General features: G+C 60.5%; 59 protein-coding genes, 1 tRNA gene and 2 pseudogenes (1 of these 62 cut by a window edge). 42 read left to right on the plus strand and 20 right to left on the minus strand.

Annotated elements, in window-relative coordinates:
• Nucleotides 1-382: 382 nt before the first annotated feature.
• From IAE33_RS01905 to IAE33_RS01915, 3 genes are all read left to right on the plus strand, one after another.
• A complete protein-coding gene (locus IAE33_RS01905; protein ID WP_028631614.1) occupies nt 383-946 on the plus strand; it encodes a GNAT family N-acetyltransferase in 564 nt (187 codons plus the stop codon).
• Between the two features lie 78 nt (nt 947-1024).
• Entirely contained in the window at nt 1025-1564 is a 540-nt protein-coding gene (locus IAE33_RS01910; protein ID WP_201161883.1) for a hypothetical protein, read from the plus strand.
• Between the two features lie 20 nt (nt 1565-1584).
• Nucleotides 1585-1971 (plus strand): lysozyme inhibitor LprI family protein, encoded by a 387-nt coding sequence (locus tag IAE33_RS01915; protein WP_201161884.1) that lies wholly within the window; start codon nt 1585-1587, stop codon nt 1969-1971.
• Between the two features lie 9 nt (nt 1972-1980).
• Here IAE33_RS01915 and mnmH read toward each other — a convergent pair whose 3' ends face one another.
• Both mnmH and selD read right to left on the minus strand, forming a co-directional pair.
• Nucleotides 1981-3099, minus strand: coding sequence for a tRNA 2-selenouridine(34) synthase MnmH (mnmH, locus tag IAE33_RS01920; RefSeq protein ID WP_201161885.1), 1119 nt, complete (start codon nt 3097-3099; stop codon nt 1981-1983).
• Nucleotides 3099-4133 carry a selenide, water dikinase SelD gene (selD, locus tag IAE33_RS01925; RefSeq protein WP_201161886.1) on the minus strand — a complete coding sequence of 345 codons (1035 nt, stop codon included), beginning with the start codon at nt 4131-4133 and terminating at the stop codon, nt 3099-3101. Before selD ends, mnmH begins: the two co-directional genes overlap by 1 nt.
• Nucleotides 4134-4243: 110 nt before the next feature.
• Here selD and IAE33_RS01930 point away from each other — a divergent pair, with 110 nt between their 5' ends.
• From IAE33_RS01930 to phnE, 4 genes are read left to right on the plus strand one after another with little or no spacing between them, the layout of a single operon-like run.
• Nucleotides 4244-5098: a putative selenate ABC transporter substrate-binding protein gene (locus IAE33_RS01930; RefSeq protein ID WP_201161887.1), complete on the plus strand. Its 855-nt coding sequence runs from the start codon at nt 4244-4246 to the stop codon at nt 5096-5098.
• Between the two features lie 20 nt (nt 5099-5118).
• Nucleotides 5119-5913 carry a phosphonate ABC transporter ATP-binding protein gene (locus tag IAE33_RS01935; protein ID WP_201162032.1) on the plus strand — a complete coding sequence of 265 codons (795 nt, stop codon included), beginning with the start codon at nt 5119-5121 and terminating at the stop codon, nt 5911-5913.
• Complete coding sequence (locus IAE33_RS01940) at nt 5907-6734, plus strand: PhnE/PtxC family ABC transporter permease (RefSeq protein WP_201161888.1); 828 nt, start codon at nt 5907-5909, stop codon at nt 6732-6734. The genes IAE33_RS01935 and IAE33_RS01940 overlap by 7 nt, the downstream gene beginning before the upstream one ends.
• Nucleotides 6731-7504 carry a phosphonate ABC transporter, permease protein PhnE gene (gene phnE / locus IAE33_RS01945; RefSeq protein ID WP_201161889.1) on the plus strand — a complete coding sequence of 258 codons (774 nt, stop codon included), beginning with the start codon at nt 6731-6733 and terminating at the stop codon, nt 7502-7504. Before IAE33_RS01940 ends, phnE begins: the two co-directional genes overlap by 4 nt.
• Nucleotides 7505-7553: 49 nt before the next feature.
• Here phnE and IAE33_RS01950 read toward each other — a convergent pair whose 3' ends face one another.
• Nucleotides 7554-8447, minus strand: coding sequence for a bestrophin family protein (locus tag IAE33_RS01950; protein WP_060482259.1), 894 nt, complete (start codon nt 8445-8447; stop codon nt 7554-7556).
• Nucleotides 8448-8689: 242 nt separating this feature from the next.
• On the opposite strand from IAE33_RS01950, the gene IAE33_RS01955 reads away from it, so the two are divergent.
• Nucleotides 8690-9745 (plus strand): diguanylate cyclase, encoded by a 1056-nt coding sequence (locus IAE33_RS01955; protein WP_201161890.1) that lies wholly within the window; start codon nt 8690-8692, stop codon nt 9743-9745.
• On the opposite strand, the gene IAE33_RS01960 is transcribed toward IAE33_RS01955, so the two are convergent.
• Entirely contained in the window at nt 9746-10393 is a 648-nt protein-coding gene (locus IAE33_RS01960; protein WP_201162034.1) for a trypsin-like peptidase domain-containing protein, read from the minus strand.
• A gap of 431 nt (nt 10394-10824) precedes the next feature.
• Entirely contained in the window at nt 10825-11340 is a 516-nt protein-coding gene (locus tag IAE33_RS01965; RefSeq protein WP_201161891.1) for a hypothetical protein, read from the minus strand.
• Between the two features lie 38 nt (nt 11341-11378).
• Here IAE33_RS01965 and IAE33_RS01970 point away from each other — a divergent pair.
• A pseudogene (locus IAE33_RS01970) lies at nt 11379-12552 on the plus strand (IS3 family transposase).
• Nucleotides 12553-12606: 54 nt separating this feature from the next.
• Nucleotides 12607-13829, plus strand: a protein-coding gene (locus IAE33_RS01975; RefSeq protein WP_442967333.1) for an IS3 family transposase whose coding sequence is annotated in 2 segments (ribosomal slippage) — nt 12607-12955 and nt 12955-13829 — 1224 coding nt in all. Because the reading frame shifts where the segments join, the coding sequence is not laid out codon by codon here.
• Between the two features lie 157 nt (nt 13830-13986).
• On the opposite strand, the gene IAE33_RS01980 is transcribed toward IAE33_RS01975, so the two are convergent.
• A complete protein-coding gene (locus IAE33_RS01980) occupies nt 13987-14172 on the minus strand; it encodes a hypothetical protein (RefSeq protein ID WP_201161893.1) in 186 nt (61 codons plus the stop codon).
• 264 nt (nt 14173-14436) lie between these two features.
• Between IAE33_RS01980 and IAE33_RS01985 the strand changes: the two genes are divergently transcribed.
• The gene (locus tag IAE33_RS01985; RefSeq protein ID WP_201161894.1) at nt 14437-15093 is read left to right on the plus strand and encodes a hypothetical protein; all 657 of its coding nucleotides are present in this window, start codon (nt 14437-14439) and stop codon (nt 15091-15093) included.
• Nucleotides 15090-16190: an XRE family transcriptional regulator gene (locus IAE33_RS01990; RefSeq protein WP_201161895.1), complete on the plus strand. Its 1101-nt coding sequence runs from the start codon at nt 15090-15092 to the stop codon at nt 16188-16190. The genes IAE33_RS01985 and IAE33_RS01990 overlap by 4 nt, the downstream gene beginning before the upstream one ends.
• A 14-nt stretch (nt 16191-16204) precedes the next feature.
• Here the strand turns inward: IAE33_RS01990 and IAE33_RS01995 are convergent, their stop codons facing one another.
• From IAE33_RS01995 to tnpB (IAE33_RS02020), 6 genes and pseudogenes are all read right to left on the minus strand, one after another.
• Nucleotides 16205-16447 carry a hypothetical protein gene (locus IAE33_RS01995; RefSeq protein ID WP_201161896.1) on the minus strand — a complete coding sequence of 81 codons (243 nt, stop codon included), beginning with the start codon at nt 16445-16447 and terminating at the stop codon, nt 16205-16207.
• Between the two features lie 114 nt (nt 16448-16561).
• Nucleotides 16562-16822 (minus strand): DUF6429 family protein, encoded by a 261-nt coding sequence (locus IAE33_RS02000; protein ID WP_201161897.1) that lies wholly within the window; start codon nt 16820-16822, stop codon nt 16562-16564.
• Nucleotides 16823-16874: 52 nt separating this feature from the next.
• Nucleotides 16875-18407 (minus strand): annotated as a pseudogene (gene tnpC / locus IAE33_RS02005) (IS66 family transposase).
• Between the two features lie 18 nt (nt 18408-18425).
• The gene (gene tnpB, locus IAE33_RS02010; protein WP_236405980.1) at nt 18426-18785 is read right to left on the minus strand and encodes an IS66 family insertion sequence element accessory protein TnpB; all 360 of its coding nucleotides are present in this window, start codon (nt 18783-18785) and stop codon (nt 18426-18428) included.
• Nucleotides 18786-18832: 47 nt separating this feature from the next.
• Complete coding sequence (gene tnpC / locus IAE33_RS02015; RefSeq protein ID WP_201161898.1) at nt 18833-20377, minus strand: IS66 family transposase; 1545 nt, start codon at nt 20375-20377, stop codon at nt 18833-18835.
• Between the two features lie 18 nt (nt 20378-20395).
• Nucleotides 20396-20755: an IS66 family insertion sequence element accessory protein TnpB gene (gene tnpB, locus IAE33_RS02020; protein WP_029614001.1), complete on the minus strand. Its 360-nt coding sequence runs from the start codon at nt 20753-20755 to the stop codon at nt 20396-20398.
• A 742-nt stretch (nt 20756-21497) separates the two neighbouring features.
• Between tnpB (IAE33_RS02020) and IAE33_RS24860 the strand changes: the two genes are divergently transcribed.
• The 3 genes from IAE33_RS24860 (at nt 21498) to IAE33_RS02030 (ending at nt 23089) form a co-directional block, all read left to right on the plus strand.
• Nucleotides 21498-22175: a reverse transcriptase domain-containing protein gene (locus tag IAE33_RS24860; protein WP_442967334.1), complete on the plus strand. Its 678-nt coding sequence runs from the start codon at nt 21498-21500 to the stop codon at nt 22173-22175.
• 29 nt (nt 22176-22204) lie between these two features.
• Nucleotides 22205-22783: an RNA-directed DNA polymerase gene (locus IAE33_RS24865; protein ID WP_442967343.1), complete on the plus strand. Its 579-nt coding sequence runs from the start codon at nt 22205-22207 to the stop codon at nt 22781-22783.
• A gap of 147 nt (nt 22784-22930) precedes the next feature.
• Nucleotides 22931-23089, plus strand: coding sequence for a hypothetical protein (locus IAE33_RS02030; protein ID WP_201161899.1), 159 nt, complete (start codon nt 22931-22933; stop codon nt 23087-23089).
• A gap of 54 nt (nt 23090-23143) precedes the next feature.
• On the opposite strand, the gene IAE33_RS02035 is transcribed toward IAE33_RS02030, so the two are convergent.
• The 5 genes from IAE33_RS02035 to IAE33_RS02055 form a co-directional block, all read right to left on the minus strand.
• Nucleotides 23144-24136, minus strand: coding sequence for a hypothetical protein (locus IAE33_RS02035; protein WP_201161900.1), 993 nt, complete (start codon nt 24134-24136; stop codon nt 23144-23146).
• Between the two features lie 87 nt (nt 24137-24223).
• Nucleotides 24224-24976, minus strand: a complete 753-nt coding sequence (locus tag IAE33_RS02040) for a hypothetical protein (RefSeq protein WP_201161901.1) — start codon at nt 24974-24976, stop codon at nt 24224-24226.
• A gap of 788 nt (nt 24977-25764) precedes the next feature.
• Nucleotides 25765-26124 (minus strand): hypothetical protein, encoded by a 360-nt coding sequence (locus tag IAE33_RS02045; RefSeq protein WP_201161902.1) that lies wholly within the window; start codon nt 26122-26124, stop codon nt 25765-25767.
• 536 nt (nt 26125-26660) lie between these two features.
• A complete protein-coding gene (locus tag IAE33_RS02050) occupies nt 26661-27242 on the minus strand; it encodes a hypothetical protein (protein WP_201161903.1) in 582 nt (193 codons plus the stop codon).
• A gap of 84 nt (nt 27243-27326) precedes the next feature.
• Nucleotides 27327-27411, minus strand: a tRNA-Leu gene (locus IAE33_RS02055).
• 105 nt (nt 27412-27516) lie between these two features.
• On the opposite strand from IAE33_RS02055, the gene queA reads away from it, so the two are divergent.
• The 6 genes from queA to IAE33_RS02085 all read left to right on the plus strand — a co-directional run bounded on the left by queA (nt 27517) and on the right by IAE33_RS02085 (nt 33582).
• Entirely contained in the window at nt 27517-28566 is a 1050-nt protein-coding gene (gene queA, locus IAE33_RS02060; RefSeq protein WP_201161904.1) for a tRNA preQ1(34) S-adenosylmethionine ribosyltransferase-isomerase QueA, read from the plus strand.
• 14 nt (nt 28567-28580) lie between these two features.
• Nucleotides 28581-29696 carry a tRNA guanosine(34) transglycosylase Tgt gene (tgt, locus tag IAE33_RS02065; RefSeq protein WP_161629574.1) on the plus strand — a complete coding sequence of 372 codons (1116 nt, stop codon included), beginning with the start codon at nt 28581-28583 and terminating at the stop codon, nt 29694-29696.
• 42 nt (nt 29697-29738) lie between these two features.
• A complete protein-coding gene (gene yajC, locus IAE33_RS02070) occupies nt 29739-30074 on the plus strand; it encodes a preprotein translocase subunit YajC (RefSeq protein ID WP_016484964.1) in 336 nt (111 codons plus the stop codon).
• Between the two features lie 64 nt (nt 30075-30138).
• Nucleotides 30139-32001 (plus strand): protein translocase subunit SecD, encoded by a 1863-nt coding sequence (gene secD, locus IAE33_RS02075; protein WP_201161905.1) that lies wholly within the window; start codon nt 30139-30141, stop codon nt 31999-32001.
• Between the two features lie 10 nt (nt 32002-32011).
• A complete protein-coding gene (gene secF, locus IAE33_RS02080) occupies nt 32012-32920 on the plus strand; it encodes a protein translocase subunit SecF (protein WP_201161906.1) in 909 nt (302 codons plus the stop codon).
• Nucleotides 32921-33039: 119 nt separating this feature from the next.
• Nucleotides 33040-33582: a glycine zipper 2TM domain-containing protein gene (locus tag IAE33_RS02085; RefSeq protein ID WP_028631598.1), complete on the plus strand. Its 543-nt coding sequence runs from the start codon at nt 33040-33042 to the stop codon at nt 33580-33582.
• Between the two features lie 148 nt (nt 33583-33730).
• Here the strand turns inward: IAE33_RS02085 and suhB are convergent, their stop codons facing one another.
• Complete coding sequence (suhB, locus tag IAE33_RS02090; RefSeq protein WP_201161907.1) at nt 33731-34549, minus strand: type III secretion system regulator SuhB; 819 nt, start codon at nt 34547-34549, stop codon at nt 33731-33733.
• 151 nt (nt 34550-34700) lie between these two features.
• Here suhB and trmJ point away from each other — a divergent pair, with 151 nt between their 5' ends.
• From trmJ to IAE33_RS02195, 21 genes are all read left to right on the plus strand, one after another.
• Nucleotides 34701-35456, plus strand: a complete 756-nt coding sequence (gene trmJ, locus IAE33_RS02095) for a tRNA (cytosine(32)/uridine(32)-2'-O)-methyltransferase TrmJ (protein WP_201161908.1) — start codon at nt 34701-34703, stop codon at nt 35454-35456.
• Between the two features lie 3 nt (nt 35457-35459).
• Nucleotides 35460-36245 (plus strand): serine O-acetyltransferase, encoded by a 786-nt coding sequence (cysE, locus tag IAE33_RS02100; RefSeq protein ID WP_201161909.1) that lies wholly within the window; start codon nt 35460-35462, stop codon nt 36243-36245.
• 181 nt (nt 36246-36426) lie between these two features.
• A complete protein-coding gene (gene iscR, locus IAE33_RS02105; protein ID WP_028631594.1) occupies nt 36427-36918 on the plus strand; it encodes a Fe-S cluster assembly transcriptional regulator IscR in 492 nt (163 codons plus the stop codon).
• A 46-nt stretch (nt 36919-36964) separates the two neighbouring features.
• A complete protein-coding gene (locus IAE33_RS02110; protein WP_060482253.1) occupies nt 36965-38179 on the plus strand; it encodes an IscS subfamily cysteine desulfurase in 1215 nt (404 codons plus the stop codon).
• A gap of 46 nt (nt 38180-38225) precedes the next feature.
• Nucleotides 38226-38612: a Fe-S cluster assembly scaffold IscU gene (gene iscU / locus IAE33_RS02115; RefSeq protein ID WP_003248539.1), complete on the plus strand. Its 387-nt coding sequence runs from the start codon at nt 38226-38228 to the stop codon at nt 38610-38612.
• 28 nt (nt 38613-38640) lie between these two features.
• Nucleotides 38641-38964, plus strand: a complete 324-nt coding sequence (gene iscA / locus IAE33_RS02120) for an iron-sulfur cluster assembly protein IscA (protein ID WP_028631592.1) — start codon at nt 38641-38643, stop codon at nt 38962-38964.
• Between the two features lie 8 nt (nt 38965-38972).
• Nucleotides 38973-39494, plus strand: coding sequence for a co-chaperone HscB (gene hscB / locus IAE33_RS02125; protein WP_201161910.1), 522 nt, complete (start codon nt 38973-38975; stop codon nt 39492-39494).
• Between the two features lie 42 nt (nt 39495-39536).
• A complete protein-coding gene (gene hscA / locus IAE33_RS02130; RefSeq protein WP_060482252.1) occupies nt 39537-41399 on the plus strand; it encodes a Fe-S protein assembly chaperone HscA in 1863 nt (620 codons plus the stop codon).
• 3 nt (nt 41400-41402) lie between these two features.
• Nucleotides 41403-41744: an ISC system 2Fe-2S type ferredoxin gene (gene fdx, locus IAE33_RS02135; protein WP_028631589.1), complete on the plus strand. Its 342-nt coding sequence runs from the start codon at nt 41403-41405 to the stop codon at nt 41742-41744.
• A 10-nt stretch (nt 41745-41754) separates the two neighbouring features.
• Nucleotides 41755-41955 carry a Fe-S cluster assembly protein IscX gene (gene iscX / locus IAE33_RS02140; RefSeq protein ID WP_028631588.1) on the plus strand — a complete coding sequence of 67 codons (201 nt, stop codon included), beginning with the start codon at nt 41755-41757 and terminating at the stop codon, nt 41953-41955.
• A gap of 88 nt (nt 41956-42043) precedes the next feature.
• Nucleotides 42044-42469: a nucleoside-diphosphate kinase gene (gene ndk / locus IAE33_RS02145; protein WP_028631587.1), complete on the plus strand. Its 426-nt coding sequence runs from the start codon at nt 42044-42046 to the stop codon at nt 42467-42469.
• A gap of 28 nt (nt 42470-42497) precedes the next feature.
• The gene (rlmN, locus tag IAE33_RS02150) at nt 42498-43643 is read left to right on the plus strand and encodes a 23S rRNA (adenine(2503)-C(2))-methyltransferase RlmN (protein WP_060482251.1); all 1146 of its coding nucleotides are present in this window, start codon (nt 42498-42500) and stop codon (nt 43641-43643) included.
• Between the two features lie 14 nt (nt 43644-43657).
• The gene (pilW, locus tag IAE33_RS02155; protein WP_201161911.1) at nt 43658-44419 is read left to right on the plus strand and encodes a type IV pilus biogenesis/stability protein PilW; all 762 of its coding nucleotides are present in this window, start codon (nt 43658-43660) and stop codon (nt 44417-44419) included.
• Nucleotides 44416-45417 (plus strand): RodZ domain-containing protein, encoded by a 1002-nt coding sequence (locus IAE33_RS02160; protein WP_201161912.1) that lies wholly within the window; start codon nt 44416-44418, stop codon nt 45415-45417. Before pilW ends, IAE33_RS02160 begins: the two co-directional genes overlap by 4 nt.
• A gap of 3 nt (nt 45418-45420) precedes the next feature.
• Nucleotides 45421-46530 carry a flavodoxin-dependent (E)-4-hydroxy-3-methylbut-2-enyl-diphosphate synthase gene (gene ispG / locus IAE33_RS02165; protein ID WP_028631583.1) on the plus strand — a complete coding sequence of 370 codons (1110 nt, stop codon included), beginning with the start codon at nt 45421-45423 and terminating at the stop codon, nt 46528-46530.
• Nucleotides 46531-46555: 25 nt separating this feature from the next.
• Nucleotides 46556-47845, plus strand: coding sequence for a histidine--tRNA ligase (gene hisS, locus IAE33_RS02170; protein ID WP_201161913.1), 1290 nt, complete (start codon nt 46556-46558; stop codon nt 47843-47845).
• 39 nt (nt 47846-47884) lie between these two features.
• Nucleotides 47885-48523, plus strand: a complete 639-nt coding sequence (locus IAE33_RS02175; RefSeq protein ID WP_060482248.1) for a tetratricopeptide repeat protein — start codon at nt 47885-47887, stop codon at nt 48521-48523.
• On the plus strand, nt 48524-49666 hold the full coding sequence (bamB, locus tag IAE33_RS02180) for an outer membrane protein assembly factor BamB (protein WP_028631580.1): 1143 nt from the start codon (nt 48524-48526) through the stop codon (nt 49664-49666).
• Nucleotides 49667-49783: 117 nt separating this feature from the next.
• On the plus strand, nt 49784-51247 hold the full coding sequence (gene der / locus IAE33_RS02185) for a ribosome biogenesis GTPase Der (RefSeq protein WP_028631579.1): 1464 nt from the start codon (nt 49784-49786) through the stop codon (nt 51245-51247).
• 158 nt (nt 51248-51405) lie between these two features.
• On the plus strand, nt 51406-52554 hold the full coding sequence (locus tag IAE33_RS02190) for a pyridoxal phosphate-dependent aminotransferase (RefSeq protein ID WP_201161914.1): 1149 nt from the start codon (nt 51406-51408) through the stop codon (nt 52552-52554).
• Complete coding sequence (locus tag IAE33_RS02195) at nt 52542-53333, plus strand: amidohydrolase (RefSeq protein ID WP_201161915.1); 792 nt, start codon at nt 52542-52544, stop codon at nt 53331-53333. Before IAE33_RS02190 ends, IAE33_RS02195 begins: the two co-directional genes overlap by 13 nt.
• A gap of 33 nt (nt 53334-53366) precedes the next feature.
• Here the strand turns inward: IAE33_RS02195 and IAE33_RS02200 are convergent, their stop codons facing one another.
• Nucleotides 53367-55922, minus strand: coding sequence for a PepSY domain-containing protein (locus tag IAE33_RS02200; RefSeq protein WP_201162038.1), 2556 nt, complete (start codon nt 55920-55922; stop codon nt 53367-53369).
• A 198-nt stretch (nt 55923-56120) separates the two neighbouring features.
• A protein-coding gene (locus IAE33_RS02205) for a type III PLP-dependent enzyme (protein ID WP_028631575.1) crosses the window boundary here: on the minus strand, nt 56121-56197 show its end. The gene runs 1087 nt beyond the window's last position; the window shows 77 of its 1164 coding nt (coding positions 1088-1164); the start codon falls outside the window, past its right edge; its stop codon occupies nt 56121-56123.

Genomic DNA, 56197 nt, shown 5'->3' on the forward strand with positions numbered 1-56197 from the left:
AGGAGCGAGCAAAGCTCGCGATGCGCCGCGCGGGCGGCGCTCGATCTGCGCACCACCGCAACAATCACGTCATGCCCTTGGTTGCCATCACGCGATCTGCCTCGGCCACCACGCCGACCGGTTTGCGGGTGGAGGGGTGGGGGGCTTACAGGTGCCCGGCTTGAGGTTTTTTCCGCCTGTGAGGCCGAGCGCCGCCCGCGCGGCGCATCGCGAGCTCTGCTCGCTCCTACGATTGTTTCGGGCCAGTTACGCCTGTGGCAGGCGCGCGTGACCGCCTGGTTAGGCGTCCCGACTGTAGCCCCTGGCAATAACGCAAGCCAGGCGCCTTCCACCCAACATGTAGGTAAACTGTCATCTCCCCGCAATGGACAGGAGATCCGGCGTGACCCCACCCCGCAGTTTCCCCAGTGACCTCTGCCTCGACAGCCCGCGGCTGCAACTGCGCCCCATGCGCCATGCCGACGCTGCGCAGTGGTTGAAGATCATGGCCGACCCCGAGGTCATGCGCTATTGGCATCATGCACCCTGGCACAACCTGGCTGAGGCAGAAAGTGCCCTGGCCGCCGACCGCGAAGCCTACACCCGTGGCGAGCAACTGAAGCTCGGCATGTACCGCCGCGACAATGGCGAGTTGATCGGCATGGTGCAGCTGTTCAACATCGACGATGTTTCCCGCCGTGGCGAGATCGGTTACTGCCTGGCCAGCGCCGTGCAGGGGCGCGGCTACATGGATGAGGCGTTGACCTGCTTCATCGACTATATCGCCAACACCCTGCACTTGCGCCGCCTGGAAGGGGAGATCGACCCACGCAACCAGGGCTCTGCGCGTACGTTGGAGCGCCAGGGCTTCGTGCTTGAAGGTACGTTGCGCGCCCGTTGGTGCGTAGCGGGTGAGTTGTCGGACTCCGGCATTTATGGCCTGCTGCTGGAGCCGCCAGTTGCCTGATGCCTTGTACCCGGTGTTTGGAGGGCGGGCCGGGCATGGGTTAAGGTCACCCCTTGTCCCGAACTCTCCAGGTGCCCCTTGCCCGCTTTCTACCTGAGCATCAGCCTGCTGCTGTACCTGGCCGCGCTGTTTTTTGACGGCGCGCTGATGGCAGGCGGTCGCCACATGCCGGCCTTGCAGATGCTGTTGTACGGGCCATGGGGCTTGCCGTTCGGTCTGCACCAGTGGTTCGCCAACCCACTGCTGGCCCTGGCCATTCTGGCCCACCGTCGCCTGCGCCGGTTTGCGTTGCTGGCAGGGCTGGGCGCCTTGTACCTGGCGGGTACCAGCTTCGGTATCGACCGCCTGCCCGACAACCAGAGCTATGAGTTCCACGACCTGGCCGGCTTTGCCGCTGGTTTTTACCTGTGGCTGGCGGCGATCGGCGTGTTCTGCCTGGGCCAGGCCTGGCACTGCATGAAAGCGCGCTGCGCCGCCGATATGCCAGGCTGGAACTGGGCGGATGTAGCCCTCATTGCGGCACTGGCGGTGACGTTGTATGCCGCCACCCAGATGCCGTCTTTGCGCTTCGAACCCGGCAAGGTGCTGATGCCGCCGGAGCAGCCTCAGACTCTGTAAAGACCACAAGGAGCGTTTGCATGATCAAGCATTATCTGGCGGGCATCGCCTTGGCCTGTACCCTGCCGCTGGCCATGGCCGACGACCATTCGCCGGCCTATGGGCAGTGCATGGACAAAGCCTCCAGCACCGTCGCCATGGGCGAATGCCTGAAGGCTGAAACCCAGGTGCAGGACCAGCGCCTGAACGCGGTGTACAAACGCCTGATGGGCAAGCTGGCCGCCGATCAGCAGAAAAGCCTGCGCGATGTACAACGCAAGTGGCTGGCCTACCGCGATGGCAACTGCCAGTTCCACCGGCAGGCCAGTGGCGGCACCATGGCCCAGCTGGAAGGCGGCACCTGCCTGATGGACATGACCCGCGACCGTGCAGCGGAGCTGGAGCGCGTACTCAGCCCCGGGCAATGACGGCTTGGGTTACAGGCGCGGCGCCTGATGCCGCTGCGCCCGTGCCTTGAGGTACTCGCGCACTTCCAGGGCGTTGCCGGCAAACTCGATACGCTCGGCTTTGGCGTCCCGCTGGTAGGCGTACATCGGGTCGTAGTACTCGCTGAGCAACCCCTCGATCCAGCCCCGGTGCAGATCCACCGCGCCGCTGCGCTGCTGCTCATCCAGTGCCTGGGCGAGCAGCGCCGCAAGCCGTTGATGGCGCTCGCCGCCCAGGCGCTTGTGGATATTGGCCATGCTCTGCAGCATCCGCTGTGCAAACAGCTGTAACCCCGCCTCGTGGCCATGAAGTGCCACGAACTCGGCGCTCAGGTCGATCACGTAGTCACGCAGTATCCGCTCCACCCGGCCGCCGAAGCTGTCTTCCAGCCACACCATCGGGTACTGCTGCATGCCCTGGTAGAGCTCCAGCGGGACCGTGCAGCTGCCCACGATACGGCCTTCGTCTTCCAGCACGAACTGGCTGACCCCACGGGCGCGTTTTTTCAGCACGTCGATGGCCAGTTGGTTTTCGAAGTCGATCTGCGCCGGTTGCGCGGTGGCGCGCTTGCCGAAGCTGGAGCCGCGGTGGTTGGCGTGGCCTTCCAGGTCCAGTACGTTGTCCAGTTGGTGCAGTACATCGGTTTTGCCGGTGCCGGTCAGGCCACCCAGCAGCACGAAGCCGCACTGGGCAACGGCTTGCTGGGTAGTCTCCAGCAGGTAGGTACGCATGGCCTTGTAGCCGCCGGTGATGCGAGGGTAGCGGATACCAGCCTCATCACGTAGCCAGCCCTGAACGATCTGCGAACGCAGGCCGCCCCTGAAACAGTACAGGTAGCCTTCAGGGTGAGCCTGGGTGAACGCCACCCAGGCGTCCATGCGCGCCTGCTTGGTGTCACCCCCCACCAGGCGGTGGCCCAGCTCGATGGCGGCGGCCTGGCCCTGCTGCTTGAAGCAGGTGCCGACCTTCTGCCGCTCCTGGTCGTTCATCAGCGGCAGGTTGACCACGCCGGGGAAGGCGCCTTTGATGAATTCGATGGGGGCGCGCATGTCCATCATCGGCACGTCGTTCAGGAAAAGCTGACGGAAGTCAGTGCAGTCGGGGCGCATCAAACGACCTCGACTGCGTGGCTCTGTCGCGCTACCAGGCTGCCGATGGGCGACAGCTGCAGGCCCAGCTCGGAGGCTACGGAGAGAAACGCTGCTTCACCTTCAGGGCTGACCGCCACCAGCAGGCCACCGCTGGTTTGCGGGTCGCACAGCAGCTGCTTCTGCTCGTCGCTGAGGGCGCCCAGCTTGTGCCCATAGCTTTCGAAATTGCGCAGGGTGCCGCCTGGGATGCAGCCTTCGGCCAGGTAGTGCTCGACGCCAGGCAGGCGTGGAACAGCGGCGTAGTCCAGTTGCGCCGTCAGGCCGCTGCCTTCTGCCAGCTCCACCAGGTGACCAAGCAGGCCGAACCCGGTGACGTCGGTCATGGCCTTCACGCCGTCGAGCTTGCCGAAACGGCTGCCGGGGGTATTGAGGGTACACATCCAGTCACGGGCCAGGCCCCGGTCCTGATCGCGCAGCTTGGCTTTTTTCTCGGCGGTGGTGAGGATGCCGATGCCCAGCGGTTTGGTCAGGTACAGGCGGCAACCTGCCGTGGCGGTGTCGTTGCGCTTGAGGTGGCGCTTGCTGACCACGCCGGTGACGGCCAGGCCGAAAATGGGCTCGGGCGCGTCGATGGAGTGCCCGCCGGCCAAAGGAATGCCCGCTTCGGCACACACTGCACGGCCCCCGCGAATGACTTCGCGGGCGACTTCTGGCGGCAGCACGTTGACCGGCCAGCCAAGAATGGCGATGGCCATCAACGGGTCTCCGCCCATGGCGTAGATGTCGCTGATGGCGTTGGTGGCTGCAATGCGCCCGAAATCGTATGGGTCATCGACGATCGGCATGAAGAAGTCGGTGGTCGACACCACGCCACGCTCATCGTCCAGCGCGTACACCGCCGCATCGTCGCGCGAGGCATTGCCCACCCACAGCTTGGGGTCCAGCGCCTGGGCGCCGCTTTCGGCAAGGATCACGTCCAGCACCTTGGGAGAGATCTTGCAGCCACAGCCGGCGCCATGGCTGTACTGGGTCAGGCGAATCGGCTCGCTCATGTGCACCTCGGCAGCTCAATGTATGGCGCGATTGTAGCAAAGCTGGCCTTTGAGCCCGGGCCTCTTATAATCCGTTGGGCGGCCGCTCGCCCCTCAACTGGAGAATACCCATGCTCAAACGTCCCCTGGCGCTCGCCGCCGGCCTTGTGCTGTCCTGCTGCACTGTTGTCGCCCAGGCGGCGGAAACCCTGCGCGTCAGCGCCATCCCGGATGAAGCGCCAACCGAACTGCAGCGCAAGTTCAAGCCGTTGGGCGAGTACCTCAGCAAGCAGTTGGGCATGGACGTGAAGTTCGTCCCCGTGGCCGACTACCCGGCCGTTGTCGAGTCGCTGGCATCCGACCGGCTGGACCTCGCCTGGCTGGGCGGTTTCACCTTTGTCCAGGTACACCTCAAGGATCCGACCGCCACCCCGCTGGTGCAGCGTGAGCAGGATGCCCAGTTCACGTCCAAGTTCATCACTGCCAACCCTGACGTGAAGAGCCTGGCCGACCTCAAGGGCAAATCCTTTGCCTTCGGCTCCATTTCCTCCACCTCCGGCAGCCTGATGCCGCGCTACTTCATGCTCAAGCAGGACAACATCAAGCCCGAGGGCTACTTCAGCCGGGTGGCCTATTCCGGTGCCCACGACGCCACCGTGGCCTGGGTGCAGGCGGGCAAGGTGGACGGCGGCGTGCTGAACGCCAGCGTGTGGCAGAAGCTGGTGGATGCCGGCAAGGTGGATACCAGCAAGGTCCGTGTGTTCGCTACCACGCCGACCTACTTCGACTACAACTGGACGGCGCGCGGCAACATGGACCCTGCGCTCAAGCAGAAGATCAAGCAGGCCTTCCTCGACCTGGACCCGGCCAACCCCGAGCAGAAGGCCATTCTGGACCTGCAGGCCGCCAGCCGCTTCATCGAAACCAAACCTGAAAACTACCAGGGCACCGAACAGGCTGCCCGCGAGGCCGGCCTGCTCAAGTGACGGCGGCTGCGACTTCGGCGCTGGCAGTGCAACTGCACGGCGCCGGCTTGCGACATGCCGCAGTGCGGGCGCTGGACGGCGTGAGCCTGGCAATCCGGCAAGGTGAGCGGGTGGCCATCATCGGCCCCTCGGGTGCCGGCAAGTCCAGCTTGCTGCACCTGATGGCCTCAGCGGTGCCGCCCAGCAGCGGTAGCCTGCACGTGCTCGGCGAGCAGCCCTGGGCGCTGTCTGCCAGGGCGCGCCAACGCCTGCGCGCCCAGGTGGGGTTGGTGCACCAGGCGCCGCCGCTGCCACCTCGCCAGCGCGTGGTCACGGCCGTACTCGCCGGTCGCCTCGGCCAATGGGGCGTGCTGCGGGGTTTGTTCAACCTGCTGTACCCCAGCGATATCCCCGGTGCACGCCGGGTGCTGGCCGAACTGGGCCTGGCTGACAAACTGTTCGTGCAGTGCGGGCAACTGTCAGGCGGGCAGTTGCAGCGGGTAGGTATTGCCCGCGCCCTGTACCAGCAACCCCGGCTGTTGCTGGCCGATGAACCGGTGTCGGCGATGGACCCGGTGCTGGCCGACCACAGCCTGGCCTTGCTCAACCGCCATGCCCAGGCCGACGGCGTGACGCTGGTGGCGAGCCTGCATGCCGTGGAGCTTGCACTGGCGCACTTCCCTCGGGTGATTGGCATCCGCGATGGCCACGTGCTGTTCGACTGCCCGGCCGAGGCGGTCAGCGAACAACTGCTCAATGACTTGTACGCCAACGAGCACTTGGCGCCGGCGCCTGACCAGCCAGCACCCTTGTCTGTGCAGATGCCTCGATGTTGAAGGCTGATGCGCGCGACCCTGCATTGCTGCCGCGTTTGCTGCTTGGGCTGCTGGCAGTGATGGTGCTGTGGCCCGGCATCCAGCTGAGTGAACTCAACCCCAGCGTGCTGCTGCAGGCGGAGAACCGTCAGCAGATCGCCAGCTTCACGGCGGCGTTCTGGCCGCCGACCCATGATGCGCAGTTCGTGGCACTGCTGCTGGACGCCACCCTGCAGACCTTGGCTGTCGCCACTGCCGGTATGGCCCTGGCACTGTTGCTTGCAGCACCGGCAGCGTTACTGGCCAGCCGGGCACTGTCGTTGCGTGCCGCTTCCAGCAATGGGCGCGGGGCCGGGTGGTCGCGGTGGGTGCGCATGCCGGTGCGTGGGGTACTGATCTTTCTGCGCAGCGTGCCGGAAATTGTCTGGGCGCTGCTGTTCGTACGGGCAGTAGGGTTGGGGCCGACAGCGGGGGTACTGGCTATCGCCATTACCTACAGCGGCATGCTGGGCAAGGTCTATGCCGAGATTTTCGAATCGGTGGATCAGCGGCCGGCCCACGCGCTGCTGCATGCCGGTGCGGGCCGGCTGAGCGCGTTTTTCTACGGCATCCTGCCCAATGCGGCCGCCGAGGTGGTGTCGTATACCGTTTACCGTTGGGAATGCGCTATCCGCGCTTCAGTGGTGATGGGCTTTGTGGGGGCAGGGGGCCTGGGCCAGCAGATCGATTTGTCGATGCGGATGTTCGCTGGCGCCGAGGTGGCGAGCATGCTGCTGACATTCCTGGTACTGGTGATGTTGGCCGACGGTTTCAGCCGCCTGTTGCGCTGGAGGCTGACATGAACCGGCTGATCAACCTGGGGCTGGTAGCAGCGATTTTGGCGGCGGTGGTCGCGTCTTTCGCCTACCTCGGCTTGGATTTCCAGGCGCTGGTGGGTAACGGCGGCCTGGGGCAGATGGGCGAGTACGCCGGGCGTTTCCTGCACCCGGACCTGTCTGCCGGGCATGTGGGGGCGGTTGCCTACGGTGCGCTGGAAACCTTGGCCATGTCGGGCATGGGCACGTTGCTGGCGATGGTGCTTGGGCTTTTGCTGGCCCTCCCTGCAGCTGGCCGCTTCGGGTGGCCGTTGCAGGCGGTGGCGCGGCTGCTGCTCAACGCCCTGCGTGCCATCCCGGAACTGGTGTGGGCGGCGCTGACGGTGCTGGCTGCAGGGCTAGGCCCCAACGCCGGTACCCTGGCCCTGGCGCTGCATACGGCGGGGGTGTTGGGCCGGCTGTTTGCCGAGGCGCTGGAAAATGCCCCCCCGGAACCTGCGGCGGCTATCCGGCTGCAGGGGGGTAGCCAGGTGGCTGCGTTCTGCTTCGGCACCTTGCCCAACCTGTGGCCGCAGCTGCTGGCATACAGCCTGTACCGCTGGGAAAACAACATCCGCATGGCCAGCGTGCTGGGGTTCGTTGGGGCGGGCGGGTTGGGGCAGATGCTGTACACCACCCTCAGCCTGTTCCAGGAGGCGCAGGCCAGCACGGTGATCCTGGGCATGCTGGTGCTGGTGTTTCTGGTGGATGCCTTGAGTGACGTGTTGCGCCAGCGTTATGTGCGTGGCGGCAGGTGAGTGGGGGTTACCCTGCTCGCCCTGCGCCACCCCGGTTGCGCAAAAAGTATCAGGCAGTCACTGCCTCAGCGGACTGCGCGCCGCGCTGCATCGACTCCAGGTTCCGCTCGATGGTCTCGCAGATGGTGTCCATCTGGATCTGATGCTCGCTGAAGCGGAACGGGCTCTGCAGGTCGGTGCCGATGCGCTCGATGGCCAGCAGCATGAAGCCCACCACGGTAGACGCCAGCGGCGTGAACCATTCCAGCGACTCTACCAGCCCCACCGGCACAATCAGGCAGAACAGGGTAATGAACAGCCGTGGGAAGTACACGTAGGGGTAGGGCAGGGGTGTATTGGCGATACGTTCCATGCCGCCCTGGGCATTGGACAAGTCCACCAGTGTCGACTCCAGGCGCGCCAGGCGAATGCTATCCAGGCGCCCAGCCTGGTATTCACGTGCCAGCAGGGCAGCGGAGCCACTGACGATGTCGTTGGCGAAGTTGTTGGAGCGCGTGCGCCGCTCGAACTCCGCCTCGGGGATGAATGCGCCCAGTTCGTCCGCGCATTTTTCGCCCCTCAGCTGGGCCGCCAGGCAGTTCACATAGGCAATGTGCCGGCGCAGCAGGGTAGCCTTGACCGGGTTGAGGCCGTCTTCGGGGTCATCGATCAAGGTCAGCGTCTGCCGGGCGAAGCTACGCGAGCTGTTCACCAGCGCGCCCCACAGTGTCCGTGCTTCCCACCAGCGGTTGTAGGCGCTGCTGTTGCGAAAGCTCACCAGCACCACCAGGGCCGAGCCTAGCAGGGTCAGCGGGATCAGCGGCAAGGTGAACTTGCTGTTGAAGAACAGCATGAAATCAATGGTGACCAGCACGTCCCAGATCAGCAGCCAGAACAGTGACCAGCCGATGTAGCCAATGGTCTTCACTGCCAGGCGATACTTGCGAATGATGACGTCTTTCAAATGGCGCACCTCAAACGTTTCAGTGTGCTGGATGGGACGTCGGGCAGTGGCGAAGGTTCGCAGGCTGGGTGTTGCAAACCATGTTCGAGCCACACCCTCACACCTGCGTCGCATTTCGTCCAACAGGTTTGCCCGCATCGGCTCGATAGTGGCACAATGCCTTGTATCGAATGGCTGCCCATGCCCACGCTGCGTGGCCCGTCCGATGCATCTCCAGGGCAGCATTCCTTCGGTACCCCGCCATGAACCAGCGCACAGGCAAAGGCCTTTCTTTCGCCAGACGCATGTATGCCCCCCGCGCCATCGGTACCGGCCTCGGCTTTTTTTGTGTACTGATCGGCATCTTCCCCCTGCAGCCTGCCGGCTGGGTGTGGGCACTGCTGATTGCCCACGGCTTTGTCTGGCCGCACCTGGCCTATCAGCTTGCCCGCCGCTCCGGCAAACCGTTCCGCACCGAGCAACGCAACCTGGTCTTCGATGGCTTTGCCGGCGGCTGCTGGGCGGGCGTGATGGGGCTCAACCCACTGCCCAGCGTCATCATCCTATCGATGATCGCCATGGACAAGATCGCTGCAGGCGGCTGGCACATGCTGTTCAAAACCTTGGCAGCCCAGGCAGCCGGCATCGCGTTGGGGCTGTGGCTGTATGGGCCGCCACTGTTCCCAGCCACCACCCAGGCGCAGATGCTGGCGTGCCTGCCGATACTGTTGATCTACCCCATGGCCATTGGCCTGATCTGTTATCAGGTGACCGTTCAGCTTGGCAAGCACAAGCGCGCCCTGGCCCGCCTCAGCCAGACCGATGCGCTGACCGGCTTGAGCAACCACGGTGCGTGGAAGGGGTTGCTGCTGAGCGAATTCGAGCGTTGCCAAGCCGGGGGCGGTGGCAATTGTCTGGCGCTGATCGATGTCGACCATTTCAAGCAGGTCAATGACCGGTATGGCCACCTGGTTGGCGACAAGATCCTGCGGGTCATCAGTGCCACCTTGTCGCTGCACCTGCGCAAGCGCGACCCGGCAGCGCGCTATGGCGGTGACGAGTTCTGCGTGATGCTGCCCGAAACCACCCCCGCCCAGGCGCGTGAAGTGCTGGAGCGCCTGCGCCTGGCGGTGGAAGCCTTCCGCGACCCGGCGCTGCCAGAACTGGCGTTGAGCCTGAGCATTGGCGTGGCGCCGTATGAGCCGCATATGGACAATGCCGAAGCCTGGCTGCATGCGGCGGACATGGCCCTGTACGGCGCCAAGCATGCCGGGCGCAACTGCATCATGTTGGCGCCCGCCAATCCGCAGCCGGCCTGATCAGGACTTGGCCGCGACGGCCACGTAGCCTTTCACCGACCCCGGTGCCCCGGGCTTGGCCTTGTGTGCCAGCAGGTACTGGTAGCGGCGCCATTCCTTGTCGATTTCGCTGAACGACATGAACACGCTGACCCGGTCCTTGCCGGCCAGGTCCGGCCGCTTGGCCGCGTCGATCTCGCGGGTGGGGATGATCGCCACGTTTATGCCAACCACATTGCCGTCATCGGCGAACACTGGCCCGCCAGACATACCTTTGGTGATCGGGCCATCGTGCACCGAATAAAACACGCTGCCGGGCGTGCCATCCAGGCGCACCAGCGACGAAAGCGCATGGCCCTTGCCTTGCACCGGCATCATCAGGCTGTTGAAACCCACTGCCGTAACGGCTTCGCCTGGCACGTACTGGCGCCAATGCGGCACTGCGCTGGCCTTGTGCTTGAAGAACACCACATCCCCTAGGCCTTCGTGCACCACGTTGCGCAGGAAGGGGGTGTGCTTGGCAGTGACGGCGTAATCGTCGTTCCACTGTATGGCGCTGGCCATCAGCAGCATGGGCAGCGGCGCACCGGAGGTGACCACGAAGGCTTGGCTGTAGACAGGGTCTGAAACGTAGGTCGTTGGCATTCCATTGCACCCACTGAGCAGCATCATTGCCGCCATGCAGGGCGCGATTGTCTTCATGGTTCACACGGAAGTGAGAGGGAAGGGTGCCGCAATATGGCTAAATGCCATTACTGAAGCAATACATTCGGCATATATCCGACGAATGTAAGCTTATGGACTAGTGTGGCCACTGGCCAATAGGCTTCCTGCATGGTTGTGCGGGGGGAAAATCAATAGCCTGGCGCCAGAGGCCGCGCAGGGGGCTGGCTGTGGAGCGGGCAAAAAAAAACCGACCACTAGGTCGGTTTTTTCCGGATTTTGGTGCCCGAGGGAGACTCGAATCATGACTGTATCTATATGATTTTAATGTGATTTAAGTCGGTTTGGTTTTTGGCATACTCACAAATGTACTCACATTTGCCTTCGTGGCTTCTTACCCAGGCGGTTCATAGCCCTCCCGAGCAGCCTCGATGTGCCTAAGTTGTGAGCTGCTGCTCACAGCGGGACAGCTCTTTGCCATCGTCTGCGATCGAGTACCCGCACTCGTAATTATTGATCACGATGTCCGCCTCCTGTTCACCATCCCTACCTCCATAGATCGTTTGTACCTGGCGGCCGGCTAGTGGATCCCCACATTTCGGGCATACTAGGTCGCTTTCACGAATCAACTCGGAGAGAGAGCCCAGCTTGGCTTGGATTTCTGCAAGCTCGTTTTCCTTGGATTCGATCTGCTTCTCATGGGTAGCCCCATCACTTTTCAGGCGGGTGATCTCCTCCAGAGAGATCTTGATCCGATCCGAGAGCGCTGCTGCCAAGGTATCTGGGCTCTGATCCTTAAGCTTGGCCATGTGCTCGTCTTTCTCGGCAATCCGTTCCTTAAGCAGCTGAATCACAGCGTCCTTTTGTTGTACCAGCACTCTGTACAGGACAAAGAGCGCGGTGATGAAGCCGATGATCGAAGCGACTTGTAGTGGTCTAATGAAACCGGACACCCATTTAGGCGAGAATGCTCGCCACAGAGAGGTGTCTGATGACCAACCAACGTCGTACCTTTACCCCCGAATTCAAGCGTGAAGCTGCCTGCCTGGTGCTCGACCAAGGCTGCAGTCATGGCGAAGCAGCCCGCTCGCTCGGCTTGGTCGAGTCGGCCCTGCGCCGATGGGTTAATCAGCTTCAGCAGGAACGCGGCGGCATCACGCCCGCCAGCAAGGCGTTGACGTCAGAGCAGCAAAAAATCCAAGAGCTCGAAGCCCGAATCACGCGCCTTGAACGCGAGAAATCAATACTAAAAAAGGCTACCGCGCTCCTGATGTCGGAAGACCTCGAGCGTACTCGCTGATCCGCCAGTTCAGCGCCCATGAGCCCATTGATTGGTTGTGCGAGGTGTTCGAAATCACTCGCTCAAGTTACTACGCACATCGTCATAGAAGACGAACTCCGGACGTTGAGCGACTGCGATTGCGCAGTCGAGTGAATGAGCTGTTCACGCGAGGACGAAGTGCGCCCGGCAGCCGTAGGATCAAGGCAATGATGCAAGAAGAACGTGAGCAAATCGGGCGATTCAAGGTGCGCAGCCTGATGCGTGAACTGGCGCTGGTCAGCAAGCAGCCGGGATCACACGCCTACAAAAAGGCTACGGTAGAGCGGCCAGATATTCCGAATATTTTGACCGTGCGTTTGATGTCGAAGCGCCAAATCAGGTCTGGTGTGGCGACATCAATTACGTTTGGGCGCAGGGCAAATGGCACTATCTGGCAGTTGTTTTGGATCTCTACGCACGCCGAATAGTGGGTTGGGCCCTATCAGACAAGCCGGACGCAGACCTCGTGGTCAAAGCGCTGGATGTGGCTTACGAACAGCGCGGCAAACCTCAAGGGCTGCTGTTCCACTCCGACCAGGGGTCGCAATATGGCAGCCGTCAGTTCCGCCAGAGACTGTGGCGCTACCGCATGCGCCAGAGCATGAGCCGCCGAGGCAACTGCTGGGATAACGCGCCGATGGAGCGAGTATTTCGTAGCTTGAAATCAGAGTGGATACCGAACACGGGGTACCTGACTGGGCAGCAAGCTCAACGAGACATCAGCCAGTACCTGATGAGCCATTACAACTGGATACGGCCCCACCAGTTCAACGATGGGCTGGCTCCGGCAAAAGCGGAAGAAAAACTCAAAGCTGTGTCCGGGATCAGTGAACGAGCCCCTTGAAAGACAGGACACCGTTTCCCCCTTAGGATAAGGGGTAGGCAAACGGGTATGTTTATGACTAACAGTAACAACAAGGGTGGCGTAGAACTGCTTGGCCAAGAGCGCCGGCGGCGCTGGAGCCCCGAGCAGAAGCTGGCCATGGTGCGCGAAAGCCTTGAGGCCGGGCAGAGCGTCTCGGTGGTCGCAAGACGCAACGGTATAAATGCCAACCAGCTTTTTCTGTGGCGCAAGCTTTACCAAGAAGGCAGCTTGTCGGCGGTCAGTGCCGGCGAAGCCGTTGTTCCGGCTTCTGAGCTGAACGATGCATTGAAGCAAATCCGCGAACTTCAGCGAATGCTTGGCAAAAAGACTATGGAAGCTGAAGTACTCAAAGAGGCCGTGGAGATCGCTCGTTCGCGAAAATGGATTGCGCACTCACCCTTGTTGCCGGGGGACGACCAGTGAAGCTGGTCAGCGAAAGTCTCGGTGTGTCGCGCTCCCAGTTAACGGTTCGGCTCAAACAAGGCGCGCAGCCAAAGGCCCGGCTTGCTCGGCATTCGGACGACACGGCTGTAGTTGCCGAAATTCGGGAGCATCTCGGTGATCTTCCCACGTATGGTTATCGCCGAATGTGGGGCCTACTGCGCCGTTCCCGCGAACAGTTGGCACTGCCTGCAATCAATGTGAAGCGGGTCTACCGTGTGATGCGTGATCATCAGCTTCTGCTGGCGCGCCGCGTAAAACAGCCTGGTATTGCTCGCAAGCATGAAGGTCGCGTCGCTGTTGCTACCAGCAACACCCGATGGTGTTCAGACGGGTTTGAATTTCGCTGCGACGACGGCGCCAAGTTGAGTGTTAGTTTTGCCTTGGACTGCTGCGACCGAGAGGCGATTGGCTGGGTAGCCAGCCCGACCGGCTACAGTGGCGACGATATTCGCGACCTGATGCTGGAAAGCGTAGAGAAGCGGTTTGGCGATCAACTGCCCAGCACGCCTGTGCAGTGGTTGAGTGATAATGGCTCGGCCTATATCGCAGAGCAGACTCGGTTCTTTGCACAACAAATCGGCTTGCAGCCGGTTACGACGCCGGTTCGCAGCCCGCAGAGTAATGGCATGGCCGAGAGTTTCGTGAAGACCATCAAGCGCGACTACGTGGCCCACATGCCTCGTCCGAACCGCGAAACGGCGCTACATAACCTGGCAGTCGCTTTCGAACATTACAACGAGCAGCATCCACACAGCGCGCTGAAATACCGCTCTCCCAGAGAGTTCAGGCGCATGAAAACGGCATCAAGTTAACGGGGTGGCGGTGTCCGGTTTTGTAGGGGCCAGTCCAATCAGTTGACCACTACAACTTGCGTGTAGAAGATGATTTCAGTTGGCATAAGCTGGCTCTTTGGCAGTACCTGGGTGAAGCGTACATCCGGCCATTCCAACGGGCTAGCAATGATTCAGGTCACTTGGAGTGATAGGCCCACCAGTCATCAATGGTCACAGTTGGCACCCGTGTTCGCTCCAGACCGGTTGCATGGCTCCACAGAGTCAACAGGCGATCGCCACCCGAATGGGGCGGGTCTGCACCTTGGCGCCAACCGATGAGGGTGGTGCGCGGCACCATCAGCTCATCTGCCAGCGCTTGCATGGAGTAGCCCTTGCGGGATAGCGCAGTGATTACCTGGAACCAATCGATGTGCTTCGCTGGAGCCTTCCGCCGAGTCATAATGCCACCCCTTAAACGCGCGCGCGCGCGGGGGAAGCCTCACCAGTCTCATCACCAGCGGCATGATCCTTATCCTTCCTCGTGGGATCATTCTTTCGGATCGGGCTTGGCCTGGCCGTCCGGTATTGCTTGTTTTTGCACATCAAACGATGTAAAAAAACGAGTAATCCATTAGGAGCATTCCAAATGCTAGAAAACGCTGACTTACGGTCACTCTCGGTCGAAGACGTCCTGTTGTCGCTTGGGCTTCCTGCTCACATTTTGCCTACTGTGGTTGAGCAGCTTTTGCGTGACTTCAGGGCTACCGGCCCTAACAAGCCAAAGAGCGCGCCAGGTACGAATGCTTGGCAGCGCGGTATCGAGGTTCTCCGTGAAGAGACCATCCTGTTGGGATGGACGCCCGATGAGCCCAACAACCAACCCCGCACTGTTTCGCCCGATGGGACAATCGCTATTACGGTAAGCAGTGGTGACACGAACACCGGTAACCCAAACAAAGAACCCCAGACCAGAAATGACAAGGGGTCACAGACCTCGCGGTGCGCTCATTATAACTCTCAACAAGGAGAGCTATTCCCATCGCAGCACAACGTTGTCAGCTTGAATAAGAGTGTGACAGAGGAGCAGGGGCCAGAGCTCTGGATCCTCCTTTTCTTCATTGACTTGGATAAGCAGGAAGTCCGTTACGAGTTGTCGCGTCCTACATCCATGAGTGAAAAATCCAAGGTCAATGGATGGTCGCATCGTTTAATTATGTCTCCAGTTGCGTTTGATGACTCTAGCGCACGACAGTCTCCAGATAGCCCAGCAGAAGTTGACGTACCAGTAACGCCGAAATCATGAGCCACGAAACATTGTTTAACTTAAATCGCTTGATCTTGGCCCGGCGCCGTAGAGGCCTGACCAAAAAAGGTTTATCTGAGCTGTCTGGTATTAGTTTGTCTAGCATCAGTAAGGTGGAGAACGGTGGGCATTCTCCATCAGCTGAAATGATCACGTCATTTTCACAAGCCCTAAACTTCCCGGAAGCGTTCTTTTACGGAGCGGACATTGATACTCCAAGCGAAGTAAACGCGAGCTTTAGGTCATTTTCTAGAATGACGTCAGGCCAGCGTGATGCGGCGTTAGCAGCAGGTGGGATCGCGTATTTTTTCAGTGACTGGGTGGCGTCTCGCTTCAACCTCCCTGAGATTGCCGTGCCTGACTGTTCCGGGATGGAGCCAGAGGTTGCTGCTGACACGGTGAGAGCGTTGTGGGGACTGGGTTTCGGCCCGATCAAGAACATGATTCATCTTCTTGAGTCGAAGGGAGTCAGAGTCTTCAGCTTGGCGGAGGAAACCAGTCAAGTGAACGCGTTCTCGTGCTGGAGAGGGGGAGTGTCTCCATACGTGTTCCTCAACACCATGAAGTCCAGTGAGTCCAGTCGTTTCGACGCGGCCCATGAGTTAGGACATTTGGTGTTACACCGACATGGGGAGAATAAAGGTAAGCCCGTGGAGAATGAGGCCAACGCTTTTGCTTCGGCATTTCTGATGCCCAGGAAGGGGATGCTTGGTACCGCATACGGTTGTAGAACGATATCCGATGTAATAGTGCGTAAAAAAGACTGGACGGTGTCTGCAATGGCATTCACATACAGGCTTCATCAGATTGGATTGATCTCAGAGCATACCTATAAGGGGCTTTGCATCGAGTTGAGCGTTATGGGGGGCCGGAAGAGTGAGCCAGACTCGGCTCCCAAAGAGACTTCTTTGATTCTTCAAAAGGTTCTTGGCTTTCTTCGTGAAAAAGGTGTGGGGGTTAACTCTATAGCTGCTGAGATCGCCGTGGAGGCCAATGACTTGAACCAGATTTTGTTCGGTCTTGCCCCTGTAATGGTCACTACTTCCGCAGGTGTTCTCAAGACTCCTTCTCGAGCGAACCTTCGTCTCGTCAACTGATGGCGATTGGTCATTTAAATTGATGGTGAAGCCCCTGTGAGTTCCGGGGCTTTGCCAGAGTCGCACTCTAGACGCTGCATTATTTCAAATTGGATCGATAAGAGATTCGCGCGCTTCTTCTCCATCTCTGCATTACGCAAAGCCGAGGAAAGCGCGGCATCGATATTCCCCAACCGATCCAGACGTTGTTCCACCTCAAGCTCCCGATTTTCCAACGCTATCCGCCAGCGTTCTAGGGCCAAGGCTTTTTGGTTCAACGTGGCTTGCCTCGCCTTCAGCGCCTTTTGTGCAGCCGCCTCTAATTCGTATCGGATGGCTGAAGCTCTGTAAGCGATCCATGAACCCCACCCGTTACATGAAGGACTGGAAAATCAGGTATTTGAGTCGGGCGCCTGCCCCGCTTGAGCCCTTAACCCAAACAACTGGTCAGCTAGCTGTCGGCCTTGCTCCAGTCCCTCCGCCGTCAACCAGATGGATTTGTTTCTGTTAACTGGATCACTGATCAAACCCCGCTCGTGCAGTCGATTCATGATCTCGAAGTCGAATCCTTTCCATGCGTTACCTTTGTCGGAGCTATAGGCTGCCAACAGGGCAAGCACTGCGTCTTCAATCAGTCTATCGTCGTATTCCATGGTCGTTACTCCGCTCTTGTTCTTCAAGGCTGACCCACAATGGGCAGAGCACTCAACGAGGTATTTTAGGCTTGCAATTCCACGGCAGCAGCGCTTCGTAGTTTTCCACTGAGCACGCCTGCGGCAGGCGTTCCAGTGCGTGGCGCAGCCACGCGTAAGGCTCTTTGTCGTTGGCTTTGGCCGTCTCGACCAGGCTGTAAAGTTGTGCGCTGGCAGTGGCACCTTTGGGCGTGTCACTGAACAACCAGTTCTTTCTCCCGATGACAAACGGGCGGATCGCACGCTCGGCCGCGTTGTTGTCCATCGGCAAGTAGCCGTGCTCGACGTAGCGTTCCAAATTGCTCCAGTTGCTGGCCAAGTAGCCGATGGCCTTGCCCAAGGCATTCTGCGTCGTGACTTGAGGTTGCGTTTTTTCTACCTAGCTTTTCAGCTGATCCAGCAATGGCAGGCTGCGCTCCATGCGGGCAGCCTTACGATCTTCATCGCTGCCGTCCTTAAGGTCGCGCTCGATGCCATACAGCTTGTTGATCAAATTCAGTGCGATGTCTGCCCGCCCAGTTTTACCCTTGGGCTGCACTTTCTGCGCTTCGACGAACTTACGACGTGCGTGCGCCCAGCAGCCCAACCGCTCCACGCCGTCCTGTGCAGCCAGCGCGTTGTAACCGGCGTAGTGGTCGGTCATGACATAACCACGAGAGCCATCCAGCAGGCGCGTCGGCACTTCCTGCGCTCGGCTGGTGGCGTAGTCGAAAAGGATCACTGGCCGATCAGGTGGGCCGCCGGTTTGTACCCACATCCAGGATTGGCTACTGGGCTCACGCCCAGGCTCTTTCAACACCTGCACACGTGTTTCATCACAGTGGATGATCCGACTGCTCAACAGGCTTTCGCGCACCAGATTCAGCAGCGGTTGGAAGTGCTCGCTGCATTGAATCACCCAGCGTGCCAGGGTTTGGCGCGGGATATCGATACCGTGGCGCCCCAGCACTTTTTCGAAGCGGTGAAGCGGCAAGCCGTCAACGTACTTGGTGGTCAGTAGCATGGCCAGCACACTCGGGCTGGCCATGCTTTTCTCAATCACCTGGGCGGGCTTGTCCGCCGTTACGGGTGCTGACTCGCAGTCGCGGCAGCCATACACCTTGCGAACATGTTTGATGACGCGAATCTGCATCGGGACGATTTCAAGCTGTTCGCTGACTTCTTCACCAATGGCATGCTTGCGGCAGCCACAAGCGCACGTCAGCTCATGCTCGGGCAGTTCGTGGACAACTTCGATACGCGGCAAATCAGCCGGCAGTGGCTTACGTTTGCCACGGCGCTTGGTGGGTGCAACGACTTCTTCATCGCCGGCCTCATCCAAGGGCTCAGCCAGGCTTTCCGCTTCGTCGAAGAGCGGCAACTGTGGCGTCGCCGCATCGCTTGTCTGCTCGCTCTTGCGCCCGAACAGGCGCTGGCGCAACAGTGCAACTTCCTCTTCGAGATGAACGATCTTACCCTTGTTGGACGCGCGCTCGTTGATCATCTGTTCAAGCAGTTGCTTGAGCAGAATAGGATCGTCAGGAAGGTCTTCGGGCATGGAAATCATGCCGCGGATTATACCGAATCAGACGACGTATCGAGGCGTCAAAACCTGATGCGGACGGTTACGCCAGAGGTCGAAGCCGTCGAGCAGCCAGTTCAGCCCCTGGACGGTCAGGATAATGACTTCGTCAGTGACATCGGGCGAGGTTTTGAAACGTTCGGACTCCAAGCGTTTGAGCCAGAGGCAGAAGCCGTTGCGTTCCCAGTACAAGATCTTCACGCGGTTGCGCGGCTTGTTGAGGAAGACGAAAAGCACCGGGTCGAACACCGCCACGTTGATATCGAGCTCGACCAGCGCGGCTAGGCCATCGATGGACTTTCGGAAGTCGACGGGCTTGGGATAGAGGTAAACTTTTTCGACTTTGGCGTCGGGTCGCATCATGGGTACGCGATCCATAAACCCCACCTGCCCAACAGTGGGGTAACGGTTTACCGTGGCATCTCTGGCGAGCAGTTCCACGGTAGCAGCGCTTCGTAGTCTGCTACCGACGAGGCGTGCGGTAGCCTCTCAAGTACGTGGCGCAGCCACGTATAAGGCTCTTGGCCGTTGACCTTGGCGGTCTCGATCAGGCTGTAGATCTTCGCGCTGGCACTGGCGCCGTTGACGGTGTCGCTGAACAGCCAGGCCTTGCGCCCTATGACAAACGGCTTGATCGCTCTTTCGGCCGTATTGTTATCGATGGGCAAGTAACCCGCTTCGACATAGCGCTCCAGTCGACTCCAGTTGTTCGCCAGGTAATGCACTGCCTTGCCCAACGCACTTTGTGCGGTCACCTGCGACTGGGTTTTATCCAGCCAGCTTTTCAGTTGTGTCAGGATCGGCAGGCTTTTCTCCTGTCGACCAGCAAACCGCTGTTCATCACTGACGTCCTTGAGCTCGCGCTCGATGCCGTACAGCTTGTTGATCATCGCCAGCGCGATATCAGCCCGTCCGGTTTTACCTTTGGGCTGCACTTTTTGCGCGTCCACGAACTTGCGTCGCGCATGGGCCATGCACGCCAGTCGCTCCACGCCCGGCTGCAACGCCAACGCGTTATAGCCGGCGTAATCATCAGTCATGACATAGCCACGGTAACTTTCCAGCAAGCGCAACGGCACCTCCTGCGCACGGCTGGACGTGTAATCAAACAGCACAACTTTTCGATCCGGTGGGCCACTGGCTTGCACCCACATCCAGGATTGACTGGTCGGATCTCGATCCGGTTCTTTCAACACCTGGGCACGGGTTTCATCGCAGTGAATCACTGGGCTTTCCAGCAACCGATCACGCATCAAATTAAGCAGTGGCTGGAAATGCTCGCTGCACTGGATCACCCAGCGTGCCAGCGTTTGCCGAGGGATATCGATACCGTGCCGGCTGAGTACCGTTTCAAACCGATGCAACGGTAAACCGTCGACATACTTGGTGGTCAGTAGCATGGCCAGCACGCTGGGGCTGGCCATGCTTTTCTCGATCAACTGGGCGGGCTTGTCGGCGGTGACCGGTGTGGCTTCACAGCCACGGCAAGCGTAGATCTTGCGGATATGTGTGATGACCCGGATCTGCATCGGCACGATATCCAGTTGCTCACTGGTTTCTTCCCCGATGGCATGTTTGCGGCAACCGCAAGCACAGGTCAGTTCGTGTTCGGGCAGTTCGTGGATGACTTCGATACGCGGCAGATTGGCTGACAACGGCTTGCGTTTGCCACCACGCACTGTGGGTGCAACGACTTCCTCATCGGCGTCGCCAACCAACGGCATTGGCTCGCTTTCAGGCTCATTGAACAAGGCCAACTGTGGCGTGTTGGGTTCTACGGATTGCTCGGACTTGCGTCCAAACAGACGGTCACGCAACAGCTTGATCTGTTCTTTCAGGTCGACGATGTGAGTCTGATAAGCCTGAGCGGTTTCCTCCTGACGATTGAGGGCCTCAAGCAACAGTTGCTTGAGCAAAACAGGATCAGCAGGAAGGTCATCGGGCAGAGAAATCATGGCCCGGATTATACCGGGTCATGCCACGTAGCGCGGCGTCAAAACCTGATGAGGACGATTACGCCAGAGGTCAAAACCGTCGAGCAGCCAGTTGAGTTCCTGGACGGTCAGAATGATCGCCTCGTCGGTGGCGTCTGGCGATGTTTTGAAACGCTCGGATTCGAGGCGCTTGAGCCAAAGGCAGAAGCCGTTTCGTTCCCAGTAGAGGATCTTCACGCGGTTGCGCGGCTTGTTGAGAAACACGAAAAGCACCGGGTCAAACACCGCCACTTTGATATCCAGTTCGACCAGAGCGGCCAGGCCGTCAATCGACTTTCGGAAGTCGACGGGCTTGGGGTAGAGATAGACTTTTTCGACTTTGGCGTCGGGGCGCATCATGACGGGTCTGGCTCCAGAAAGAGATCGGGAGCACAGCATTGAGGATCAGCTTCGCGCTTTGAATGTGGGGTTCATGGAGCAGTTACCATCATGGTGAGCGAGCTCCAGAAAGAAATCGGGAGCACAGCATCGGGGATCAGGTAAGCGCTTTGAATGTGGGGTTCATGGAGCGCTTAGTGCGCCAGTTAAAGCTGGTGGAGGATAGTCGATGAAAGTTCGATACTGGTAAGAAATGGCGAATCAACCAGACCCCGAGTCATGCATGTTGCACCGTGAGGTGCAGGGTGAAGCGTTGACAGGGGAAACCGATGGGCCAGCCATTGAGCCGCGAAATCACAAGTCCGGGATGCCGATGCTGTTAAGCGAAGCAGAAGGCAACACGGAGCATGGCGTTATACGCCAGTCATGCTCTGATCCCGCGTGGTCGGAGACCCTGTGCACGTCGGGAAGTCCTTCACACAGAAACTGGGAGATCTCAGCGATGCCCGGTGCGCAAGCACCGGGCGGAGTAGGAAAGGCCAAAAGCCGTAACCCTGCTGTCTACGTCGCTGAGAAGTCGGATACGTCCGTAGTACCTGAGAAGCCGTCGAACAAAGGGCCGAGCCCTGCGGAGATGGTGGAGGAAAGGGACGTAGCCAAGGGAAACACCGACACGTCCCCCGCGCGCCGGACACAGAGCCGGATCAGTTGCGCGTCGATGGGAATTGAAGGTGTACGTGAGGCAGCCCGAAGGGAAAAGGACATGCAGTTCACGGCATTGCTGCACCACATCACACCGCAGTTATTGGCGCAAAGCTTCTATGCCTTGCGCCGCGATGCAGCGGTAGGGGTGGACGGCATGTCGTGGCGAGAATATGAGGAAGGTCTTCTCCAGCGGGTAACCGATTTGCACTCCAGGCTCCACAGTGGAGCCTATCGGGCAACGCCATCGCGGCGGGTGTACATTCCCAAAGCCGATGGCAGGCAGCGCCCGTTGGGTATTGCCTCTTTGGAAGACAAGGTCGTACAGCAGGCGGTTGTTACCGTTCTGAATGCGATCTATGAAGAGGACTTTCTAGGATTTTCGTATGGGTTTCGGCCGGGGCGCAGTCAGCACTATGCGCTGGATGCGTTGACGGTCGCGCTGAAAGGCCAGAAGGTGAACTGGATACTGGATGCGGATATCACGTCGTTCTTTGATGAGATCGACCATGAATGGATGCTGATGTTTCTGGCACACCGGATTGCAGACCGACGCTTGCTCGGGCTTATATGCAAATGGCTTCAAGCGGGTGTTATGGACGATGGCCGTAGGTTGGCTGCGACCAAGGGGACGCCTCAAGGCGCAGTGATATCGCCGCTGCTGGCGAATATCTATCTTCACTACGTGCTGGATCTGTGGGCAAGGCAGTGGCGCGAGCGCCACGCCCGTGGCGAGTGATCGTTGTGCGCTACGCGGACGACAGCGTGGTGGGTTTCAGGACGCAATGGCAGGCTCATCAGTTTTTGGTGCAGTTGAAGGAACGCTTGGCCCGGTTCGGTTTATCTCTCAATGCCTCGAAGACACGACTGATTGAGTTTGGTCGTTTTGCTGAGAGAAATCGAAGAAAGAGAGGGTTAGGTAAACCGGAGACCTTTGACTTCCTGGGCTTCACGCACTGTTGTAGTACCAACAGGAGCGGTGGGTTTCAAATACTGCGACTGACGGTCAAGAAGCGAATGCGTGCGACGCTACTGGCAATTCGGGATGAGTTGAAACGCCGACGCCACGAATCTGTTCAAGTCGTGGGTCAGTGGCTTACCCGGGTGGTCAGGGGCTACTTCAATTACCACGCGGTGCCGGGAAACCTGATACGTCTTGGCGGTTTTCGTTCGGCGGTTTGCCGTCTATGGCGGCAAGCCCTCAAACGTCGCAGCCAGCGTCATCGGCTTCAATGGTCACGCTATGGACGACTTGCCGACCTCTACATACCCAGACCCAGAAATGCACATCCTTATCCTGAGGATCGCTTCGCGTCACGTACCCAAGGCAGGAGCCGTATGCGGTAGTCCCGCACGTACGGATCTGGGCGGGGGGCGGCAGGCAACTGCCGTCCCTACCGCAACCCCTATGACAAGGTCGGCTGGTATGACCCCAACGCCAACGCCAACGCCAACGCCAACGCCAACGCCTATGGTGAAGGTGCAAACTTGGGAATGGGGAGCGCTTCCAAGTTCGCAGGTGCCGTGCAAGCGGTCACAGGGGAGATCGTGTTCGCGCCGTACGGTAACGAGAACACCGGGCAGTTCAAGCCCGTCACAGAAGGAGCGCTGCCGGCAGTGGCCATGCAGAGCGTGCAGTGGAATAAGAGCTGAAAGCCAGCATAAAATCACAAGACCAAAATATCAGCCCGCATTATGCGGGCTTATTTATTCATCATTTTTCAAGTATTTAAACTGCTCACAGTAATTAAGCGGGTCGCTAAGAGTCTTTAGCTTCTCCAGCGAATCCTGGCTATATTTCATATTGAGGTTCGTACGGACGAACATGCCTACAATGAATAGGAACGAGACTGTGAGCAGTGTTAACAGAGCTCCTTTGATCGAGAGGAAGGACGCCGCCAACGCAGACCAACTCAGCGCATGAGTGGGTGGGTTGTCACTTGGCATGAAAGTAAGCGGGTAAATCACGCCTGCTAAGAAAATGAGGGCCACGAATAGTAGGGAGAGTGTTATCTGAGGGGGCGACTCAGGATTGCCCTGGGCTGAAAGCAGAAATTCATTCACAAGTCTTGCATGGTGCTTTGCTTCTAAATGGCATTCAGTCACCAGTTCCCTTTCTTTGGTCAAAGCATCCCATGGAGGGGTGTATAGGAAATTCGAAAACTCAAGCAGGGAGGCACGATGCTCCATGTCAGGGACCCCAGTTACCATTAACGCAGCTAATCTCTCGACGCCCTGAAGCTCTCCTCTTTCCAGCTTCTCCTTCGTCTCTCGCCTGTGTTCGCGCTTTACTTGCTGCTCCCTCAAGAACTCACAGTGAGAAATTATTTCCTCCCTAAGTTTTGCTTTGATTTCCTCTTTGTCGGAGAAAAGAGAAAACCTTGAATCTCCGTAAATAGCATCTACGCCTTCACCTATATAAGGTTCAATATCTTCATTTTCTATTTTGGCAATGCTATTCGCTGCTGATCGGTATGCGACATCATTGATCTGCTCGTTATACCAATCAAAGTCAATGGTGGAGGCTTTGTCAATTATTCTCTTTGATTCAATTTCTAGGCTTTTTATTTTGTTAGATTTTTCTAAAAAGTTTGTCTGATTGGAGAATATTTTCGCAATGATAAATGCCCCAAAAATACCAACGATGGCCGCTGTTGACTGAGATAGCGTACTGAAAAACCAATTCCAATCCAAAGTCATCCCTAACCCCCACTAGCAATGTGTATTGCCCAACGAGACGCGATCGTCACACGGCACGAAGGCCCCGGCAGGCGGTCTGCCAGATTTTCAAAATTGAGGTCGATCCCAGCTCAGTTTATATGTGTAACCAGGCTCCGGCTCTGTCACGTTGCAATAATAAGACTTTGTAGTTGCGTCGAAACTGTATTGTCCCAAAATTTCATCCGTTGCTCTATGCCCTTTCTCAGTTTCTCTGCGGGACAAGGTAGCCTTGTTGCCAAAATATTTGGTATCAGCGTACAGAAGGTCGACTCTAAAACTAATCACGCTCACTGGTGAAAGTACGCTCTGTTGCAAAAATGGCTCAGATTTTTTATCAGAATCATCCATTGCCATTTTCAGGTGGATCACCTCCACATCATTATAAATCTTTGCTCGCTTGAACTTAAGTTTAACCGATTTAGTGTTCTCGCCTTTGATGCTATCTACGCTTCCGATTTCTTGAAGGTCTGATTCGCACGTTGGCGGTGTCGATCCGGTCCAATTAAACTTATGCTCAATATAGCTCAGGCAGGGGCGTTTGATTTGAATATGGCGAAAGACTTCGTAGGTGATATTTTTCCCGTCAGTACTTGCATACCGAACAAAGGCAGATAGCGCTGAAAAGCCAGACGGGTGTTGCATTCCCATGTGCCGCTTTGTGATTCGGTAAATCTGAATGCAAATAAATATTACAGTAGCTACCACTGCCAAGACAGCCACCCAGGCTTTCTGCGGTTCTGTCATCAACGTCGTAGCGCTGACCCCCATCAGAGTGGCTACGACTGCAAGGTACCCAAGGAACTCAAATATCCGTTTCACGAAAAACCCCGAATTTTAGGCGCAAAAAAGGCGCCTAATAAGCGCCTTTTCAATGATGTCTGTTGCTAAATTACGATGCGTCGCCGCTCATGATAATCTCCTTTTTTGCTTTCCAATAGTCTTAAACTGTCGGTTTTCGCTAGAGATGGCACGCCTCTGGCTAGTCAACGGCGCTCTCGCTATGCCCCACAATAGTCGCCTTTCAGCGTCACTATGTCAACCGGAATGCCGTCTCTCAGGCCCGCTCAGGCCCGCTCAGGCCCACTCAGGCCAGGTCAAGCTATCCTCCGGAACCGGCCATGGAAACCGAGGAAGGCACTTTGGTGCCCTGCAAAAGCGTCCCACCTCCACGCAGCCGTAGGCCTCTTTATTAACGCCCATCAGAAAAAACCGTCTGAAAAAAAACGACGGAGAAAAAACACTTATCCCCCTCCCGCCGACGCGCTTTTCGTCGTGAAATCGTGCAAACCGGCCGGGTGGTGCTAACCAAGCTGCAGGCCCCGCCGTATCTGGGCCCGCGCAGGCCAGTGGCAATTGCACGCTGTGAAAGAAAATGAAAGGTTGTGCAACGTCGTGCGGCTGACTGGCCGCTGTGGCGGGACCGGGCGCCCATGGCTGGAGCCCGCGAATTCCGTGAGGGGGCTGGCGAAAAAGTGCCCGTTTTCCGGGTTTTTCATTTTCGGACACTGTCATTTTGGCGCGTGCACAGCACACCTGGAGCAGGGCGCCGATCCGGCTGGAACCCCCGGCGGGTGGGGCTCAGCGATTCACCGGCATTGCAGAGTGTTTCACTCCTCGGTACCGGTCGCCAGCCACATGTGTGGAAGGTCGCCCAGGTTCTTCAGACGCTCAGATTCTTTGGTCACCACGGGGATCAAGATGTGCTCGAGGCGGGCCTTGAACCTCACGGCCTGGTCTTCGGTCAGGCGTTTCACTGTGCCGGTACGCGCACTGGCGCAGGAAACGTTCTTCGGGTGGATCCCGATTCCGTCCAGGCTGCCATGTATGTAGCCATCCAGGTATTCGCGGCGCTTGAACAGTACGGCGCTCTCAGGTGCTTCCTGGTAGTCCCAATGCACCTCCCAGGCCTCGCCATTCTTGATCAGTTCGATTTTCGGGAGGGCTGCATGGGTGGCTGCTTTGCGCATTTTCTTCTCTCGATCAATTCGCTTCGTGGGCATTTTGAAGGATAGCTTCGGGGTGCCCCATGAAAGGTTTTTCAGGCTGACCCCAAAAGCCTGTCAGATCATGGATCTGTCAGGGGATCGGCTGGAGGCCGCCTATTTACTGGGTTCGCGATCTGACAACGCATTGTCAAAAACGATGCAGATCTGACACGAAGAATAGAAAAGCCTTATAAATCAACGACTTGAGAAATCGAAATCTGACACTGTGGGTTTGTCAGGTTCTGACGGTCCGTTGACACCTTTCTGACACTACATCAAAACGCTGAAAGCCTTGAGATATCAGGGTTAGACATAGGTAAGAAGAATAATCTGACAAATCTGACAAGCTTTTTAGGGGTCAACCTAAATTTTCGTTTTCTTCGTGCAGGGGGTGTTTCGTATGACACGTATACACAGCAGGGGCCTGGAAAAACCGGCATATCACACCGCGATACTGCTATCACTCACACCTTCGAGGATGGCCATCAGGGCCCCAGCATTCTGTGTAGCACTCGAGATCAACCAGCGATGTGGTCACTCTGCGCTTTCTTGTAGGTGCTGATGCTCTCTACCAGCCGCGAGCAGACATCTGCCATTGCGACCGCATCGTCGTAGGGGATCTCCCGATCCAGCATGTGCACTGCTTCATTGCGAAGTTTGTATGTTCGTAGCACGGCCCGGTACGTTGGCGGATTCAATAGGCCCGCATCACGAAGCCGGTCCATTTTCGCTCGGGGTAGCTCGTCAGTGCTTACATCCAGCCCCTCACGCTTAATCACCACGTTCAAAGCGCTTTCCACTTCCAGCCACGCGGCGATCATCCCTGCTCTTGGGGATACGGAGGCAATTTGGAGTGGGACAGATAGTGAAGGCGGTTGAGATTCCGGTGGCGTCTCCGGCTCGCTGGGCGCAGCTGGCAGCTCGTCCTGGAGTGATTGCAACGCTTCGGTGAGGTCCACATGGAGCTCTCCATACTTGAAGCTTCGAATCTTTGGTATGAGGCCGAGGATAGGATCTTTGAGTAGGCAGACGACCGTAACAACCGCTGCCGGCCAGGCCACGGCAGAAACGATAGCTGAAACAAACTGCAGCCAGTCCATCAGCAGACTCCTTCCTTGGTTACGCCATATTTACGCCAGACGAAAAAAAAAGACCTTGAAAATCAAGGTCTTCTTTCCGGATCTTGGTGCCCCGAGGGAGACTCGAACTCCCACTCCTTTCGAAAACGGATTTTGAATCCGCCGCGTCTACCAATTCCGCCATCAGGGCGTGGCGCGCAGTATAGAGAGGTGCCGCTGGTCGGTCAATCGGCTTTCATGGTCAATTTTCACACATTGGGCTAAACTTCCCGGCCCTGCCGAACCGAACATCATCATGCGCGTCGCCGATTTCTCCTTCGAACTCCCTGATTCCCTGATCGCCCGCCACCCGCTGGCCGAGCGCCATGGCAGCCGTCTGCTGGTGCTCGATGGGCCAACCGGCGCGCTTGCGCACCGGCAATTTCCCAACCTGCTCGAATACCTGCGCCCCGGCGACCTGATGGTGTTCAACAACACCCGGGTCATTCCGGCGCGGCTGTTCGGCCAGAAGGCGTCGGGCGGCAAGCTCGAAATGCTGGTGGAGCGGGTGCTGGACAGCCACCGTGTGCTGGCCCATGTGCGCGCCAGCAAAGCGCCCAAAGTGGGGGCGGTCATTTTGCTGGAGGGCGGCGGTGAAGCCGAGATGGTCGCCCGCCACGACACGTTGTTCGAGCTGCGCTTCACTGAAGAAGTGCTGCCGCTGCTCGACCGGGTCGGCCACATGCCCCTGCCGCCCTACATCGACCGCCCCGACGAAGGCGCGGACCGTGAGCGCTACCAGACCGTTTACGCCGAGCGCGCCGGCGCCGTTGCCGCGCCCACTGCAGGCTTGCACTTCGATGAGGCCCTGCTGGCGCAAATTGCCGCCATGGGCGTAGAGCGTGCCTTCGTCACCCTGCACGTAGGGGCCGGCACCTTCCAGCCGGTACGGGTGGACAACATCGAAGACCACCACATGCATAAAGAGTGGCTCGAAGTGAGCCAGGATGTGGTCGATGCCATCGAGGCGTGCCGCGCCCGTAGCGGGCGGGTAATCGCAGTCGGTACAACCAGCGTGCGCTCGCTGGAAAGCGCAGCCCGTGATGGCGTGCTCAAGCCGTTCAGCGGCGACACCGACATTTTTATCTACCCGGGCCGCCCATTCCATGTGGTAGACGCCCTGGTCACCAATTTCCACTTGCCCGAGTCCACGCTGCTGATGCTGGTCTCGGCCTTTGCCGGCTACCCCCAGACCATGGCTGCCTACGCGGCAGCGGTCGAGCAGGGGTACCGCTTCTTCAGTTACGGTGATGCCATGTTCATCACCCGCAATCCGGCGCCACGCGGGCCCGAGGATCAAGCATGAGTCGCACCTGTCGAATGTCCTTCGAACTGCTGGCCACCGACGGCAAGGCCCGTCGGGGCCGCATCACCTTCCCCCGTGGCACCGTCGAAACCCCGGCGTTCATGCCGGTGGGCACCTATGGCACGGTCAAGGGCATGCTGCCCCGCGACATCGAGGCGATCGGCGCCGAGATGATCCTGGGCAACACCTTCCACCTGTGGCTGCGCCCGGGCACCGAGGTGATCAAGAAGCACAACGGCCTGCACGACTTCATGCAGTGGAAAGGCCCGATTCTCACCGATTCCGGTGGTTTCCAGGTGTTCAGCCTGGGCGCCATGCGCAAGATCAAGGAAGAGGGCGTGACCTTCGCCTCGCCGGTGGACGGCTCCAAGGTGTTCATGGGCCCTGAAGAATCCATGCAGGTGCAGCGTGACCTGGGCTCGGACGTGGTGATGATCTTCGACGAGTGCACCCCGTACCCGGCCGAGCACGACATTGCCCGTACCTCCATGGAGTTGTCGCTGCGCTGGGCCCAGCGTTCGAAGAATGCCCACGCCGACAATACGGCGGCGCTGTTCGGCATCGTCCAGGGCGGCATGTACCAGGACTTGCGCATGCGCTCGCTGGAAGGCCTGGAGAACATTGGTTTCGACGGCCTGGCCATTGGTGGCCTGTCGGTGGGCGAACCCAAGCACGAGATGATCAAGGTGCTGGATTACCTGCCAGGCCAGATGCCTGCTGACAAACCTCGTTACCTTATGGGGGTAGGCAAACCGGAAGATCTCGTTGAGGGTGTGCGCCGCGGCGTCGACATGTTCGACTGCGTGATGCCAACGCGTAACGCACGTAACGGCCATCTGTTTGTCGATACAGGGGTGATCAAGATCCGCAACGCGTTCCATCGTCATGATGAATCGCCGCTGGACCCGACCTGTGATTGCTACACCTGCAGCAACTTCTCCCGCGCGTATCTGCACCACTTGGACAAGTGCGGCGAAATGCTGAGCAGCATGCTGAATACCATCCACAACTTGCGCCATTACCAGCGCTTGATGGCCGGTTTACGCGAGGCTATTCAACAGGGTAAATTGGCCGCCTTTGTCGACGCCTTCTACGCCAAGCGCGGGCTGCCTGTGCCGCCCTTGGACTGACTGTTTGCATCCATTATTAGAACATTGCATTAGGAGTGCCCAATGAGCTTCTTCATCCCCGCCGCGTACGCGGACGCTGCTGCACCTGCCGCTGGCCCTGCCGGCACCGGTTTCGAGTGGATCTTCCTGGTCGGTTTCCTGGTCATCTTCTACCTGATGATCTGGCGCCCGCAGGCCAAGCGTGCCAAAGAGCAGAAGAACCTGCTGGGCAACTTGCAAAAAGGCGACGAAGTTGTCACCAACGGCGGTATCGCCGGCAAGATCGTCAAGGTGTCCGATGATTTCGTGGTGCTGGAAGTGTCCGACACTGTCGAACTGAAGTTCCAGAAGGGTGCCATTGCGGCCACCCTGCCAAAAGGTACGCTCAAGGCTATCTGAGTTACCGGTTTCATTTTTCCAGTCGGGGCGCGCAACGCGCCCCGCGTCTTGAACGGGCGGCGTGATGCTGAACAAATACCCTCTGTGGAAATACGCACTGATCCTGGTGGTACTGGCGATCGGTTTTATTTATTCCGCTCCCAACCTCTACCCGGATGATCCGGCTGTACAGATCAGTGGTGCCAGCTCGGCGCTGCAGGTCAGTCAGGCCGACCTCGATCGCGTCAGCAAGGCGCTGGTCGATGCCAAGATCACCGTAAAAGGCACCAGCCTGGGTGAGAAGGGCAGTGGCCTGATCCGCCTGACCAACCAGGAAGACCAGCTGCCAGCCAAGGATGTAGTGCGCAAGGCGCTGGGCGATGATTACGTCGTAGCCCTGAACCTGGCCCAGACCACGCCGACGTGGCTGCGCAACCTGGGTGCCAGCCCGATGAAGCTGGGCCTGGACCTGTCTGGTGGTGTGCACTTCCTGCTGGAAGTGGACATGGACAAGGCCATGAGCGCCCGCATGAAAGTCTACGAAGGCGAGGTCAAGACCTTGCTGCGTAAGGAGCGCATACGCTACCGCAGCCTGCCGCAGCAGGATGGCGGCATCATGCTGGGCTTCTCCGACGACGCTACCCGCGAACAGGCACGTGCCCAGGTACGCAAGAATTTCAGCGATTTCGACCTGACCACCACCGAGCGTAACGACCTCGCTGTGCTGCGCCTGGCGCTTACCCAGGCCAAGGTCGCCGAAATCCGCGAATACTCCATCAAGCAGAACCTCACCACCGTGCGTAACCGGGTCAACGAACTGGGTGTCGCCGAGCCGCTGGTACAGCGCCAGGGCGCCAACCGTATCGTGGTCGAGCTGCCGGGTGTGCAGGACACTGCCGAAGCCAAGCGTATCCTGGGTAAAACCGCCAACCTGGAGTTCCGTTTCGGTGCCGAGCCAGGCGCTTCCAAGGCCACCACCGAGGTGTTCGAGTTCCGCGAAGGTGGCCGTTCCGCCCCTGTCGAGCGTGGCTTGATCATCACTGGCGACCAGGTGACCGATGCCCAGGCCAGCTTCGACGAGCACGGCCGCCCACAGGTGAACATTCGCCTGGATGGCCACGGTGGCGAGCTGATGAGCCGCGCCACGCGTAGCAACGTGGGCCGTAGCATGGCGGTGATCTTCATCGAGCAGAAACCGATCACCCGCTACGTCAAGCAAACTGTCGACGGCGTCGAGAAAGACGTCGCGGTGCAGAGCTTCCAGGAAGAGAAAAAGATCATCAGCCTGGCGACCATCCAGTCGCCGCTGGGCAGCCAGTTCCGCATCACCGGCCTCAACGGCCAGGGTGAGTCGTCGGAACTGGCACTGCTGCTGCGCGCCGGTGGTCTGGCGGCGCCGATGTACTTCGCTGAAGAACGTACCATTGGCCCAAGCCTGGGTGCCGACAACATCACCAAGGGCATCGACGCGTCGCTGTGGGGCATGTTGTTCGTCTCGCTGTTCATCATCGCCATCTACCGCGGCTTCGGCGTGATCGCCACCATCGCCTTGGCGGGCAACATGGTGCTGCTGCTGGCCTTGATGTCGCTGCTGGGCGCCACGCTGACCCTGCCGGGTATCGCCGGTATCGTGTTGACCATGGGTATGGCGGTGGACGCCAACGTGCTGATCTTCTCGCGTATCCGCGAAGAGCTCAAAGCCGGCATGTCGGTGCAGCGCGCCATTCACGAAGGTTTCAACCGCGCCTACACCGCGATCATCGACGCCAACCTGACCAGCCTGCTGGTGGGCGGCATCCTGTTCGCCATGGGTACCGGCCCGGTCAAGGGCTTTGCGGTCACCATGTCCCTCGGGATTTTCACCTCGATGTTCACCGCCGTCATGGTGACCCGTGCAATGGTCAACCTGACCTGCGGCGGGCGTGACATCAAGAAGCTGTGGGTTTGAGGGAGCTGCGATGAAAACCATCAATTTCATGGGCGTGCGCAATGTCGCGTTCGCCATCACCGTACTCCTCACCGTGCTGGCACTGTTCAGCTGGTGGCACAAGGGCCTGAACTTCGGCCTGGACTTCACCGGCGGTACGCTGATCGAGCTGACCTATGAGCGCCCGGCTGACCTGAAGGCGGTGCGCGCCGAGCTGAACGATTCTGGCTTCCATGAAGCCATCGTGCAGAGCTTTGGTGCCACCACCGACCTGCTGGTGCGCATGCCGGGTGATGACCCACAACTGGGCAACAAGGTGGCTGCCGCGCTGCAGAAGGCGGGTGGGGACAACCCGGCCACGCTCAAGCGTGTCGAGTTCGTCGGGCCGCAAGTGGGTGAAGAGCTGCGCGACCAGGGCGGCATGGGCATGTTGCTGGCGTTGGGCGGCATCCTCATCTACCTGGCGTTCCGCTTCCAGTGGAAGTTCGCCGTGGGTGCGATCATTTCGCTGATCCACGACGTTGTGGTCACCCTGGGTATTCTGTCGTTCTTCCAGATCACCTTCGACCTGACCGTGCTGGCGGCCGTGCTGGCCATCATCGGCTACTCGCTGAACGACACCATCGTGGTATTCGACCGGGTACGTGAAAACTTCCGGGTGATGCGCAAGGCGTCGTTGATCGAGAACATCAACGTGTCCACCACCCAGACCCTGCTGCGTACCATCGCCACGTCGGTGTCTACCTTGCTGGCCATCGCTGCGCTGCTGTTCTTCGGCGGCGACAACCTGTTCGGCTTCTCGTTGGCGCTGTTCATTGGTGTGATGGCGGGTACCTACTCGTCGATCTACATCGCCAACGTGGTGTTGATCTGGCTGAACCTGAACAGCGAAGACCTGATCCCGCCGGCCAAGGCCGAGGGCGTGGACGACCGCCCGTAACGGAATCTTCCTTCCGTTGGGCAGGTAACAGGGCGCGAGTATTGAACTCGCGCCCTTTTTTTTGCTCCAAGGCAGGGAGTAGGCGGGCATAGCCCCGTAAGTACGATCAGGAGGTTCACGTGAATAAATCAATGCTGGTGGGTGCGGTTCTGGGTGCTGTCGGTGTTACCGCCGGAGGTGCTGTGGCGACCTACAGCTTGGTGAACAAAGGGCCTGAATATGCCCAGGTCACTGACGTGCAGCCGATCAAGCAGCAGGTCAAGACGCCACGCGAAGTGTGCAAGGACGTTACCGTCACTCGTCAGGCCCCGGTGAAAGACCAGCACCAGATTGCAGGTACTGTGGTGGGTGCGCTGGCCGGTGGCCTGTTGGGTAACCAGATCGGGGGCGGCACCGGCAAGAAGATCGCGACGGTGGCCGGTGCGGTAGGCGGCGGTTACGCCGGTAACAAGGTGCAGGAAGGCATGCAGCAGCGTGACACCTACACCACCACGCAAACCCGCTGCAACACGGTCAATGACATCAGTGACAAGGTGGTGGGGTATAACGTGAAGTACACCATCGGCGACCAGGTCGGCCATGTGAAGATGGACCGCGAGCCCGGCTCGACCATTCCGCTGGACAAGAACGGCAAGTTGATTTTGAGTGATGCTGGCCAGTGATTGATGTGGCGTGAGCTGGCCTCTTCGCGGGTAAACCCGCTCCTGCTAGAGGAAGTTTATTAGCGAAGAAGCAGGTTCAGGCTACACAAAGCCATCAGGCACAAAAAAGCACCCCGAGGGGTGCTTTTTGCATTTCGGCGATCTGCGCTTAGCGCTTCATGCTCTCTGGCAGGTGCGGCTGGATAGCCGTCAGTACTGCCTTGAAGCACTTGATGTTGCCGGCAACGATGTGGCCTTTTTCGAGGAAGTCGTGGCCACCGTTGAAGTCGCTCACCAGGCCACCCGCTTCCTGCACCAGCAGCACGCCTGCTGCCATGTCCCATTCCGACAGGCCCGATTCCCAGAAGGCATCGAAGCGGCCGGCGGCCACGTAGGCCAGGTCCAGGCTGGCCGAGCCGGCGCGGCGGATGCCGGCAGTCTGGCCGGTGAGGGTGCGGAACATACCCAGGTAGTTGTCCAGGTCGGCCATTTGGCTGTCACGGAACGGGAAGCCGGTACCCAGCAGGGCGCCATCAAGGCTGGTGCGCGAGCTGACCCGCAGGCGACGGCCATTGAGCTGGGCGCCACGGCCGCGGCTGGCGGTGAATTCTTCCTGGCGAACCGGGTCGACGATGACGGCGTGCTCCAGGCGGCCGCGGTACTTGCAGGCGATGCTGACGGCAAAGTGCGGGATGCCGCGCAGGAAGTTGGTGGTGCCGTCCAGCGGGTCGATTACCCACAGGTAATCCTTGCCTTCCTCGCCGGAGCCGGCGTGCAGGCCGGTTTCCTCGCCCTGGATGGAGTGGTTCGGGTAGGCCTTGCGCAGGGCATTGACGATGCTTTGCTCGGCAGCGCGATCGACTTCGGAAACGTAGTCCTTGGCCTCTTTCTCATCGACCTTGATGCTATCCAGGCGTTCGATGGAGCGGAAAATCAGTTCACTGGCGCTGCGAGCGGCGCGCAGGGCGATATTCAGCATAGGCTGCATGGGCGGGTCACCTGGAGATGTTAAAGAAGAAAGCCGATCATTCTAGCAGAAAACTTTGACGGCAAAAGGGTCACATGCGCTTCCTTGGCGTTACGCCCGTCGGTTCTGTAAGATCGATGGCCCTGATTTCTGCATCTGTGAGCACAACACCTTGCTGCAAAATATTCGTGTTGTTCTGGTCAATACCAGCCACCCCGGTAACATCGGCGGCGCTGCGCGTGCCATGAAAAACATGGGCCTGACGCGCCTGGTGCTGGTGCAGCCCAAGGAATTCCCGGCAGCGGACGCCAGCGCCCGCGCGTCCGGTGCCGACGATGTACTGGGCGCCGCCGTAGTGGTCGACAGCCTCGAACAGGCATTGGTTGGCTGCAACCTGGTCATGGGCACCAGTGCCCGTGAGCGCAGTATCCCCTGGCCGCTGATCGGCCCCCGGGACTGCGGCGCCAAGGCCGTGGAGCATGCTGGCATCGGTGAGGAGATCGCCCTGGTATTCGGGCGTGAACATGCCGGGCTGACCAACGAAGAGCTGCAGCGATGTCACTTCCACGTGCACATTCCCTCCAACCCCGGCTTCAGTTCGCTGAACCTGGCTGCCGCCGTGCAGGTGCTTGCCTATGAGGTGCGCATGGCATGGCTGGCGGCCGAGCCCGCGCCGGGCAAGGTCGAAAAGGTTGATGCCAACGAGTTGGCAACCATGGACGAAATGGAGCTGTTCTACGACCACCTGGAAAAAACCCTGGTAGGTATCGGCTTCCTCGACCCGGAGAAACCCAAGCACCTCATGCCGCGCCTGCGCAGGCTGTATGGGCGGGTAGCGGTCGAGCGTTCGGAAATGAGCATTTTGCGCGGCATCCTCACCGAGACCCAGAAAGTGGTCCGTGGCGAGCCGCATAAACGGAAGGACTGACAGATGTTCGAACGCCTGCGTGAAGATATTCAAAGCGTTTTCCACCGTGACCCGGCTGCCCGCAACGCCTTTGAAGTGCTGACCTGCTACCCGGGCATGCATGCCATCTGGCTGCACCGCCTGGGCAATGCCCTGTGGAAACGCGACTTCAAGTGGCTGGCGCGGCTGGTGTCCAACTTCGGGCGCTGGCTGACCGGCATCGAGATCCACCCCGGCGCCACCATTGGCCGGCGTTTCTTCATCGACCATGGCATGGGTATCGTCATCGGTGAAACCGCCGAGATCGGCGACGATGTCACCCTCTACCAAGGCGTCACCCTGGGCGGTACCAGCTGGAACAAGGGCAAGCGTCACCCCACCCTGGAAAACGGCGTGGTGGTAGGGGCGGGGGCCAAGGTGTTGGGGCCCTTCACGGTAGGTGCCGGGGCCAAGATCGGTTCCAATGCGGTGGTGACCAAGGCGGTGCCGGCTGGCGCCACTGCGGTTGGCATCCCTGGGCGCATCATCGTCAAGAGCGAAGACACCGAGCTGGAAGCCCGGCGCAAGGCCATGGCGGAAAAGATCGGCTTCGATGCCTATGGCGTCAGCGGCGACATGCCGGACCCGGTCGCCCGTGCCATCGGTCAGATGCTCGACCACTTGCAAGCCGTGGACGAACGCCTCGAGGGTATGTGTGGTGCGCTGACCCGCATGGGCAGCGATTACTGCGCCAAGGAGCTGCCGGCGCTGCCGGACGATGAGTTCACCGAGGCCGCCCAGTTGGCCCAGCGCGACGCTCGGTCGCATTGATTGCGCCACACCCGAAGCACGCCCCGGACAGGGGGCGTGTGCTAAACGCCCCCTGTCTGCTACAATCGCGCCGCCCTCCCGTATGCAAACCCGACTAAAGCAGTAGGTCTAATAGTTGACTTAAATGCTCGGGAATCGCATACTCGCACACATCCCGAAACTCCCGTGGTACCCAATAGCCATGCGACTGACTACCAAAGGCCGATACGCCGTCACTGCCATGCTCGACCTGGCGTTGCACGCGCAGCATGGGCCGGTGTCTTTGGCGGACATTTCCGAGCGCCAGGGCATATCCCTCTCTTATCTGGAGCAGCTGTTCGCCAAGCTGCGCCGCAGCAGCCTGGTATCCAGCGTGCGCGGCCCGGGCGGCGGCTACCAGCTCTCGCGGGGCATGGAAACCATCCAGGTTGCCCAGGTCATCGACGCGGTCAACGAATCGGTCGATGCCACCCGTTGCCAGGGGCTCGGGGACTGCCACGCCGGTGATACCTGCCTGACCCACCACCTGTGGTGCGACCTCAGCCAGCAGATTCACGAATTCCTCAGCGGCATCAGCCTGGCCGACCTCGTCAAGCGCCGTGAGGTGCAGGAAGTCGCCCAGCGCCAGGACCTGCGCCGTGTCGCCGGCCTGTCTGCCCAGCTGGACAAGATTGAGACGTCCGCCGTCGATTGATCCCCCAGGGACGACGAGCGACGCCACCGCCTGATAGGAGAGAAAAATGAAGTTGCCGATCTACCTCGATTACTCCGCGACCACGCCGGTTGACCCACGCGTGGCCCAGAAGATGGCCGACTGCCTGACGGCGGACGGCAACTTCGGTAACCCTGCCTCGCGCTCCCACGTTTTCGGTTGGAAGGCCGAAGAAGCGGTCGAGCACGGCCGTCGCCAGGTTGCCGAACTGATCAATGCCGACCCGCGTGAGATCGTCTGGACCAGCGGTGCCACCGAGTCCGACAACCTCGCCCTTAAAGGTGTCGCGCACTTCTATCACACCAAGGGCAAGCACATCATCACCTCCAAGATCGAGCACAAGGCGGTCCTGGACACGGCTCGCCAGCTGGAGCGTGAAGGCTTTGAAGTGACCTACCTCGAGCCAGGCGCAGACGGCATCGTCACCCCGGCCATGGTCGAGGCGGTGCTGCGCGATGACACCATTCTGGTGTCGCTGATGCACGTGAACAACGAAGTCGGCTCGATCAACGACATCGCCGCCATCGGCGAACTCACCCGCTCGCGCGGTGTGCTGTTCCACGTCGACGCTGCCCAGTCCGCCGGCAAGGTCGAAATCGACCTGCAAAAGCTCAAGGTCGACCTGATGTCGTTCTCGGCGCACAAGGTCTACGGCCCCAAAGGGATCGGCGCGCTGTATGTCAGCCGCAAACCGCGGGTACGCCTTGAAGCCACCATTCATGGCGGTGGCCACGAGCGCGGCATGCGTTCGGGCACCCTGCCGACCCACCAGATCGTTGGCATGGGCGAAGCCTTCGCCATCGCCAAGCAGGAAATGGCCGCCGAGAACGTGCGCATCAAGGCCCTGAGCGATCGCTTCTTCAAGCAGGTGTCCAGCCTGGAAGAGCTGTACGTCAACGGCAGCCAGACTGCCCGTGTGCCGCACAACCTGAACCTGAGCTTCAACTATGTCGAAGGCGAGTCGCTGCTGATGTCGTTGAAGGACATTGCCGTATCGTCCGGTTCGGCCTGCACATCCGCTTCGCTCGAGCCTTCGTACGTACTGCGTGCGCTGGGCCGCAACGACGAGCTGGCGCACAGCTCGATCCGTTTCTCCTTCGGCCGCTTCACCACCGAGGCAGAAGTGGACTACGCCGCGCAGAAAGTCTGCGAGGCGGTGAACAAACTGCGTGAACTGTCGCCGCTGTGGGATATGTACAAAGACGGCGTTGACATCTCCAAGATCGAGTGGGCCGCCCACTAAGCAGTCGCCGGCAAGAGCGGCTCCCTGATGAGGAAGGAATTGCACCATGGCATACAGTGAAAAGGTCATCGACCACTACGAAAACCCGCGCAACGTCGGCAAGATGAATGCCGAGGACCCCGATGTCGGTACCGGCATGGTCGGCGCCCCTGCGTGTGGCGACGTGATGCGTCTGCAAATCAAGGTCAACGAGCAGGGCGTCATCGAAGACGCCAAGTTCAAGACCTACGGCTGCGGTTCGGCCATCGCTTCCAGCTCCCTGGCCACCGAGTGGATGAAGGGCAAGACCCTGGACGAAGCCGAAACCATCAAGAACACTCAGCTGGCCGAAGAACTGGCGTTGCCGCCGGTCAAGATCCACTGCTCGGTACTCGCCGAAGATGCCATCAAGGCAGCCGTACGCGATTACAAGCAGAAAAAAGGCTTGATCTAAGTCGCCTGTTGCGAGGTAAGGAGCTCTGATGGCTATCAGCATGACAGAAGCCGCCGCCAACCACGTGCGGCGTTCCCTGGAAGGGCGCGGCAAGGGTGAAGGCATTCGCCTGGGCGTGCGCACCACCGGCTGCTCGGGCCTGGCCTACGTGCTGGAGTTCGTCGACGAGCTGGCTGCGGAAGACGAGGTGTTCGAGAACCACGGTGTCAAGGTGATCATCGATCCCAAGAGCCTGGTCTACCTTGACGGTACCGAGCTGGACTTCGTCAAGGAAGGGTTGAACGAAGGCTTCAAGTTCAACAACCCCAACGTGCGCGGTGAGTGTGGCTGCGGCGAAAGCTTCAACGTCTGAGGCTGGCCGTGGGTACTCCTTGTCACTTCGCATTATTCGACCTGCAGCCAAGCTTCCGCCTGGATCTCGACGAGCTGGCCACTCGCTATCGCGCGTTGGCCCGTGATGTTCATCCTGATCGCTTTGCCGACGCTTCCGAGCGTGAGCAGCGCGTGGCGCTGGAAAAGTCCGCAGCCCTCAACGATGCGTACCAGACCTTGCGCAGCGCGCCGCGCCGCGCACGCTACCTGCTGGCCATCGGTGGCCACGAAGTGCCCCAGGAAGTCACGGTCCACGACCCGGACTTCCTGTTGCAGCAGATGCAGTGGCGTGAAGAGCTCGAAGAGCTGCAGGATGGAGCGGATCTCGACGGCGTTGCCGTGTTCAAGAAGCGCCTGAAGGTTGCCCAGGACACGCTGAACGACGATTTCGCCGCCTGCTGGGATGTTGCTGCAGAGCGCGAGCAGGCCGAGCGCCTGATGCGCCGCATGCAGTTCCTCGACAAGCTCGCCCAAGAAGTGCGCCAACTCGAAGAGCGCCTCGACGATTAACCCGGTGCTGCCCGTGATGGCACCTAAGGTACTCAGATAAGCATGGCCCTACTGCAGATTGCCGAACCCGGTCAAACCCCTCAGCCGCACCAGCGCCGCCTGGCGGTGGGGATCGACCTGGGTACTACCAATTCTCTGGTCGCTGCACTGCGCAGCGGTGTCAGCGAGCCCCTGCCCGATGCGCAGGGTAATGTCATTCTGCCGTCGGCGGTGCGCTACCTCGAAGGGCGCAGCGAAGTCGGCCAGGCTGCACGTGATGCCGCCTCCAGCGACCCGTTCAATACCGTGCTCTCGGTCAAGCGCCTGATGGGGCGTGGGCTGGCCGACGTCAAGCAACTGGGTGAGCAACTGCCCTACCGCTTTGTTGGCGGCGAGTCGCACATGCCGTTCATCGATACCGTCCAGGGGCCCAAGAGCCCGGTGCAAGTGTCGGCGGACATCCTCAAGGTACTGCGCGAGCGTGCCGAGGCTACCCTTGGCGGCGACCTGGTGGGTGCGGTGATTACCGTGCCTGCCTACTTCGATGATGCCCAGCGCCAGGCTACCAAGGACGCTGCGCGCCTGGCCGGCCTGAACGTGCTGCGCCTGCTCAACGAGCCTACTGCTGCAGCCGTGGCTTACGGCCTGGATCAGAACGCCGAAGGGGTGGTGGCCATCTACGACCTGGGTGGTGGTACCTTCGATATCTCCATCCTGCGCCTGACCGCAGGTGTGTTCGAGGTGCTGGCCACTGGCGGTGATACTGCCTTGGGCGGTGACGATTTCGACCATGCGATTGCTGGCTGGATCATCGAGCAGGCGGGCCTGTCGTCCGACCTCGACCCGGCTACCCAGCGTGCCCTGCTGCAAGCTGCCTGCGCGGCCAAGGAAGCCCTCACCGACGCCGACGTGGTCGCGGTCAGCCATGGCGCCTGGCAGGGCGAGCTCAGCCGAGCGGCCTTCGATGCCATGATCGAGCCCATGGTCGCCCGTAGCCTCAAGGCCTGCCGCCGCGCCGTGCGTGACAGCGGTGTGGAACTCGAAGACGTCAGCGCCGTGGTCATGGTGGGCGGCTCTACTCGCGTGCCGCGTGTGCGCGAGGCGGTGGGTACGTTGTTTGGCCGTGCCCCGCTGACCTCGATCGACCCCGACCAGGTGGTGGCCATTGGCGCTGCCATCCAGGCCGATACCCTGGCCGGTAACCGCCGCGAAGGCGGTGAGCTGTTGCTGCTGGATGTGATCCCGCTGTCCCTGGGGCTTGAGACCATGGGTGGGCTGATGGAGAAGGTGATCCCGCGCAATACCACCATCCCGGTGGCCCGCGCCCAGGAATTCACCACCTACAAGGATGGCCAGACGGCCATGATGATCCACGTGCTGCAGGGTGAGCGCGAGCTCATCAGCGACTGCCGCTCGCTGGCCCGCTTTGAGCTGCGCGGCATTCCGGCCATGGTTGCCGGTGCTGCGAAAATCCGCGTGACCTTCCAGGTGGACGCCGATGGCCTGCTCAGCGTCGCGGCGCGCGAACTGGCCTCCGGCGTGGAGGCGAGCATTCAGGTGAAGCCGTCTTACGGCCTGACCGACGGTGAAATCGCCCGCATGCTCAAAGACTCCTTCCAGCATGCCGGCACCGACAAGCAGGCACGTCAGCTGCGCGAGCACCAGGTGGACGGCGAGCGCCTGTTGGAGGCGGTACAAGGCGCCCTGGACGCCGATGGCGAGCGCCTGCTCAGCGGCGAAGAGCGCCAGGCTATCGAATTCCAGATGCAAGAACTACGTGATTTGCTGGCCGGCACTGATGGCGCTGCCATCGAGCAACAGACCAAGCGTCTGTCGCAGGTGACCGATGCATTTGCCGCCCGTCGCCTTGATTCGACGGTCAAAGCCGCACTGGCCGGGCGCAACCTGAATGAGATCGAGGAGTAATCGATGCCGCTGGTGACATTCCTGCCGCATGAGAAATTCTGCCCTGAGGGGCTGACCGTGGAGGTGCCGGCCGGGACCAATATCCTGGAGCTGGCCCACGATCATCACATCGAGATGGAAAGTGCCTGTGGTGGGGTCAAGGCCTGCACCACCTGCCACTGCATCGTGCGCAAGGGCTTCGACTCCCTCGAAGAAGCCGACGAGCTGGAAGAGGACATGCTGGACAAGGCCTGGGGCCTGGAAGCCCAGTCGCGCCTGGGTTGCCAGGTGGTGGTAAAGGACCAGGACCTCACCATCGAGATCCCCAAGTATTCGCTCAACCATGCTGCCGAAGCACCGCACTGAGGGCCTGTACATGAGTCTGAAATGGGTTGATGTACTTGATATCGCCATCGAGCTTGCAGAAAGCAAGCCTGACGTCGATCCTCGTTATGTGAATTTCGTCGACCTGCACCGCTGGGTGCTGGCATTGCCAGGCTTCAGCGACGATCCGTCACGCGGCGGTGAGAAAGTGCTCGAAGCTATCCAGGCCGCCTGGATCGACGAAGCCGATTAAGCGTTATCTGCAGGTTAGGCAATCCCCCGGAACCCGCGTATAATTCGCGGGTTTAATTTTTCGCAACACTCATATTCTGGAGTTATCCATGGCTGTTCAACGTACCTTCTCCATCATCAAGCCTGACGCCGTTGCCAAGAACGTCATCGGCAAGATCACCAGCCGCTTCGAAGAAGCCGGCCTGAAAATCGTTGCCTCGAAAATCAAACAACTGTCCAAGGCCGAAGCTGAAGGCTTCTACGCCGAGCACAGCGAGCGCGGCTTCTTCGGTGACCTGGTTGCCTTCATGACTTCCGGCCCGGTAGTTGTTCAGGTTCTGGAAGGCGAGAACGCCATCGCCAAGAACCGTGAGCTGATGGGTGCCACCAACCCTAAAGAAGCTGCTGCCGGTACCATCCGTGCCGACTTCGCCGAGTCCATCGACGCCAACGCCGTTCACGGTTCGGACTCCGAAGCTGCTGCTGCTCGCGAAATCGCTTACTTCTTCGCTGCTACCGAGGTAACCACTCGCTAAGCGAAAGCTTACGGGTGAGGGTGAATCCATGACGACATCTACTGGCAAAATCAACCTGTTGGGTCTGACCCAGCCGGAAATGGAACAATTCTTCGACTCGATCGGGGAGAAACGCTTCCGTGCCGGCCAGGTGATGAAATGGATTCACCATTTTGGCGTCGATGATTTCGCCGCCATGACGAACGTCGGCAAGGTCTTGCGCGAAAAGCTCGAGGCCGTTGCCGAAATTCGCCCACCGGAAGTGGTCAGTGAAGACATTTCCGCTGACGGTACCCGCAAATGGGTCATCCGCGTTGCCTCCGGCAGCTGCGTCGAAACCGTCTACATCCCTACCGACGATCGCGGCACCCTGTGCGTGTCGTCGCAAGCCGGCTGTGCCCTGGACTGCAGCTTCTGCTCCACCGGCAAGCAAGGCTTCAACAGCAACCTCACCGCCGCCGAAGTGATCGGCCAAGTGTGGCTTGCCAACAAATCCTTCGGGACCGTCCCCGCCAAGATCGACCGCGCGATTACCAACGTGGTCATGATGGGCATGGGCGAGCCCTTGCTTAACTTCGACAACGTCATCGCCGCCATGAAAATCATGATGGATGACCTTGGCTACGGCATCTCCAAGCGTCGCGTCACCCTGTCCACCTCGGGCGTGGTGCCGATGATCGATGAGCTGGCCAAGCACATCGATGTGTCGCTGGCCCTGTCGCTGCACGCGCCCAACGACGAGTTGCGCAACAAGCTGGTACCGATCAACAAGAAGTACCCGCTGAAGATGCTGCTGCAATCGTGCATGGGCTACATGGACACCCTGGGTGGCAAGCGCGTGCTCACCATCGAGTACACGCTGCTCAAGGATGTCAACGATCAGCCCGAGCACGCTGCACAGATGATCGAACTGCTCCGCGATGTGCCGTGCAAGATCAACCTGATCCCGTTCAACCCGTTCCCGCACTCGGGCTACGAGCGGCCGAGCAACAATGCCATTCGTCGCTTCCAGGACATGCTGCACCACGGTGGTTTCAACGTTACCACCCGTACCACCCGTGGCGAAGACATCGACGCGGCCTGTGGTCAGTTGGTCGGCCAGGTCAACGACCGCACCCGCCGCAGCGAGCGTTACATTGCCGTGCGTCAGCTTTCAGCTGATGTGGAGCGCCAAGACAGCCCCGCCAGCCACTGACCGGTACCTTGCCCATGACCCTGCGCGCCGCGCTGTCGATCCTTGCGCTCCTGCTGCTGGCCGGTTGCGTGTCGGGCGGCACCGGCGACCCGCTGGCCAGCCGCGAGGGCAGGGCGCAAGCGGCGCGCGCCTACGTGCAGTTGGGACTGGGTTATTTGCAACAGGGTTTGACCGGGCAGGCAAAGGTGCCACTGGGCCAGGCGCTGGCCCTGGACAACCACGACAGCGATGCCCACGCGGCTCTGGCGCTGGTTTACCAGGCTGAAGGTGAGCCCGCCCTGGCCGAGCGGCATTTTCGCCAGGCCCTGCAGGCCAGTACCGGCACCACACGAATTCGCAACAATTACGGCAGTTTCCTTTATGCTCAGGGGCGATTTGCCGAGGCCGAGCAGATGTTTCGCCTGGCCAGTGCCGATACCCTGTATCCTGAGCGCTCGCGTGTGTTCGAGAACCTCGGCCTGACTGCCCTGCGGCTCGATCGCCGCGACCAGGCGCACGCCTATTTGCACAAAGCACTGCAGTTGGACCAACGGCAGCCGAAAGCCTTGCTGGAAATGGCTGAGTTGTCCTACGAAAACAGGCATTATGTGCCGGCCCGGGACTACTACGATCGTTTCAGCCAGCTGAGCGACCACGACGCCCGTAGCCTGTTGCTGGGTAGCCGCCTTGCCAGGGTCTTCGACCAACAAGGCACAGTGGCCGAGCTGGGTCAGCAATTACATCGACTTTATCCCGGTACGCCGGAATATCAGCAATACCTGTCGGAGCAACGATGAACGCCGCGCATCCCGAAGTAGCCGTAGCGCCTGGCCAGAACCCCGGTGAGCTTTTGCGCCTGGCCCGTGAAAAACGGGACTGGTCCCAAGCCGAGGTGGCCCGCAAGCTCAACCTCACCCTCAGTTCGTTGAACCATGTGGAAACCGGCGCCTTCGACAAGCTGCCGGGGCACACCTTCGCCCGTGGCTATATCCGTGCCTACGCCAAGCTGATGGACCTGGACCAAGCCGCGCTGGTCGAGGCCTTCGACCGCTACACCGGCACCCATGCCAAGGGCAGCGACGTGCACTCGCTGGGCCGCATCGAGGAGCCCATGCGCCTGTCCCATAACATTCTGCGCGGCGTCAGCCTGCTGCTGCTGTTGGCGGTGGTAGGGGGCGGTTTCGCCTGGTGGCAGGACCAGGGCAGCCAGCGTGGCAAGGACCTGTCGAAGATCGCCCTTGAACACGTCGAGGTCGAAAGCGCAGACGGCACCACCCAGATCCACCCACTCGATGAGCCTGAAGACCAGGCGGTTTCGGCAGGGCAGCAGCCCGAGAGCGCGCCGTTGCCTCTGGAGCAGAACACGGCCGGCCAGCAAGCCGCCACTGCCGAACAGGCGCCTGCGGCCGCCACGGCCCCGGCCAGCAGCCCGGCGACGGTGCAACAGGTACCTGCCCCCAGCACCGCCAGCCCAACCGTGGCGGCACCCAGTGCACCGGCTACCCCTGCGCCATCGGCCGAGGCCGCTGTTCAGCCAGCCGCCGTGCCAGCGGGCAGTGCCAAGGTCGCCATCCAGTTCGTGGCCGATTGCTGGACCCAGGTTTCCGATGGCAACGGCAAGGTGCTGTTCAGCGCCATCAAGCGCAAGGGGGACAACCTCGAACTGACCGGCAAGCCGCCCTTCGCGGTCCGCCTGGGCTTTGCCCGTGGCGCCCAGGTCAGCTACAACGGCCAGCCCGTCGACGTTGCCCCGTTCACCAGTGGCGAAACCGCTCGCCTGAAGTTGGGACAGTAACTCATGCACGGCGAATCCCCGATCAAACGTCGCGAATCCCGCAAAATCTGGGTCGGCAATGTGCCGGTGGGTGGTGATGCACCCATTGCAGTACAGAGCATGACCAACACCGACACCAACGATGTGGCGGCTACCGTCGGGCAGATCCAGCGTCTGGTCGATGCCGGCGTCGACATCGTGCGCGTCTCGGTACCGGACATGGACGCCGCCGAGGCCTTCGGCCGCATCAAGCAGCAGGTCAGCGTCCCGTTGGTGGCCGACATCCACTTCGACTACAAGATTGCCCTGCGCGTGGCCGAACTGGGTGTGGACTGCCTGCGTATCAACCCGGGCAACATCGGCCGTGAGGACCGTGTGCGGGCTGTAGTGGATGCCGCCCGCGACCGGGGTATCCCAATCCGTATCGGCGTTAACGCAGGCTCCCTGGAGAAGGACCTGCAGAAGAAGTACGGCGAACCGACCCCGGCTGCGCTGGTAGAGTCGGCGTTGCGCCATGTGGAGCATCTCGATCGCCTGAACTTCCAGGACTTCAAGGTCAGCGTCAAGGCCTCCGATGTATTCATGGCCGTCGAAGCCTATCGCCTGCTGGCCAAGCAGATCGTGCAGCCGTTGCACCTGGGCATCACCGAAGCCGGCGGCCTGCGCTCGGGGACGGTGAAATCTGCGGTGGGCCTCGGTATGCTGCTTGCCGAAGGCATTGGCGATACCATCCGTATTTCGCTCGCGGCCGACCCGGTCGAGGAAGTGAAGGTCGGTTACGACATTCTCAAGTCGCTGCACCTGCGTTCGCGTGGCATCAACTTCATCGCCTGCCCGAGCTGCTCGCGGCAGAACTTCGATGTGGTCAAGACCATGAACGAGCTTGAGGGGCGGCTGGAAGACCTGCTGGTTCCGCTGGACGTTGCAGTGATCGGCTGCGTGGTCAACGGCCCCGGTGAAGCCAAGGAATCCCATGTGGGCCTGACGGGTGGTACGCCGAACCTGGTGTACATCGACGGCAAGCCGGCACAGAAACTCACCAATGACAACCTGGTGGATGAGCTGGAAAAGCTCATTCGCCAGAAAGCGGCCGAAAAGGCCGAAGCCGACGCGGCACTGATTGCCCGTGGCTGATACACAGAATTCGTAAGGACTATTCGTGAGCAAATCGCTGCAAGCCATCCGTGGCATGAACGACATCCTGCCAGAACAGTCGCCGCTGTGGCGCTACTTCGAGGGTACCGTTGCCGGCCTGCTGGACACCTACGGGTACAGCCAGATCCGCACGCCCATCGTGGAGTTCACCGAGCTGTTCAAACGCTCGATCGGCGAAGTGACCGACATCGTCGAAAAGGAGATGTACACCTTCGAGGACCGCAACGGCGATTCGCTGACCCTGCGCCCCGAGGGCACGGCAGCGTGCGTACGTGCGGTGCTGGAGCATGGCATCACCGGCAACGGCCAGGTGCAGAAACTCTGGTACATCGGCCAGATGTTCCGCCACGAGCGCCCACAGAAAGGCCGCTACCGCCAGTTCCACCAGATCGGTGTGGAAGTGTTCAACCTGGACGGCCCGGACATCGATGCCGAACTGATCATGCTCACCTGGCGCCTGTGGGGCCTGCTGGGCATCCAGGACGCGGTCAAGCTGGAACTCAACAGCCTGGGCACCAGCGAAGCACGGGCCCGCTACCGTGATGCGCTGGTCGAGTTCCTCTCGGCGCGCCTGGAGCAGCTCGATGAAGACAGCCAGCGCCGCCTGAAGAGCAACCCGCTGCGCATCCTCGACAGCAAAGACCCGAACACTCAGGCGGTGCTGGTGGGCGCACCGAAGCTCGAAGACTACCTGGACGAAGAATCGCGGGTGCACTTCGAAGGCCTCAAGGCGCGCCTGGACGCTGCCGGTATCCCGTTCCAGCTCAATACCAAGCTGGTGCGTGGCCTGGACTACTACAGCAAGACCGTCTTCGAGTGGGTCACCGACAAACTCGGCGCCCAAGGCACGGTGTGTGCGGGTGGGCGTTACGATGGCCTGGTCGAGCAGATGGGCGGCAAGCCGACCCCCGGCGTTGGTTTCGCCATGGGTATCGAACGCCTGATCCTGCTGCTGGAAACGCTCGGCAAGGTGCCTGAATCCATCAGCCGTCAGGTCGACGTCTACCTGTGCGCCTTCGGCGAGCAGGCCGAACTGGCCGGGTTGCGCCTGTCGGAACAGTTGCGCGATCGCCTGCCGGGCCTGCGCCTGGCGGTCAACGCCGGTGCTGGCAGCTTCAAGAGCCAGTTCAAGAAGGCCGACAAGAGTGGCGCGCTGTTCGCCCTGATTCTCGGCGACGACGAACTGGCCAGCCAGGAAATCGGCTTCAAGCCCCTGCGCGGTCAGGGCGAACAACAGAACATTGCCTGGGATGCTCTTGCAGAGCACCTGGAAACCGCGATCGCCCAGGCGTAACGCGGTTCAACAAGCGAATAGGCGAAAAGGAGTATTGGGGTGTCGAGTACCGATGATGAACTGGTAGGGGTCAAGGACTGGTGGAACCGCAACGGCAAGCCGCTGCTGACCGGCGCCCTGTTGGCGGGTGTGGTGGTGCTGGGCTGGAATACCTGGCACAAGTACCAGAACAACCAGTCGCAAGGTGCTTCGCAGCTGTACCAGGCCTTGCTGGAAACCAGCCTGACGCCCAGCGGCCAGCCTGACGCGACCAAGGTCGCGGAACTGGCCGGCAAGCTCAAGAGCGAGTTCGGCGGTACCGCCTATGCCCAGTACGGTAGCCTGTTCGTGGCCAAGGTGGCGGTAGAAACCGGCAAGCTTGACGACGCCGCTGCCGAGCTCAAGTCTGTGGTGGACAAGCCCGCCGATACTACCCTGGGCGAGATTTCCCGCCAGCGCCTGGCACGGGTGATGGCCGCTCAGAACAAGGCCGAGGATGCCCTCAAGCTGCTGGACGGCGACGCTGACAAGGCGTTTCTGGCCAGCCGTGAAGAGTTGAAGGGTGACCTGCTGGTGCAGCTGGGGCGCGCTGACGACGCCCACAGCGCTTACGAAAAAGCCAAGGCTGCGCTGTCCGACGAGGCGGCGGTCGGTGGCTTGCAATTGAAGCTGGATGACCTGGCCAAAGGGGACGCGTAAGTGATCGGTTGGAAACAAGCAGCAGTGCTGACCTTGGCCGTACTGGCCGCAGGTTGCAGCAGCAACAGCAAGAAGGAACTGCCCCCGGCCGAGCTGACCAAGTTCACCGAGGAAGTGGTGCTGAAAAAGCAGTGGAGCCGTTCGATTGGTGACGGCCAGGGCGAAACCTACAACACCCTGGTGCCGGCCATTGAAAACGACCGCATCTACGCGTCCGACGTGAAGGGCGACGTTTATGCCCTTGATCGCATCACCGGTAATGTGGTGTGGAACAAGGACCTTGACCTGCCAGTTTCCGGCGCTGTCGGCGTGGGCTACGGCCTGGTGATGCTCGGCACCCTCAAGGGTGAAGTGATTGCCCTGGACTCGAGCACCGGTGAAGAGCGCTGGCGTTCGCGGGTGACCAGCGAAGTACTGGCGCCGCCTGCCAACAACGGTGATGTGGTCGTTGTACAAACCCAGGACGATCGCCTGATCGGCCTGGATGCGGCTACCGGCGATCGTCGCTGGATCTACGAAAGCAGCCCCGCCGTGCTGACACTGCGTGGCACCGGCGCGCCAATCGCCACCAACCGCCTGGCCGTGGCCGGCCTGTCCACCGGCAAGGTGGTTGCGGTGGATATCAGCAACGGCGTACCCGTGTGGGAAAGCCGCGTGGCCATTCCCAAGGGCCGCTCCGAGCTGGACCGTGTTGTGGATATCGACGGCGGGTTGCTGCTCTCCGGTGGTACCCTGTACGTCAGTACCTATCAGGGCCGCGTTGCGGGCCTGGACCTGGAAAGCGGCCGGGTGATCTGGCAGCGCGACGCCTCCAGCTATGTGGGTGTGGCCCAGGGCTTCGGCAACGTCTACGTCAGCGAAGCGTCCGGTACCGTGGAAGGGGTGGACGAGCGTTCTTCCAGCGCCATCTGGTCCAACGATGCCATGGCTCGCCGGCAGCTGACCGCCCCGGAGGTGTACAGCAGCTACGTGGCAGTGGGTGACTTCGAAGGCTACCTGCACCTGCTGAGCCAGGTCGATGGCCGCTTCGTTGGCCGTGAGCGTATCGACAGCGATGGCCTGCGCGCCCGACCACTGGTGGTCGGCGACACCATCTATGTATTTGGCAACAGCGGCAAGCTCGAGGCACTGACCATCCGCTGAAGCTATGCTTGAAGCCTTGATAGGGCTTCAGGCCGCGGCGTAGGACACGCCGCCCGAACTCCGGCCGCTGCCTTGCAGCGGCCTTTGCATTTTCAAGAATTCAAGAGTGGAGAGCCAATGGTTCCCGTAATTGCCCTGGTGGGCCGCCCGAACGTTGGCAAATCCACCATGTTCAACCGCCTGACCAAAACCCGCGATGCCATCGTCGGTGACCTGTCGGGCCTGACCCGTGACCGCCAGTATGGTGATGCCAGCTGGCAGGGTCGCTCCTTCATCCTGATCGATACCGGTGGTATTACCGGTGACGAAGTGGGCATGGACGAAAAGATGGCCGAGCAGTCGCTGATGGCCATCGAAGAGGCCGACTATGTGCTGTTCCTGGTGGATGCCCGTGCTGGCATGACTGCCGCCGACCAGATGATTGCCGAGCACCTGCGCAAGCGCAACAAAGAAGCGATTCTGGTTGCCAACAAGATCGACAACATCGACGCCGATGTTGCCCGCGCCGAATTCTCGCCGCTGGGCATGGGCAATGCCATTCCGGTAGCAGGTTCCCAGGGGCGCGGCATCAATGCCTTGATGGAAGCCGTGCTGGGTCACATCCCGCGCGACCAGGTCGAAGACGCGCTGGACGCCGACGTGGCCGAAGGCGAGGAGGCCGTGCGCATTCCGGGCCCGAGCGAGAAGGATGGCATCAAGATCGCCATCATCGGCCGCCCGAACGTGGGCAAGTCGACGCTGGTAAACCGCATGCTCGGCGAAGAGCGGGTGGTGGTGTACGACCAGCCAGGCACTACCCGTGACAGTATCTACATCCCGTTCGAGCGTGATGGTGACAAGTACACCTTCATCGACACGGCGGGTGTGCGCAAGCGCGGCAAGATCCACGAGGAAGTCGAGAAGTTCTCGGTGGTGAAGACGCTGCAGGCGATCAAGGACGCCAACGTGGTCATCTTCGTCATGGATGCCCGCGAAGGGGTGGTTGACCACGACCTCAACCTGCTGGGTTTTGCCCTGGAAGCGGGCCGTGCCATTGTCATCGCCCTGAACAAGTGGGACGGCATGGAGCCGGGTGAGCGCGACTACGTGAAGACCGAGCTGGAGCGCCGGCTGTTCTTCGTCGATTTTGCCGACATCCACTTCATCTCGGCGTTGCACGGCACTGGGGTAGGCCACCTGTACAAGTCGGTGCAGGCTGCGTTCCTGTCTGCGGTCACCCGCTGGCCGACCAGCCGCCTGACCCAGATCCTCGAGGATGCGGTCAGCGAACACCAGCCGCCGCTGGTCAACGGCCGCCGCATCAAGCTGCGCTATGCCCACTTGGGTGGCGCCAACCCGCCGCTGATCGTGATTCACGGTAACCAGACCGACAAGATTCCGAAGTCGTACTCCCGTTACCTGGAAAACACCTACCGCCGGGTACTGAAGCTGGTCGGTACGCCGATCCGCATTGAGTACAAGGGTGGTGACAACCCGTACGAAGGCAAGAAAAACACCCTGACCGACCGCCAGGTCAACAAGAAACGCCGCTTGATGTCCCACCACAAAAAAGCCGAGAAAAAGCGCCGCGACAAGCGGTAAAGCAGCTGCGAGCTGCAAGCGGCAAGCTGCAAGTAAAAGCAGACCGCGTTATCTTTGCTTTTTCTTGCAGCTTCAAGCTCGCGGCTCGCGGCTCGCGGCTCGCGGCTCGCGGCTTGAAGCTTGAAGCTTGAAGCTTGCAGCTAGGAAAGGGGGGAGACATGATCAGCAGTAAACTGCCGGATGTCGGCACTACCATTTTCACGACCATGTCTCAGCTTGCCGCGCAGACGGGTGCGTTGAACCTGTCGCAAGGTTTCCCTGACTTCAATGGGCCACAGGCGCTGCTCGACGCGGTAGGGCGCCATGTGGCCGCCGGGCACAACCAGTATTCGCCGATGACCGGTTTGCCTGCGCTGCGTCAGCAGGTGGCGGCCAAGGTGCAGCGGTTGTACGGGGCCCAGGTGGATGCTGACCAGGAAGTGACCATCACGCCCGGTGCCACCGAGGCGATTTTCTGCGCCATCCAGGCGGTGGTTCACCCCGGTGACGAGGTGATCGTTTTTGACCCTTCCTACGACAGCTACGAACCCTCCGTGCAACTGGCGGGGGGGCGCTGTGTGCACGTGCAGCTTGGCGACGGTGACTTTCGTATCGACTGGCAGCGGTTCGCGGATGCCCTGAGCCCGCGTACCCGCATGGTCATTCTCAACTCGCCGCACAACCCCAGCGGCGCGCTGGTCACCCACGAAGACCTGAACCAGCTGGCCGCACTGATCGGCGAGCGCGACGTGTTCGTGGTCAGCGATGAAGTCTACGAACACCTGGTGTACGACGGTGCCCGCCATGCCAGCGTGCTGGCCCATGAGCAGTTGTACCGGCGCGCGTTCGTGGTCAGTTCGTTCGGCAAGACCTACCACGTCACTGGCTGGAAGACTGGCTACGTGATCGCACCGCCAGCGCTCAGCGCAGAACTGCGCAAGGTGCACCAGTACGTGAACTTCTGCGGGGTCACCCCCCTGCAGTGTGCCCTGGCCGACTTCATGGCCGCGCACCCTGAACATGTCGAGCAGTTGCCCGCGTTCTACCAGGCCAAGCGCGACCTCTTCTGCGGTTTACTGGCGGGCTCGCGGTTTACGTTCACACCCACCGCAGGCACCTATTTCCAGCTGGTGGACTACGCGCACATACGCCCCGACCTGGACGATGTGCAGATGTCGCTGTGGCTCACCCGCGAGCACGGGGTGGCGACCATCCCCGTGTCGGTGTTCTACCAGCAGGCCATCACCGGGCAGCGCCTGGTGCGCCTGTGCTTTGCCAAACGAGAGGAGACGCTGCGCCAGGCAGCGGAGAAACTATGCGCGATTTGAGTACGCTGCCGAATCTGAAAATTGCCTTGGTGCAAACCACACTCGCCTGGCACGACCCCGAGGCCAACTACGCGCATTTCGAAGCGCTGCTGGAGCACGTGGGCGAGGTGGACCTGGTGATCCTGCCAGAAATGTTCACCACAGGGTTTTCGATGCAGTCCGAAAGCCTGGCCGAGCAGGAAAACGGGCCAACCTACAAGTGGTTGAAGGCCCAGGCCAGGAAGCACGGCGCGGTGATCACCGGTAGCGTCATCATTCAGGCAGCCGACGGTAGCCATCGCAACCGCTTGCTGTGGGCGCGGCCGGATGGTGAGATCCTGCATTACGACAAGCGTCACCTGTTCCGCATGGCCGGTGAGCACAAGCATTACACCCCTGGGGAGCGTCAGGTGCAGTTCGAGCTCAAGGGCTGGCGTATCCGCCCGCTGATTTGCTACGACCTTCGCTTCCCGGTGTGGAGCCGCGATGCCCAGGACACCGACCTGCTGCTGTACACCGCCAACTGGCCCGCTGCCCGTCGCCAGCACTGGAACCGCCTGTTGCCGGCGCGGGGCATCGAGAACCTGTGCTATGTGGCTGCGGTGAACCGTGTGGGGACCGACGGCAAAGGGTTTGCGTATTCCGGCGACAGCCAGGTGCTGGATTTCCAGGGCGAGAGCCTGTTGAGCGCCGGTGAGGCGGACGGCGTGTTCACGGTGGTGCTCAGCGCAGCGGAGTTGGCCGCTTACCGCACCAAATTCCCGGCCAACCTGGACGCCGACACCTTCGACCTGCATTGACTGGCGGCTGCTGTCGGCAGGTACCCGGCTACCCTAGTACACATCCCGCCGATAGCGCCCGTCCTCGATCAGTTGCTGCACAGCTGCCTCGCCCAGTATGCCGTTGAGCGCCGCATCCACACCCGCGGCCATGCCTTGCAGGCTGCCGCAGACATAGATGCAGGCACCCTCGGCCACCCAGCGCCGCAGTTCATCGGCCTGCTGCAGCAATACATCCTGCACGTACACCTTTTCTGCCTGGTCACGGGAGAAGGCCAGGTCCAGGCGCGTGAGGTCGCCACTGGCCAGCCAGCTTTGCAGCTCACTGCCACACAGCAGGTCATGTGCCCGATTACGCTCGCCGAATAGCAGCCAGTTGCGCTGCTCGCCCGCGCTGATCCGTGCGCGAACCAGGCTGCGTAACCCCGCAAGGCCAGTGCCATTGCCAATAAGCACCATCGGCGCGGCAGTTTCCGGGAGGTGGAAGCCGCTGTTGCGGCGCAGGCGCAGGGTGAGTGAGCCATTCAGGGGCAGGTATTCGGTCAGCCAGCCCGAGCCCAGGCCCAGTTGCCCATTGGTGTGTCGCTCCTGGCGCACAATCAGCTCCAGCACGCCGTCGCTGGCGATTGAGGCAATCGAGTACTCGCGGGTGCCGATGGGCACCAGTGCCTCCACCAGTGCTTGCGGGTGCAGGCCCACCAGATGATCCCGGCGCATCGGCAATTGCCGGCCCGCCAGCGCCTGGGCCAAGGTTTCGGTCAGGCCGCCCAGTTGCACTGGGGCCATGGCATCCAGCGCCAAGCCCTTGAGAAATGCCTCGACCCGGCAAGGGCCGTTGAGCGGCAGGACCTCCACCAAGTCGCCGGCTTCCCAAGTCGCAGGCTCCTGCGGCTGCAAGCCCAGCAGGTAGACCGGCTGCCCCAGGCTGCCCGGGTTCAACAGTGTGCGGCTGACCAGTGACCAGCTACCGAAGCTCGGCGGTTGCCACGCTGTCACCGGCTCCGCCCCGGTCAGGCGTGTCAGTGCCTGCTGCCATTGCTGCAAGGCCGCAGGGTCGGCGCTGTCCACCTCGACCGGGCTGAATGCGCAGGTGGCCCCACGCTCACCCAGCCAGCCCTGCAGGCGGCGGGCGAAGCCGCAGAAGTGTGGATACTGACGGTCGCCCAGGGCGAGCAGGGCATAGCTGAGGTGGTTCAGTGCCAAGGCCTTGCCCAGTACATTGCGCTCGAAGCCCCGGGCGCTGTCCGGCGCCTCACCGTCACCGAAGGTGCTGACCACGAACACGGCACGCCTGGCCTGGCGCAAATCCTCCTCTGTCAGTGTACCCAGCGCCCGCACCTGCACAGCCAGGCCTGCCGCCTGAAGCTGGGCGGCGGTCTGCCAGGCCAACTGCTCGGCAAAGCCGCTTTGGCTGGCGAAACCGACGAGCCAGCCGTCGCCCGCCGTGTTCGCAATGGCTACATTGCCCCGGGCTGCGCGTACCTGGCGCTTCTTGCGGCGCCGGTCCAGGTACAACAGCCAGCCGGTGACGAAGAACACCGGCATGGTCAGGCTGGCGATGGTCAGGGCGATACGCCCCACCAGGCCGAAATACTCGCCCACGTGCAGGGCATAGACACTCTGCAGCAGCTGGGCCTTGAACGACTTGTCGGTGTAGCGCTCATGGCGCTGCACTTGGCCGTTGGCCGGGTCCAGCACAAGTGTATTGAATGCCCGGGGGTGCTCGGCATCGGCCTGCAGGTAGAACAGGTTGGCGGGTTGCCCACCCACAGGGGGCAGGCGCAGGTTGTAGCTGGCCAGCCCAGGGCCGGCAGCGTTGCTGAGGGTGGCCCAGATGGCGTCGTAATCGACCACCAGCGGCGGGGCGTTCTTGTCGACGTGTTGGGGGCCGTGGCGGCCACGGCCTTCGCCGCGTTTTTGCTGCTGGCCTGCGGCCGGGGCATCGGCCAGCAACCTGTTGAGGCCCTCCCGGTACCATTCGTAGGACCAGAACAAACCGGTAAGCGCGAACAGCAGATAGAACAGCAGGCACCAGGTACCCGCCACGGCGTGCAGGTCCCAATTGAATGCGCGGCCTTTCTTGGCCCAGTCGAAGGTAAGCCAGGTGCGCCAGTCCAGGGCCTTGCGTGGCCAGCGCAGGTACAGCCCGGACAAACAGAAGAACACCAGCATCAGGGTGCAGGCGCCGGTGATCTGCCGGCCGGTGTCACCCATGGCCAGAAACCGGTGCAGGTTGAGCATCAGGCTGAAGAAGCCCTGGCCCGCCACGTCCCCCTTCAGCTCACCGGTGTAAGGGTCGGCATAGCGCAGTTCGCCGCGGCGCTCGCCTGGCGCGGGGGTGAAGAATACGCGGGCCGCATCACCCTCACGCACATCCACCCATAGCATTGCCACCTTGTCCTGCTGCTGGGCCTCTACGCGTTTGACCAGTTCGGCAGGCGGCAATACACCTTCGGGCCGCACCTCGACCCGCAGCACCTCGCCATTGAACGCGCGTAGCAGTTCTTCCTGGAACGAATACAGGGCGCCGGTGATGCCCATCAACGCCAGCACCAACCCCGCGGTGATGCCAAACAACCAGTGCAGTTGGAACAGCGTCTTCTTCACCACCATCGATCACCCTGTGTACGGCCGCATAGGCGCGGCGCCCGGGGATGTTAATGGAAGTGATAGTGGCCAGCAATTGAGATTGGTTAACATTCGTGAGGCTTTACAATCTTTACAGCCCCAGGGGTTAAAACCCGTCTGCTACACCGCCTGCGAAGGCAAGGCCCCAACGAAAACGGGGCCTTGCGGCCCCGTTCGGTGTTACAGGTAGTAGGACTTCAGCGGCGGGAAGCCGTTGAATTCCACAGCGCTGTAACTGGTGGTGTAGGCACCGGTGG

This window comes from Pseudomonas sp. S60 (genome assembly GCF_016647865.1).
GTDB classification, from domain to species: domain Bacteria; phylum Pseudomonadota; class Gammaproteobacteria; order Pseudomonadales; family Pseudomonadaceae; genus Aquipseudomonas; species Aquipseudomonas parafulva.

Bases quoted from the DNA above. Each gene is read 5' to 3' on its own strand.
- IAE33_RS01915 (WP_201161884.1), top strand. From the start codon at position 1,585: ATGATCAAGCATTATCTGGCGGGCATCGCCTTGGCCTGTACCCTGCCG.
- mnmH (WP_201161885.1), bottom strand. From the start codon at position 3,099: ATGCGCCCCGACTGCACTGACTTCCGTCAGCTTTTCCTGAACGACGTG.
- selD (WP_201161886.1), bottom strand. From the start codon at position 4,133: ATGAGCGAGCCGATTCGCCTGACCCAGTACAGCCATGGCGCCGGCTGT.
- IAE33_RS01930 (WP_201161887.1), top strand. From the start codon at position 4,244: ATGCTCAAACGTCCCCTGGCGCTCGCCGCCGGCCTTGTGCTGTCCTGC.
- IAE33_RS01940 (WP_201161888.1), top strand. From the start codon at position 5,907: ATGTTGAAGGCTGATGCGCGCGACCCTGCATTGCTGCCGCGTTTGCTG.
- phnE (WP_201161889.1), top strand. From the start codon at position 6,731: ATGAACCGGCTGATCAACCTGGGGCTGGTAGCAGCGATTTTGGCGGCG.
- IAE33_RS01955 (WP_201161890.1), top strand. From the start codon at position 8,690: ATGAACCAGCGCACAGGCAAAGGCCTTTCTTTCGCCAGACGCATGTAT.
- IAE33_RS01960 (WP_201162034.1), bottom strand. From the start codon at position 10,393: ATGCTGCTCAGTGGGTGCAATGGAATGCCAACGACCTACGTTTCAGAC.
- IAE33_RS01980 (WP_201161893.1), bottom strand. From the start codon at position 14,172: ATGCAAGCGCTGGCAGATGAGCTGATGGTGCCGCGCACCACCCTCATC.
- IAE33_RS01985 (WP_201161894.1), top strand. From the start codon at position 14,437: ATGCTAGAAAACGCTGACTTACGGTCACTCTCGGTCGAAGACGTCCTG.
- IAE33_RS01990 (WP_201161895.1), top strand. From the start codon at position 15,090: ATGAGCCACGAAACATTGTTTAACTTAAATCGCTTGATCTTGGCCCGG.
- IAE33_RS02000 (WP_201161897.1), bottom strand. From the start codon at position 16,822: ATGGAATACGACGATAGACTGATTGAAGACGCAGTGCTTGCCCTGTTG.
- tnpB (WP_236405980.1), bottom strand. From the start codon at position 18,785: ATGATGCGACCCGACGCCAAAGTCGAAAAAGTTTACCTCTATCCCAAG.
- tnpC (WP_201161898.1), bottom strand. From the start codon at position 20,377: ATGATTTCTCTGCCCGATGACCTTCCTGCTGATCCTGTTTTGCTCAAG.
- tnpB (WP_029614001.1), bottom strand. From the start codon at position 20,755: ATGATGCGCCCCGACGCCAAAGTCGAAAAAGTCTATCTCTACCCCAAG.
- IAE33_RS24860 (WP_442967334.1), top strand. From the start codon at position 21,498: ATGCAGTTCACGGCATTGCTGCACCACATCACACCGCAGTTATTGGCG.
- IAE33_RS02030 (WP_201161899.1), top strand. From the start codon at position 22,931: ATGGGGAGCGCTTCCAAGTTCGCAGGTGCCGTGCAAGCGGTCACAGGG.
- IAE33_RS02035 (WP_201161900.1), bottom strand. From the start codon at position 24,136: ATGACTTTGGATTGGAATTGGTTTTTCAGTACGCTATCTCAGTCAACA.
- IAE33_RS02045 (WP_201161902.1), bottom strand. From the start codon at position 26,124: ATGCGCAAAGCAGCCACCCATGCAGCCCTCCCGAAAATCGAACTGATC.
- IAE33_RS02050 (WP_201161903.1), bottom strand. From the start codon at position 27,242: ATGGACTGGCTGCAGTTTGTTTCAGCTATCGTTTCTGCCGTGGCCTGG.
- queA (WP_201161904.1), top strand. From the start codon at position 27,517: ATGCGCGTCGCCGATTTCTCCTTCGAACTCCCTGATTCCCTGATCGCC.
- tgt (WP_161629574.1), top strand. From the start codon at position 28,581: ATGTCCTTCGAACTGCTGGCCACCGACGGCAAGGCCCGTCGGGGCCGC.
- yajC (WP_016484964.1), top strand. From the start codon at position 29,739: ATGAGCTTCTTCATCCCCGCCGCGTACGCGGACGCTGCTGCACCTGCC.
- secD (WP_201161905.1), top strand. From the start codon at position 30,139: ATGCTGAACAAATACCCTCTGTGGAAATACGCACTGATCCTGGTGGTA.
- secF (WP_201161906.1), top strand. From the start codon at position 32,012: ATGAAAACCATCAATTTCATGGGCGTGCGCAATGTCGCGTTCGCCATC.
- suhB (WP_201161907.1), bottom strand. From the start codon at position 34,549: ATGCAGCCTATGCTGAATATCGCCCTGCGCGCCGCTCGCAGCGCCAGT.
- cysE (WP_201161909.1), top strand. From the start codon at position 35,460: ATGTTCGAACGCCTGCGTGAAGATATTCAAAGCGTTTTCCACCGTGAC.
- iscR (WP_028631594.1), top strand. From the start codon at position 36,427: ATGCGACTGACTACCAAAGGCCGATACGCCGTCACTGCCATGCTCGAC.
- IAE33_RS02110 (WP_060482253.1), top strand. From the start codon at position 36,965: ATGAAGTTGCCGATCTACCTCGATTACTCCGCGACCACGCCGGTTGAC.
- iscU (WP_003248539.1), top strand. From the start codon at position 38,226: ATGGCATACAGTGAAAAGGTCATCGACCACTACGAAAACCCGCGCAAC.
- iscA (WP_028631592.1), top strand. From the start codon at position 38,641: ATGGCTATCAGCATGACAGAAGCCGCCGCCAACCACGTGCGGCGTTCC.
- hscA (WP_060482252.1), top strand. From the start codon at position 39,537: ATGGCCCTACTGCAGATTGCCGAACCCGGTCAAACCCCTCAGCCGCAC.
- fdx (WP_028631589.1), top strand. From the start codon at position 41,403: ATGCCGCTGGTGACATTCCTGCCGCATGAGAAATTCTGCCCTGAGGGG.
- iscX (WP_028631588.1), top strand. From the start codon at position 41,755: ATGAGTCTGAAATGGGTTGATGTACTTGATATCGCCATCGAGCTTGCA.
- ndk (WP_028631587.1), top strand. From the start codon at position 42,044: ATGGCTGTTCAACGTACCTTCTCCATCATCAAGCCTGACGCCGTTGCC.
- rlmN (WP_060482251.1), top strand. From the start codon at position 42,498: ATGACGACATCTACTGGCAAAATCAACCTGTTGGGTCTGACCCAGCCG.
- pilW (WP_201161911.1), top strand. From the start codon at position 43,658: ATGACCCTGCGCGCCGCGCTGTCGATCCTTGCGCTCCTGCTGCTGGCC.
- IAE33_RS02160 (WP_201161912.1), top strand. From the start codon at position 44,416: ATGAACGCCGCGCATCCCGAAGTAGCCGTAGCGCCTGGCCAGAACCCC.
- ispG (WP_028631583.1), top strand. From the start codon at position 45,421: ATGCACGGCGAATCCCCGATCAAACGTCGCGAATCCCGCAAAATCTGG.
- der (WP_028631579.1), top strand. From the start codon at position 49,784: ATGGTTCCCGTAATTGCCCTGGTGGGCCGCCCGAACGTTGGCAAATCC.
- IAE33_RS02190 (WP_201161914.1), top strand. From the start codon at position 51,406: ATGATCAGCAGTAAACTGCCGGATGTCGGCACTACCATTTTCACGACC.
- IAE33_RS02195 (WP_201161915.1), top strand. From the start codon at position 52,542: ATGCGCGATTTGAGTACGCTGCCGAATCTGAAAATTGCCTTGGTGCAA.